Below are 57,671 nucleotides of genomic sequence, written 5' to 3'. Positions count from 1 at the left end.
AGATATTGCTCCGGGGTTATCGGACCGGTCGGCGACATGTGAATCCATCGCGTTGCGCGCCTTGGAAATTCGTTCTGTGAAAGATGCTTTCTTCACTCTCGTTGCAGTACCCGGACGGCAGGTGACCAGTAGAATCTCCAGGCAATGAGAGGTGGTCCGAGCATGGTCGAACAGGACATCCCCGGAGCCGCGGCGTCACCCGGAACGCCGACCAGTACGCCTGCCCATCGGGCGGCGGGACGATTGCGGCAGGTATTGCCGCCCGGATACGAAGTGCGGGTCGATCATTTGCCCGTCGATCCGGAGGCCGATCCTGATGCCGAACCCGGCCGGATCCGCCGATGTGAACCGGTCATCAGGGTGCTGGCGACCGCGGATCGCGCACGCGACTGATTCACGCGCGGGTCCACGGGCCGCCCCGAGATGTCACACCGCCGCCGCCCCCGGGGGGTGACGGCGGCGGTGTGATCCCCGGCCGGTGACCGGCTAGCCGGTCCAGCCCATGGGCATGAGCAGCGACTTCTGCTCGCAGAACGCGTCGAGCCCCTCGGGGCCGTTCTCCCGGCCCAGCCCGGAGCTCTTGTACCCGCCGAAGGGCGAGGTCGGGTCGAAGGCGTACCAGTTGATCGCGTAGGTGCCGGTGCGCACCCGCGCGGCGATCTCGGCGCCGTGCTCGATATCGGCGGTCCACACCGAGCCTGCCAGGCCGTAGGCCGAATCGTTGGCGATGTCGATCGCCTCGTCTTCGGTGCTGTAGGGGATGACCGAGAGCACCGGTCCGAAGATCTCCTCCTGCGCGATGGTCGACTTGTTGTCCACGTCGGCGAAGATGGTCGGCTCGACGAACCAGCCGCGGTCCACGCCCTCGGGCCTGCCGCCGCCGAGCACCAGGCGCGCGCCCTCGGCCTTGCCCTTGGCGATGTAGCCCTCGACCCGCTCGCGCTGACGCTCGGAGATGAGCGGACCGAAGGTCACGGCGGGATCGGTCGGATCGCCGGTCTTCAGCGTGCGCACATGTTCGACCAGTGCCTCGGTGATCTCGTCGTAGCGACCGCGCGGGACCAGGATCCGGGTCTGGGCGACGCAGCCCTGCCCGCTGTTCATCAGGCCGGAGAAGGCCAGGACCGGTATGTGGGCGAGGTCGAAGTCCTCGAGCAGGATGGCCGCGGACTTGCCGCCGAGCTCGAGGGAGACGCTCTTGAGTTGCTCGCCCGCGATGGCGGCGATCCGCCGGCCCACCGGGGTGCTGCCGGTGAAGGTCACCTTGTCCACACCGGGGTGGCCGATCAGGTATTCGGCGACGTCGGCATCGGCGGGCAGCACCGAGATCACACCCTCGGGCACGCCCGCCTCGGTGAAGATGTCGGCGACGATATTGGCGCTCAACGGTGTCAAGGGGGCGGGCTTGAGCACGATCGTGCAACCGGCCAGCAAGGCGGGCGCCAGTTTGTTCACCGCGAGGAACAGCGGCACGTTCCAGGCGGTGACCGCGGCGACCACGCCGAGCGGCTCGCGGCTGACCCGGGTGGTGCCGAACGAGCCGGTGCGGGTCTCGGCCCACGGGAAGGTCTGCGCCAGTGCGGCATAGGTGTCGAGGGTGGCCGTGGCGGGCAGTTGGTTGAGGGTGATCGCGGCCAGGCCGGTCGCGCCCATCTCCGCGGTCAGGGCCGCTGCCAGCTCACCCGATTTCTGCTCGATGAGGCGGGCGGCCCTGGTCAGGACCTCGGCGCGCTCGGCGGGCGGGGTGGACGGCCACGGTCCGTGGTCGAAGGCGTGGCGGGCGGCGGCGACCGCCGCGTCGACGTCGGCGCGGGTCACGACGGGGACGCTGCCCACCGGTTCGACCGTGGCCGGTGAGATGACCTGGAGGCGTTCGGAGCCGGCCGGTGCGGTCCAGCGGCCACCGATGAACAAGCTGTCGTAGTGCATGAGAACACGTTACAGTTTTGCCCCGGCTATGTCTGTAACCTGTTTCAGTTTTTCGTCGGCCGGACCCCCTGACCTGCGTGAATTCCAACCTGTCGGTTCGGTTTTCGCGAGAACGCACTATTGCGAAGTGTTGCTCGGAGGTGGATGCTGTAGCTACTCATAAGCTGGGGAGGACGGGTTATGGCGGTGCATGTGATCGATCGGTCGCTGATGACAAGCGACCGGACCGACCATCAGGCGAAGAGTGTGGGCACCGGAGGGTGGGTCGTCTCCTTCCTGCCGGGCCGCACCTTGACCCTCGAACAGGCCGCGGCCGCCATGCAGGCGGCCGAAGCGGTGGCGACGGTGGACAGGCTGGCCGGCCAGGTCGGCTTGACGACATTGGAGACGGTGGGACTGGCGATGCGGGAATCGCCCTGGGAGCCGCCGGTTTCCGAGCAGCGCGGGGCGATGCGCAGGCTGGGTTCAGTGCGGCTTCGTCGCCACCACGACGAGGTTGCTCACCAATAACTCCCTGACCAGCGGCACGCGGACCAGCCACCAGGCCCAGCGCGGGTGGTAGCGCGGGAACGTCGCGTGCACCTGCGCGGAGGTCCGCGCGGCCCAGCGGAGCCCGTCGGCGGCGCCCACCGCGAACAGTGATGTCCCGAAGCGGTTCTTGGGCTCGTGACCGTGCTTGCGCCGATAGCGTCTGGCGGCGTACTCACCGCCGAGGTAGTGCCACGGCCCGGTCTCGTGCCCGCCGAAGGGGCCCCACCAGAGGGTGTAGGACAGCACGATCAGTCCGCCGGGGCGAGTCACCCGCACCATTTCCTCGGCCATCACCCATGGTTCGGGTACGTGCTCGGCCACATTGGACGAAAAGCAGATGTCGACGGCATTGTCGCGGAAGGGTAGTGCCATTCCGGAACCGCGTACGGCGGCGGGCACGGCCAGTCCGGCCGCGTGCATTTCCGAAGGGTCGGGTTCCACGGGAATGTATCGCGCTCCCGCGCGGGCGAATTCGTCGGCGAAGTAACCAGGTCCGCCGCCGACATCCAGCACGGTCGCGCCGGTGAGTTCGGCGCCGGCGAGGTCGGCGTAGAAATCGGCGAGCATGGCGGCGCTGTCGGCGGCGATGCCGCCGTAGAAGCGAGCGGGATCGCTCTGTTCGAATCGGAAGCTGGTGAGCAGGCCCACGGCGCGGCGCAGGGTCGCACGCTGTGCGAATCGCGCGCGGAACGGCCGCGGTGTCACCGCGAGAGGTGGCGATTTCTCGGCTCTCAGCACGGCGCCGAGTTTCGCACAACCCGTCACCGGCCTCGCCGCTCGCCCGGTGGCGGGCCCGGCTGCCGCGCGCAACCGGGCCCGCCCGCCTCGATCAGCCGACGCCGCTGTTGGCGCCCGAACCGGTGGAGGCGGAGGTGCCGAGCAGGCCGAGGAGGATTCCCAGCAGGCCGTCGATCTCGATACCTGAACCGGAATCGGCGCCGCCGGTCCTGGTCATCGCTTTCTTCATTGACTTCTCCTCATTCATTGCGGACCGGCCCACTTCTCGACCGGCCGCCCCCAGAAATCGGGGGGTGTCCGGAGGCTATCGAGGCTCGCTGTGAAATGTAAGCGTTTCAAAGAAAATCGACGGACGGATTCGGCTTCGAGCCGGTCAGCGCGCCGCGACATCCTCCGGTGATCCGGGTCTGCACCATTGCCCGCCCGCATCGGGTTAGGGTGTAGCCCGATGTCCGAGTGCCCACTGGGCCCGAATTCTGAGAGAAGCACCACCGTGCGCGAAGTCCTCCTGCTCTGCTGGCGCGACTCCGGGCATCCGCAGGGCGGCGGTAGCGAACGCTATCTGGAACAGGTGGGCGCCCAGCTGGCCGCCCGCGGTGTCAAGGTCACCTTGCGCACCGCCCGATACCCGGGCGCGGCCAAGCGTGAGCGGATGGACGGCATCGACATCAGCCGCGGCGGTGGCCGCTACAGCGTCTACCCGCGCGCGCTGGCCGCCATCCTGCTCGGCCGGATCGGCCTGGGACCGCTGCGCGGCCTGCGTCCCGACGCGGTCGTCGACACCCAGAACGGCATCCCCTTCTTCGCCACTGTCGCGGTGGGCGCGCCCTCGGTCGTGCTTGTGCACCACGGTCATCGCGAACAGTGGCCGGTCGCCGGTGCGCTGGTCGGCCGGATCGGCTGGTGGATCGAATCGCGGCTGTCCCCGCGCGTGCACCGCGACAACCAGTACCTGACCGTCTCCCTGCCGTCGGCCGAGGAGCTGGCGGTTCTCGGCGTCGAGCGCGAACGCATCGCGGTGGTGCGCAACGGCGCCGAGCCGGTGCCCGCGGACGCCCCCACCGGCGCGGCCGACACCCGCTCGCCCGAACCGCGCGCGGTGGTGCTGTCCCGGCTGGTGCCGCACAAGCAGATCGAGGACGCGCTGATCACGGTCGCGCGGTTGCGTGACCGGATCGCCGGTCTGCGCCTGGATGTGGTCGGCGGCGGCTGGTGGGAGGAGAACCTGCGGGCCACCGCGCACGAGCTGGGCATCGACGACATCGTCTCCTTCCACGGTCACGTGGACGAGACCCGCAAGCACGAGCTGCTGGCGAGCGCCTGGGTGCACATGATGCCCTCGCGCAAGGAAGGCTGGGGGCTGGCCGTCATCGAGGCCGCCCAGCACGGCGTGCCGACCGTCGGTTACCGCAGCTCGCGCGGCCTGACCGACTCCATCGTCGACGGCGTGACCGGCATGCTCGTCGATGACGTCGCCCAGCTGACCGAAGCCGTCGGCGAACTGCTCACCGACGCGTCCACCCGCGGCGTCATGGGCGAGAAGGCCCGCGCTCGCGCCCGGGAGTTCTCCTGGGAACAGACCGGCGCCGGGGCCTACGAAGTCCTGGCGGCAGTCGCCAGGGGTGAGCGGATCTCCGGTTTGGTCACCGGCCCCGATCAGCGGGATTGACGGATCGACAGCCGCCGGGTCACCACGGCTGTCAGCGCTCCACCCACCAGCAGGACCGCCCACACGCCGTGCGCCAGCCCGGCCCACGAGCGCTGCGCCGTCGACGCCGAGTATTCGTTCGCGGCCACGAACTCGGCGCTCTGGGTGCTATTCACCGGATCGGGCACTCGGTACAGCGCCAGATCGGCGTCGGCGTAGACCTGTTCGAGCCCGGCCAGCGTGACCGCCGAATTACCGAGCGGACCGGGCGTCGTCCGTTCCACCAGCACCCAGCCGACCCCGCGCGCGGCCAGCTCGCCGGGCGAACCACCGCCGAGCAACAGCCGCTCGACCTCGCTCGCCCGTGTTCCCTCGCCCGCTACCGTCCGTCCGCGGACCGGCAGCTCACCGGTCTGCAGCACATCGGCGGGCAGCATTCGCGGCGCGGGATCGAGGACCGGCGCGGCGCCGCTGGAGGGGAACTTGCGGAACATCCCGCCCGGCAACACCGCGACATCGGCCGCGCCGTGCACCTCGGCGGCCACCCGTTCCCACCCCGGCGGATACCGGACGGGCCGCAGCTGCCCGCCCGCTCCCCAGGCCAGATCCAGCAGCGGAACCACCAGCACGACGATGAACGCGGTGCCCACCACCGCGGGTCCCACCGCCGCCCGCCGCTGCCATGCCGCGGTGAGCGCGAGACAGCCCGCCGCCGCACACAGGGCGTAGCCCGGCACCGCCAGCGCCACGTACTTCTGGGTGTCGCGCAGCAGGCCCGCCCCCGGCACATCGGCGATCAGCCACTCCATCACCGTCAGACCCCACCCGGTCGCCGCCAGCGCGGGCAGCGCTATCGCCGCGATGGCGAGCCACAGCAGGGAGCGTCGTACCGCCAGGGCAGGGTCCGCGCCTGCCGTCGCCGCGCTCTCGCCCGCCCCATCTGTGGCGGCCGCGGGCGAGTCCGTACAGCCGAGGTCGGTGAAGCTGGATTCGGTCATGCCTGGTCCCGCCGAGCTCTTTTCCTCGGTGGCCGACCCGGGTCCTTCCGAGGCGACGGCGCGTACTCCGGTCGCGACGACCGCGAGCAGGACGAGGGTGCCGACGAGGGCGAGCACGGTGGTCCGCGACTCCGGGACGGCATCGGCATTCCAGATTCCGCCCAGGCCCGCGAGGCTGCCGAGGGTGCCGAGGCCGGGTTCGGCGCGCGCGGCGAACGCGCTCGCGCCCGCCGGGTCCGAGGGTTCGGCGCCCGCGCCGGACAACGCCGTGGCCATCAGCCACGGCGTGGAGGCGATCGCCGCGAGGATCACTGCCGCGGGCGCCCGGCGCAGACCGATGGTGACGATCGCGGTCGTTCCCGCCAGCAGCGCGCCCGTGGGAGTCAGCCCCGCCGCGGCGAGGCAGGCCGCGAGGGCTGCCCATCGCCCCAGGCTCGTCGTCCGGCTCGACCGGGCCTGCTTCGAGGTCGTCGGCGTCGGCTGGTCCGGAGGGGGCGATGTGCCGGGGTGGTGTCGTCGGTGGGCTGCTTCGCGGATGCGATAGGCGGCCCAGGCCGTCCAGGGAAGAGCGGCGTAGCCGGTGAGCAGACTCCAATGACCTTGCAGAAGGCGCTCTGCGACATACGGGTTCCACAGAGTGACCGTCACCGCGACCAGTTGCGCGACGAGCGGAACCGCCGCGGCGTTGCCGGTGCGCGTCGTGCGCGCGAGCAGGGTGCGGACCAGGACGGCCGCACCGTAACCGGCCGACCACAAGGCGAGCAGCAGGATCGCTTTCACCACGAGACCGCCGTCGACGATCGTCGAGACGGTCGCGAGAAGTGCGTCCTGCGGGACGGCGCGCGGCGCGGCATCGCCGAGGCCGAGCGCGGAATCGGTGAGGTAGGAGCGCGGCGTGCTCACCGCGTCGCGCAGCAGCAGATATCCGGGGCCGAGCAGCGGCCCGGCGAGCAGCAGGGTCAGCGCCGCGCTGTAGACCGCCACGGCGAACCGCTGCCCGCGTTCGCGCCGCCTCATGCCCTGGTCCACGCGGTCACCCTACGGACCTGCCGCACGAGGCGGGACGGTGCCTCGGCTGATCGCGGCGGAGTGCGTGAGCCAGGCGTTTCGTGAGGGCCGACTGGCGGGCTCCGGGCCCCGAGGTGCGACGATTGGCGCATGTCCGTCACGCGCCGCCCCCTGCTCGTGGCGGACATGACTTTGGTGACCGCGGGCGCCATGACCGCCAATGTGGCCGGGTACCTGCTGCAACTGCTGGCCGGACGCTGGCTCGGCGTCAACGGCTACAGCGAGTTCGCCAGTCTGCTCGCGGTGCAGTTGCTGTGTGCGGTGCCCGCACTGGCCCTGCAGAACGTGGTGGCGCGCGAATTCGTGCGCGGCGCCCCGGTGGCGGCGTTGCGCGCCTTGCAGTGGCGGTGCGCGGCGATCGTCGCGGTGGTCGCGCTGGCGCTGATCCCGGTGGTGACTCTCGCCCTCGATGTCGGCGTCCTGGCCTGCGCGGGCGCGCTGGCCGCCGCCCCGGCCCAGGTGCTGCTCACCGGCGAGCAGGGGATTCTGCAGGGTGAGCGGCGCTTCCGGTTGCTGGCCGTGGTGCTCGGCGCGGCCGGCATCGCGCGAGTCGTCCCCGCCTTGGCACTGCTGGCGCTGGCGGCGGGCGCCGGACCCGCGCTGTGGGGTACGGCGTTCGGCCTGGCCACGGCCGCCGCGCTGGCGCGGGCGCTCGCGGGCACGCCACCGCCGTTGTCTGCTGCGCCGTCGTCTGCTGCGCCCGCATCGGCTGCTGATGCGCTGCCGTTGCCCGCCGATCCGGCGCCGTTGTCTGCCGATCCGGCGTCCCCGGCCGAACCGGGGTGGGCAGCGGATGCCCGGAATGCGGAACCGGGCAGATGGCCCGGCGCGGATCCGCGCGCCGGGCAGCAGCCCGCAAGCGCATCGGGGCGCCCGCCGGTGGTGGGCGTGCTTCCGGTCCTGCGGGCCGCGCAGGTGCAGGCCGCGCTGATGGCGATGTCCTCGGCCGATCTCATCGTCGTGCGGATGGTGCTCGACGAGGCCGAGGCGGGCCGCTACGCGCTCGGCGCGATTGCCGCGAAGATCGCCTTCTGGTTGCCCGCCGCCGTGGGCGTGGTGCTGTATCCGCGGATGGCACAGCCGGCGCATTCGGCGCGCGCGATCCGGGACGCACTCGCGGTGCTGTCGGTCCTCGGCGTCGTCGCGGTCCTCGGCGCCGCGGTGGCCGCACCGCTCGCGCCCTTGTTCGCCGGGCAGGACTACGCGCCTGTGCAAGGTCTGTTGTGGCTGTTCGCCCTGCACGGCGCGATCCTGGCGGTCCTGCAGGGCGCGGTGCTGTCGGCGATCGCCGTCGACCGCACCACCCCGGCCGCGCTGACCTGGCTCGGCCTCGCGGTCGAGGTGACGCTCATGGTCGTGTTCGCCCGCACCGCTCCCGCGCTGATCGGCACCGCCGTCGCGGTCGCCGCGACCACGACGCTGCTGGTCGTCGTGATCGCCCTGCGCACCGATACCGGCAAGCCCGCCGAACGGCGGCTGTCGGCTCGTTGACGGTGGGTCGGTGGTCGCGTCCCCGGTCCGTTCCGGCCGACGCCGAGACCGACACGCCCGCCATGTCCATGACTTTCCCGCAGACGACAGCGGCCCCCCGGTCGTGAGACCGGGGGGCCGCTGTCGCGATCAGCGAGCGATCAGAGGTTCTTCTTGTCGACGTTGATCTGCTCGGTAGGCGCGTCGTCCTCACCGCGGCGCACCGCGCCCTGGGCGGGCGGCGCGGCCGGAGCCGACGGCGCGGTACGGGACGAGTAGCCCGAGCCGCCGCGCGGGCCGAAGCCGCCCGAGGAAGCGGTCGCGGGAGCCGAACCACCGCGAATGCCGAGCAGGATGCCCGCGATCAGTGCGATCACGCCGAGCACACCGAGCACGATCGGCACGATGCGGCCGAAGGTGTTGAGGGTGTCGATGCTGTCCTTGGCGATCGAGAGCTGCGACTCGACGGTTTCGTCGTCGAAGACGAGGTGCGACTTGAGCGCGGTCACGTCTTCCTGTTCGGCGCTACGGCCGTAGAAGATGTGCAGCGACTCGCCACCGCTGATGACGGTGCCGGTCTGCGGCTCGACGTAGAGGTCACGAACGTTCTTGTAGTAGCGGGTCAGCGTGACCGGGGTGTCGCCACCCTCGAGGCCCCACTTGGCGGCGGGCAGGGTCAGCCGGTTGGTCGGCGCCTTCACCACGTCGTACATGCTGGTGGCCGGAACGGAGTTCTGGAAGTGGTAGACCGTGGTGCCGTTGATCTCGGTCTCCTCTTTGAAGACCGCCGGGTAGGTCGCGCGGGCGTTGAGATCGAAGTACGGGTAGTCCTTCTTCTCGGTGCCGATCGGGAAGCGGTACTGCAGACCCACGTGCTGCACCGGCTCGGTGAGGGGCTCGCCCTTTTCGTTGGTCGACACCGAGATCGAGCCGTTGGGCTCGGTGGACACCGGCTCGCCGGTCTTGCGGTCGATGGTGACCCGGTCGACGCTCGCGGTCAGCAGACCGGTGTCGCCCTGACGGTCGGTGCGACGCAGCGTCTGGCCCGCCTGGACGGTCATCTGGTCCGCGTCGGACGGCTCCTCGACGGTGACGAAGCGCTGCGAGAGCAGCGGCACGTTCTCGTCGATCTTCGCCGAGCCCTGCGGAGCGGTCAGCGACTTCGAGTCCAGCACGAGGCTGGGCTCGTCTTCCCGACTGGTCGCGATGGTCGTGATCTCCAGGTCGAGAGGAGTCTTGGCCAGCTTTCCGACGGTATAGGTCGGGATCAGCAGCGCCATGACGATCAGCAGCGCGCCGAGACCTACGAGCAGGCAGGCCACCGTCCTTCTGGTACCGGCACTCAGTGCCATGCAAACACTCCTCGTCATAGAACTCAGGTCATTCCAGCCGGTGCCGCGACCGTAGCGCACGACACTCGTGAGCCCCGACACTAACAGCCCGATCGCGTACCATGCGGTTCCGTGGCCGGAATCCGGCAGGAAATCGCTCGAGTCTAGCGTGCAGACCACAAACCCCCCGGTCTCGAGCTGTTGTCCGAGACGGCCACACTGGAGTCCGATGACCACCACCGCTGCCGCACCCCGCCGCTTCCTTCCCGCGCTGGAAGGTATGCGTGGTCTGGCCGCGCTCGGGGTGGTTCTGACCCACGTCGCCTTCCAGACCGGAGCGGCCACGACGCCGGTACTCGGGCGCATCTGGGGACGGTTCGACATGGCCGTCGCGGTGTTCTTCGTGCTCTCGGGCTTCCTGCTGTGGCGCCCGCACGCCGCGGCCGCGCGCGGCAACGGCGCCGCGCCGTCGGTCGGCTACTACTTACGGCACCGGGCCGCGCGCATCCTGCCCGCCTATTGGGCGGTGGTCTGCGTGGTGCTGATCCTGCTGCCCAATGCCGCCCACACCGCGGGCACTCGGGTGTGGATGTCGAATCTGGCGCTGCTGCAGGTGTATGTCCCCTTGACACTCACCGACGGTCTGACCCAGATGTGGAGCCTGGCGGTCGAGGTCGCCTTCTACCTGGCGCTGCCGCTGCTCGCGTTCGCGGTCGTCCGGCTGCGCGGACCGGCCGCGCGGTGGCGGGCGCCCGTGGTGGTCGGGCTGGCCGTGGTGTGTCTGGGGTGGAACCTGCTGCCGGTGCCGACCCCCGACGCCATCAACGCCGACAACTGGCTGCCCGGCTATATCCCGTGGTTCGCGGGCGGCATGCTGCTGGCCGAACTGGTCGAGGAGCCCGAACCTGCCCGATCGAGCAGCCTGCGGGCGCGCTGGCGGCGGATCAGCGGTAATCGCGCGGTGATGTGGACCGCGGCGCTGATCGCCTTCCTGCTCGCGGCCACCGACCTGGCCGGCCCTGCCGGCCTGACCCGCGCCGAACCATGGCAGTACGTCGTGAAGATGGCCCTCGGCACGATCATCGGCTACGGCCTGATCGCCCCCCTGGTGCTCGGCTCGGCACAGCACCGCTGGCTGGAATCGCCCTTGGCGGCAACGATCGGACGCTGGTCGTACGGCATCTTCCTGTGGCACCTCGCGGTGCTGTCGATCGTGTTCCCCGTCTTCGGCATCCTGCCGTTCTCCGGCGATTTCGTCTGGGTACTGATCCTGACCGTGGCGCTGACCCTGCCGGTCGCGGCCGCCGGCTACGCGCTGATCGAGGACCCGGCGCGTCAGCTCGCCCGGCGTATGGACCGGCGCTCCCGGCCGTCCGAACGTGCCGCCGCGCCTCGGACCTCGGCGTCGCCCGGCATCGACCACGCGGAACAGCGGAGCGACGCCCCCGGGGACCGCGCCGACGCGGGGCGGGGCGACGACTCGACCGGGCAGCGTCCGGCGGAGATCAGCTCACCCGCGCCGCGGCGGTAGTGCCGCGAGACCGACGGCGACGACCGCGATCAGCGCGGGCAGCTGCACCCAGAGCGAACCACCCAGGTAGCCCTCCGGGGAACGCCACGGTCCGGTGGAGAGCGCGGCGGCCGAGACGGCCGTGAACATTCCGGCGACTCCGGCGAGCGTCGCCGGAGTGCGGGCCGGGAGCAGGCGCGTCGCCAGCAGACCGGCGACAGTGAGCGCGGCGCCGGCAGCGCCCGCGATGACGGTGGCCGCGGCGAGGACGCCGATCGCGCCGAGGACGCGGTTCGACCACGGTCGCGGCGCGGCGCCCGCGTGCTCCTCGGCGCGGGCACGACGCGGAATCGCCAACGCCAGCAAAGGAATAAGGAGAAGAAGGCCGCCGAAGATGCCGAGGCGGTACCAGCGGTCGACGGGGAAGGAGACCGTGATCGGACCGGCCGCGTCGGCGGGGAGCAGCCATGCCTGCTGCCAGCCGTCGACGACCACCGGTTCCAGCTCGCGTCCGTCCGCCGTGTGCGCCTGCCAGCCGACATTGGTGCTCAGCGGCAGCACGAGAAGCTTGTCGTCGGACACGGTTTCGGCTCGCGCCAGCTCGACCAGACCCGGGTCGACATCGGTGCGGGTGAGCTGTAGCCGGTCGACGCTGAACATCTCGGTCGGGGAGACGACGACCTCGGGCTGCCCGGGCAACACCGTGAACTCCTGCGCGGCTTCGCCTTCGGACCGGGACGCACCCGACTCCGCCACATCGGAGTCGCCGGAGCCCGGCTCGTTCCCATCGATTTCGCCCACTTCGGGCGTTGCGCCGCCGGACTCGTCCGCATTCGAATCGGTGGTACCCGGATCGGCGCCGTCGGGGCCGCCCACCCCGGATTCGTCGCCGCCGGATTCGTCGGTGCCGGTGCCGTCTGTGTCCGAACCGCCCGTGCCCGGGGCGGTGTCGCCCGCACCGGGACCGGCTGCGTCGCCGCTGTCTCCCGCGCACACGGTCGCGGTAACCGGTGCGCCGGAGAGGAATTCGCCCGCCGTCGCGGTGACGGTGGTCTGTACTGTGCGGCCTGCCAGTGCCACGGTCGGTCCGGCCTCGCACGCGACAGTGAGCAGCCGATCCGGCGCGGCGGGCGGCGGGTACCGCGGGCCGAGCACTTCGATCTCGGCGAGGCCGGGCGGCTGGGTCTGCGCGAAACCGAGTGCGGTCCGGTCCAGCACGGTGTTCCAGCTGTGGATGCTGATCTCGATGCGGTCGGTGACCACGGGGTGCAATTCCACCCGGGCGGGCGTGCCGGGCTCGCGATCGGTGTCCAGGGTGCGCACCTGCGGGCCGCTGCCGAGGTTCACCGTCACCGCGGTCGGCTCGGCGGGCAGGCTGCCGAGCGAGGTGGTGAGGTCCAGGCCGGTGACCAGGGCGGGCTCGGGCAGTTCGACGGTGAGAGTCGGTTTTCCGGCCGCGAAGGTGCGCACGGAGTTCTCGGGGGCGATCCAGGCCGTGCGCGGGTCGCCGTCGGTGGCGGCGAAGGCCGAGCCGCGCAGGTCGCCGACATCGGCGCGGCCGCGGGCGATCGGCCTGTCCGGGTCGGTGAGCAGTGCCTCCAGCGCGGGGCCCTGCCTGGCGCGCACGGTCAGCTCGGGGGCCAGCGTCATCGGTTCGGGCGCGGCCAGGGTGCGGGCGAAGGCGCCGGGTTCCTCGGGAGCCAGGCCCATGCTCTTGCTGCACCGCACCCGGTCGGGGCCGTCGAAACAGGCGCTGCGGCCGGGGAATTCCTGCCCGAGGTCCCAGCCGAGCACCTGTCCGTCGCCGGCGACGGGGGGCAGCACGGTGTGGTGCCGGATGTCAACGACGCGCGGGTTGTCGCGGTCGGTGTAGTCCTCGAGGGCGAGTTCACTGATACCGAATTGACCTCCCGCGGAACCGCGTTCGGTGCGCAGGGCGGTGATGGTCAGCCAGTCGGTGCTGCCGGGCGGCAGCGACAGCGCCACCGGCTCGCCCGGTCCGGGGATCCGGGTGGACACACTGCCGTTCTCGGTGCGCGCCTCCACCCACTTCACCGGGTCGCCGATGGCCGCGCTGCTGGTGGTCAGCCGCAGCAATCCGTTGGCCACCGGTTCGTCGAGGTCCAGTCGCAGCCACTGGCCGACGGCGATCTCGGTGCCGTTGCTGATCCAGGCGGTCGAGGGATCACCGTCCACGGCCGCGGCGGTGGAGCTGCCGGGTGCGGCCCCGCCGAGTTGGGTGGCGTCGGCGGCCGAGCTGGAGGCGGTGAGGGTGGCGCCGGACCAGCCGCCCTGCACCAGGCCCGCGCCGTCCACCGGGTAGTCGGGGACGAGGTTGTGGGTGCGGCGCTCGTCGCCGGGAGCGCGCAGCGCGGAGTTGTGGTTGTCGACCCGGCCGAAATCGGCTTCCCGGTCCATCGGAGTGTCGGTGACGGTGACCGGGCCGACGGGCAGTCCGGCGCGTTCGGCGTCGGCGGCCAGCAGGCTCGGTCCGGTGACGCCCTCGCCGCGATTGCGGCGTTCGAGCGCCTCGGGCCCGCCCTGCACGACGGGCACCGAGGCGAGCGGCACGGTGTAGGCGCCGGGGAAGGATTCGGGCGCGCCGGTGCCCGAGAGCACCGTGGTGTCCTCGATGCCGGGCGCTCGCGGCGCCTCGACGCGGTAGATCTCGATCGCGGGATAGGTGGGCCGCAGATCGCCGTCGGCGACCAGATCCTCGGCGATCACCGAACTCTCGATCGGATCACCGAATTCGGCGACCTTGGTCAATCCGGGTGAACCCTCGATCGCCTGGTGCGCCAATATCGGCCGGGTCGAGCGCGAGGTTTCCGGGTCCAGGTCGTTGCGCAGCACCAGCACACCGATGCCCTGGTCGGCCAGGGTCGCGGCGAGCCCGGCCGAGGGGCGGCCGTCGGCGATCAGGCGCTGCACCGAGTCCATCGCGCGGATGGTGCCCGGCGGGTTGAGCGGCACCGAGTCGCGCACCGCCCACGGCGTGCTCGCCAGCGCCTGCAACGGTTCGTCGCGGGTCAGGCCCCACACCTGACTGCCGAACGGCGCGCCGGGCACGATGAGCGCGCGGGTGTCGGCGGCGTTCTCGGCCAGCCAGTCCGCGGTGTCGTGCCAGTGCCCCGGCACAGCCTCGTAGGCGCCGCGCGGGGCGAGCTTTCCGGTCCAGGCCAGCGAGGTCGACAGCGCCAGCGCGGTCAGGATCAGCGCGGTCACCGCCACCAGACGGTCGCGCTCGGGCCGGGCGAACGCCGCGAGGGACTGCCGCCACGGCACCGAGACCGGCAGCGGCACCCGGGCGATCAGATGCGCCAGCCCGAGCACCAGCGGGATGCGGATCAGCGGCTCGAGCTTGTGCACATTGCGCAGCGGTGCGCCGGTCGAGTCGAGGAACAGCCGCACCGACTCGGCGAACGGCCCGCTCAGCTCGCCGACGAAACCGGCGCAGATGCCGACCAGCCCGACGATCAGGATCAGGCTCAGCCGTCCGCGATGCGGCATCGAACGCATCGCCAGCCCGGCCATGCCCGCCGCCGCGATCAGGCCGGTCGCCAGCACCGCGGCGGGCTGGGTGACCAGCACCGCGCCCGCGATGCGCTCGGGCGAGACGAACGGGGTCCAGCTGTCGGTGCCGCGCAGCACCTCGGCCAGCGAGGCCCACTGCGTGGTGACGCCGGAGGATTCGATGTAGTCCAGGAACGGCGGGCTGACCTTGCCGAGCAGCAGCAGCGGCACCACCCACCACAGGGTGGCCAGCAGCAACAGCGGCACCCAGGCCAGCGTGAACCGCCACCAGCGCCGGTTCGGCTGGTAGGAGGCCCACCACAGCAGGGCGGGCAGGAACGCCGCGACCGTGGCGACCGCGTTCACCGCCCCCATCAGTGCGAGTGCCAGCGCACTGCCCGCGGGCGAATCCGCACCACCTCGGCGGCGCTCGCGATAGGCGTTGCCCAGCGCCGCGGGCGCGATCAGCACCCACGGGGCCAGCATCATCGGCAGCGTCTCCGAGGAGATCGAGCCGAGGGTGGTGAGCACCCGGGGAGAGAGCGTGAACGCGACCGCCGCCACGACCCGCGCCCCGCGGCTGCCGATGCCGAGAGTCTCACAGAGCCGGATGATGCCCCAGAACCCGGCGAGCAGCAGCAGCGCCCACCAGATCCGCTGAGTCACCCACGCGGGCAGACCGAGTAGATCGCCGAGGGAGAAGAATGTCCCGTGCGGGAAGAAATACCCGTACGCCTGGTTCTGGACCTGGCCCATCGGGGCCTGGCTGCTCCACAGATGTGAGGCGCGGTCGAGGAAACCCAGCGGATTCTGCGCCAGGTCGTATTTCGTGTCGGCGACCGTGAGGCCGGGCGCCTGCAGGAAGGACAGCAGGAACGCCGCGACCACGGTCCCGGCGAACCAGCGTCTACCGAGCGGCGCGGACTCGGGGGAGGCAGGTGCCTTGCCCCGGTCCGCGCCTGGGGTGCCGAGCGAGTCGGCGGTTGAAGCGGAGGTCAGCGGCTCAGCGGCTGCCGTACTCAACGCTGTTCAGCAGCGAGGAGTCGGCGTCGCCGCTGCGGTCGATCTCCGGGCGGGTGTTCTGCGAGACCGCCGCGGTGATTCCGAAGACCGCGATAACGCCGATCACGGCGCCGGCGACAGCACTCGCAATCCCGGGAACAGCAAACTTCATCGCGGCACTCCAATACGTCGTGACAGGCACATTTCGGGTCAACCTACCGCATGAACGGCCCGGAACGTGCGGAAGGTGCGTACAGAGATGGTCAATGCGTCGGCGCCGGGCAGTCCAGGCCGCCCAGAAAGGTGCGCAGTTTCGCGGTCGTCTCGTCGAGTTCCTCCTGCGGCTGCGAGGCCGCGACGATGCCGCCGCCCGCGTAGGCCCGCAGCGAACGGCGGTCGGCGGACAACTCGGCGCAGCGGATCGCGACCAGCCACGTGCCGTCGCCGTGGGTGTCGCACCAGCCGACCGCGCCGCCGTAGAACCCGCGATCGCCTTCGTCTCTGGTGATGACCTCCAGCGCGGCCGCGGTCGGCGTCCCGCACACGGCCGGTGTGGGGTGCAGCAGCACCGCCAGGTCGAGCGCGGACGGGGCGGGATCGCGCAGGGTCGCGGTGATCGGCGTGGCGAGGTGCCAGACATCGTGCGTCCCGACCAGCCGCGGCGCTGCGGGGATGTCGAGCTCCGAGCACAGCGGGCTCAGAATGCCGCGGATCCACTCGATGACGTAGGAGTGCTCTTCCCGGTTCTTGGCGCTGGCCAGCAGATTCTCCGCCTGCGCCGCGTCCGCCGCCCGGTCGGCCGAGCGCGGCATACTGCCCGCCAGCGGACGCAGGGTGACGGTCCTGCCCTGTTTGGCCACCAGCAGTTCCGGCGTGGCGCCGATGAGGGCGGCGCCGACGCGCCCCGACGGGCTCAGATCCACCGCGAACACGTTCGCCGCCGGATGCCGGGCCGCCAGTCGCGCGGCCACCGACTCGGGCTCGAGTGCGGCATCGGCTTCGGCCAGGACCGACCGCGCCGCGACCACCTTGCGCAGCTCCGTCGTCGGATCCTCCAGTTGCTCCACCAGTTTCTTCACCCGCGCGAGGTGCTCGTCCGCGCCGGGCAGCTCGCTGACCACCCGCACCGGGGGCAGCTCGACCGCCGGCGGCTGCCAGCGGCCCCGCGTGCGCGTCCACCGTTCGGGCGCCACGAGCGCGGCGGGCTGCCGTGGGTCGAAGGGCAACGCGCCCACCACGATCTGCGTGCCGTCCCCGCGCAGCGCCGTTCGCGCCGCGGTCACCGAGTCGAAAGCCGCGCGCACCCCGTGGGCGCGCAGCACACCCTCGGGCTGGGCGAGCAAGAAGTCGGTCATGATTCCTCGACGATAGCTGCGGTGCGCGCGGGCCGGTGCGGGCCGTGATCGACCCCACCGCGGGTTCGCCACCGTCCACGCAGTGTGTCGGCCTTCCGCCGCCGTCCGGTTCTCGCCGCTCAGTTCGCATCGCCGCCTGCCGACCGGCGCCTTACGAGTGATGTCGAGTCGGGCGATGGGCTGCTCGAGGCCGGCGGCGATGGTGGCGAAGGTGACATGCCCTCGTCGGCGTCCAGCTCGTGGGCGACGACTTCGGTGCGCGACCCTCCTGCGCAGGTCGCGGCCCTCACGCCTGCGCGGTGCGGGGCCCGCGCGCCCAGTTCGGCATCCAGACCCGGCCAGGCACCTCCGCGCGCGTGCGCGCCAGATACCCGCGCAGCGCCGCCAGCGACGGATGCCGATCGTCGGTCCGGAACAGCAGTGAATGGGGGTAGACAGGGGTCGGGTCGACCAGCGGTATCCGGCGCAGGTCGTGTGTGGCGGGCCAGATGTGGTGGTCGCCCGCGCCGACCAAAGTGGCCAGCGACGGGTCGGTCGCCACGGCGTCCATCAGGGCATCGCTGCCGAAATTCGGACCCGCCGCATCGATGCGCAGATCGAAGGCCTCGGTCAGGTCGTCGTAGTATGCCGACCATTCGGTGTCGCGCCGGATGCCGGGAATCCAGATCCGATGTCCACGAAGCTGTTCCGGCCGCAGCGATCGCTCGTTCGCGAGTGGATGCCCTGGTCCGGTGAGCAACTGCACAGGGTCGTCGAGCACCGGAGTGGCGGTGATGCCGTCGAGGAGATCACCGGCCGACACGGCACGGAAGGTCGCGTCGATGTCTCCGGCCGCCAGCGCCTCCACCGCGCGTGCCGCGTTCGCTTCCGGCAGCGACACCACCTCCAGATCCGCGTGCGGGTGCGTGGTGAAGAAATCGCGGAGCGCGAGCGCACAGGCGAAACGGCGGTTGAGCACGTCGACCCGCAGCGGCCGCCCGCCGGGTCGCACCGCGGCCGCCGCCCGCTCCACCGCACGCAGCACGGCGCGGGCATGCGGTAGGAACGCCTGCCCGTCGGCGGTGAGCCCGGCTCCGCGGGCGGTTCGGGCGAACAGGAAAACGCCCAGGGAGCGTTCCAGTTTCGCGATCCGCTTGGACACCGCCTGCTGGGTGACGCGCAGGTCCGCGGCCGCTTCCTGGAACTGCCCGCTCTCGGCGACGGCGACGAAGGTGCGCACGGCTTCGAAGTCCACCGCCGGATCCTACGAACGCACAACGCGCTGTTGTGGCTCGCCGAGGCGGTCGTTGTTGGATCCGGCCTTCCGTCTGATGGTGCACTCCTGGCCGTCGATCGGCGGCGAGGAGGACAGAGATGGCGGGGCAGCGGCTCGGACGGTCGTTCGGATGGTTGTGGTCGGCCTACGCGGCGTCCACGGTGGGCACTGCGCTGGGCTTCGGAGCCTTCCCGCTGATCGCCATCGCGGTGCTGGAGGCGGGGCCGGCCGAGGTCTCGGCGCTGTCGGCTGTCGGCCTCGCGGCGGGTGCGCTGCTGGCATTGCCGGTCGGGCCGTGGGTGGAGACACGACGCAAGAAACCGATCATGATCGGCGCGGACGTCCTGCGCTGCCTGGCACTGCTGACGATCCCGCTCGCCCATATCCTCGACCTGCTGAGCTACGCCCAGCTGCTGCTCGTCGCGGTGCTCTCGGCGGCGGCGAACATCGCGTTCGCCTCGGCGAGCGGCGCCTACCTGAAGCAAATCGTCCGCCCCGCGGACCTGCTGACCGCCAACAGCCGGTTCGAGACCACCACCTGGACCGCCACCGCGGTCGGCCCCACCGTGGGCGGTGCGGTTATCAGCCTGCTCGGACCGGTCGTGACCGTGCTCGCGAATGCCGCGGGCTTCCTGCTCTCGGCCCTGGGCATCGGCGCGATCCGGGAACGCGAGGTCGCACCGGTCACCAGGGGAACGCGATGGCGAGCGGCGGATCTGGTCCAGGGCTGGCGCTTCATCCACGCCGACCCGCACCTGCGTCCGCTGTTGCGGAACACGGTCGTGGTCAACGCGCTCATCATGGCCACCGAGCCGCTGCTGGCCGTCCTGTTGCTCGGCGAACTCGGCTGGGCGGCATGGCAATACGGAATCGCCTTCGGCCTGCCGTGCGTCGGCGGATTCGTCGGCGCTCGGCTCGCGCGCCGTCTGCGGGTTCGCTTCGGCCACCGCAGGGTCCTCCTCGTGGCCGGAGTGCTGCGCGCCGTCCCGCCGATCGCGCTCGTCCTGGTGGTGCCGGGGACAGCGGGCGTGATCATGGTGATCGCCGTGCAACTGGTGTTGATCACCTGCATGGGAGTGTTCGTTCCGCTGTTCGCCACCGAACGCCTCCAGCGGGTTCCCGACGACCGGATCAGCCGGGTACTGGTCTCCTGGAACATCACGAGCAAGGCCGGGATCGCGGCGCTGACCGCGCTGTGGGGTGTGCTCGGCGCGCTCGTCGGCCCCCGCATCGCCATCGGCCTCGCCGGTCTGCTGCTGCTGGCGACACCGCTGCTGCTGATCGAACGGGGTCGGCGTACTCCGGAGGCGATCGAGCCGCGCACGCCGGTCCCGGCGACGGCGTCCTGATCCCGACTACGCGCGGTCAGTGCTCCTTCTTGGCAGGCGGGACCAGCAGGACCGGCCGGTGACAGTGCCGCAGCACCGCGTCGGCGACGCTGCTGTGCAGCAGTGCCCGCAGGCCGGTCACCCCTCGGGTGCCCGCGACGATGATGTCGACGTCGAGCTCGTCAGCGGTTTCCACGATCGCGTGCCACACGCTCGTAGTGCATTCGACGGTGCGCCCCTCGGCTGCGAAGCCCGCCAATTTCGCCAGGCGGACCCCCTCGGTGTTGACGGTGCGGGCATCGACGTAGGCGACGTCCTCGAGTTCCTCGTCGGGCACCCAGTCCGGCGGCACCACCCCCGAGAGCCCGGACAGCCGGGCGGCTTGGAGCACCATCGGCTCCCACGCGGTGAGCACCACGGCGCGTTCGGTGGACAGGAACCGACCCGCGTATTCGATTGCGCGCTTGGCATTCTCGGAACCGTCGTAGGCGATGAGCATCAGATCGCAAGCCACCGGTAGACCTCCTGCCTGGAGTCCTGCTGCCAGGCTACCCCCGGGCAGTCCCGCCGGACCGTCCCGACGCGCGCCCGCCCGCGAGCCCGATCCGCGCGCGCACTACCGTGGACCCCCATGCGGAAGACGCCCCTGGTCCTGCTCGCCCTGTGCGCGGCCGTCGCGACCGCCTGTTCGGGCGGCACGACCACGGCCACCTCCCCGTCGCCGACCCAGCCGTCCGCGACGACAACGGTGTCCGAGCAGTCGACCACCGCGTCGAGCACCCCGGTGGCGGCCGACTGCGGCGCGCAATTCCTCTCCGGGCTGACTCCTCGGCGCAAGCTGGCGCAGCTGCTCACCGTCGGCGTGACCGGTCTGGCCGACGCGACGAACGCGGTCGGCGGCGAAGGCGTCGGCGGCATCTTCGTCGGCAGCTGGACCGACCCCTCGTTGCTGGCCGAAGGCCTGCTCGGTCAGGTGCAGGCCGCCTCCGCGGTGCCGGTGATGGTGACCATCGACGAAGAGGGCGGCCGCGTCTCCCGCGCCCGCGACCTCATCGGCGCGGCCCCCTCGGCCCGCGAGACCGCCGCGACCATGACCCCCGAACAGTTCTACGAGGCGACGCTGGTGCGCGGCCGGGCGCTGAGAGACCTCGGCGTGACCGTCAACTTCGCCCCCGACGTCGACGTCAGCTCCCAGCCCGACGACACCGTCATCGGCGACCGCTCCTTCTCCGACGACCCGAACGTGGTCACCCGGTACGCCGATGCCTACATCCGCGCGATGCGCGAGGTCGGCGTCGGCACCGTCATGAAGCACTTCCCCGGCCACGGCTCCGGCTCCGGCGACTCGCACACCGGCGCGGTGCGCACCCCGCCGCTGGATCAGTTGCAGGCCGTCGACCTGGCGCCCTATCGCGATCTCGTCGGTTCCGGCGCGGCCGTGATGGTCGGCCACCTCGACGTGCCCGGCCTGACCACCCCCGACGTGCCCGCCAGCATCAGCCCCCAGGTGATGTCGCTGCTGCGCGAGGGCACCGGCTACGGCGCGGCTCCCTTCGACGGCCCGATCTTCACCGACGACCTCGGTGGCATGGCCGCGATCACCGCCAGGATGGGCATCGAGCAGGCCGTCGAAGCGGCTCTGGTCGCCGGCGCCGACAACGCCCTGTGGATCACCACCGACGCCCTGTCCTCGGTGCTCGACCAACTGGAGCAGGCCGTGGCGAGCGGTCGGCTACCCGCTGACCAGGTGGACGCCTCGGTGCTGCGGATGGCGGCCTACAAGGGCCTGCTGACCTGCTGAGGCGACCCGCTGGGGACGGATCGGCCGTCGCCGAACTTACCTTGAAGTAATATCAGAGCTCCGGTATGCGGTAGGAGAGTGGATGGCGGGCGGAACGAAACGGCTTCCCCGGGCGGTGCGTGAGCAGCAGATGCTCGACGCCGCCGTGGAAGTGTTCGCGCGCAAAGGCTTCCACGAGACCTCGATGGACGCCATCGCGGCCGAGGCCAAGATCTCCAAGCCCATGTTGTACCTCTACTACGGCTCCAAGGACGAATTGTTCCGCGCCTGCATCCAGCGCGAGGGCGCCCGGCTGATCGAGTCGGTCGCGCCCGCGGGCAACCCGCTGCTCACCCCCCACGAGCAGTTGCGCACCGCGCTGGAAGCCTTCCTCGGCTTCGTCGACCAGAACCGCCGCTCCTGGCAGGTGCTCTACCGCCAGGCACTCGGCCAGGAAACCTTCGCCTCCGAGATCGACAACGCCCGCGAACGGGTCATCGAACTCACGGCCAAGCTGCTGGAATCCAGCGCCAAGCACCCCGAGCCCGGCACCAACTTCGACATCGTCGCCGCCGCCGTCATCGGCGCGGGCGAGGCGATCGCCGACCGGGTCGCGGGCGGGCGCATCGAGGTCCACGAGGCCGTCGACCTGCTCGACGACCTCGCCTGGCGTGGTCTGGCTGGTCGCAAGAAGCCCGAATAATCGCCACGGTCGTCCGGCCCACAATCTATGCCTACCCCGGTCAGCGCCTCCCCAGCGCGCTACGGCTTCGTGGCTGGTGGTGTCAGTCTTGTTCGCCGGCGTTGCGTAGCTGGTCGCCGAGTTCGTCGATCCGGTGTTGGTAGTCCTCGGCGCTGATCCGACGGACCTCGAACCCGGGTGTGGTCTCGCGGCCGTCGAGGTGGCGTCGGGTCAGTTCCCAGTGTTCGGCGACATAGGCGGGATCTTCCAGGCGACGTTGGGATTCGGTGACCAGGGCGGTGATCGCGGCGTCGCGGTCCGGCCCGACCACCCACCAGTCCTCGCCGGGGTAGTAGGCGCGGACGGTGCCGTCGGCCTGGTCGACGAATTCGGGCCGCTGGATGACGTGGGTGACCGGTTCAGGGCCGGGCTGAGGGGCCGGGTGCATAGAAGATCTCCCTCGATCCGTCTTCGTTGTGGACGTAGCAGACGTACTGCATTCCTGGGTGCCCGACGATCGGGCCGGTGTACTTGCAGTCGATCGTGGCAGGTGTGGCGCTCGCCGGTGCGGCCGCGATCGCGATCGGTGCGGCGGCCGGAATTCCCGCGGTCGCCACGATCGCCAGGACACGTACTCCCATGATGGGTCCCCCTTGTGGTGGCCGAGATACTCGGTCACAGGGATTGGACGTCGATCGGCCCGATCCGGTTCCCCGGATACTGCACCGACCGCGTGCGTCGGTCGGGCGCGGCACCCTTCGCCCGTCGACGTGCGCTGCGCGCAGGCCCGAGTAGATCCGCCGCACAGGGGGCGACGACCTACTGGGGCAGTCTGGCGATGCGATCTACCGGCAATCCGACACTCCCGTCAGTGCCGCCGAGATGAGACGTAACCCAGGTGCACAGCGACGCGCCGGGGCGGAAGGGCGCGGGCCACACTCGATCCGTTGCCTGCCTCGATCTCTGGCATCTTTCCCCATTCCCGATGCGCGTCAAACGATATGTCGGGTGGGCGATCGTACGCGTCGTCGGGCCGGCCCACGTGGCTGACGCACCAGGTCGGTGCGGTGGAGATCCGGGCCGGGGTGCTTCCGTTGCGCCGTTCGGACCTCGGTGTCAATATGTGGCGCTATCGATAGGACGGGCGGATCGGCGCCCGGGAGGAATTCGGGGGGCCGCGATGTTCGGAATGCTCAGGCCGTGTTCGCACGGGGCGGCGAAGTACGGGATCGACAGTTCGCAGTGGCAGGCGCACATGTGCGGACTGTGCCTGGGATTGCGTGACGGGCATGGTCAGCTGGCCAGGACGGCGACCAATACCGACGCGATCGTGCTCAGCGTGCTCACCGAGGCGCAGTCCGTGGAAGCCGCCGAGCGGGTCACCGCAGGCCGGTGCGCGCTGCGCGCCATGCGCCGTGCCGAGGTCGCCCCGGCCGCTGCTCCCGGTGTCCGGCTGGCCACCACCGCCTCCCTGCTGCTCGGCTCGGCGGCCTTGCGCGATCACGTCGACGACGGCGATGCCGCCGTGCTGACCCGCGGACCGATGGCGCGGGTGTCGACGTCCTGGGCCGCGAGCGCCCGGACTCAGGCGGCGCTGATCGGCCTCGATGTGGAACCGCTGGTCGCCGAGATCGGCGCGCAGACCGAGCGGGAACGCACGAGCACCGATCTCGCCGAACTCACCGCCGCCACCGAGCTGTGTGCCGCCGAATTCTTCGCGCACACCGCGATCCTCGCCGGACGTCCGGAGAACGTGGACGAACTCCGTGCCGCCGGAGGAAATTTCGGTCGCATCGCTCACCTCGCGGACGCAGTCGAAGACCTCGAAGACGATCGTGCGGCGGGACGCTTCAACGCGCTGGACGCCGCACGGACTCCGCTCACCGAGGCATACGACCTGATCCACGAGTCCGAAGCACAGCTGCGCCGATCGCTGGTCGCCGCCGAACTGGCCGAGATCCCCACCGTGCGCTGGATGCTGCTCGACCCGCTGCACACCCTGGTGCACCGGATCGGGCGTGGCGTCCCCGGCGCGATCACCCACGCCTGCACTGCTTCCCGCAGGCAGGCCGGTCCTCCGATCAGCACCCGCAAGCGTCCGCCTGCCCGCCGCCCCGGCCTCGGCGAGGGGATCGCGCTGACCCTCGGCGTGTACTGCACCGGCTACGCCTGCTTCGCCGAGCACACCAACCCGTGTACCGGAAAGCGTGAGGATGCCTGGTGGAAGAGATGCTGCGACTGCGGTAACTGCTGCTCGGGTTGTCCGGACTGCGGCAATTGCTGTAGTTGCGACGGCTGCAACTGCTGCGACTGCTGATCGCGACCACCATCGGTCGCACTCGCCGCCCGTCACGACGGATACCGGCCATTGCGCCGCTACCGCGAGATCAGCTCTTCGGTGCTGGTGTCGCGCTCGGGATCGGCGGTCAGCGACACATTGGCCATCCGCTGGATCGGCGCGTGGTGCGGGCCCGGGGCGAACAGCTACCGGCCGCGCCGCTGCCGACGCGACGACCCTCGCTCCGAGACGACCTCGACGCGAACGCGGGCACCCCGGCAATGTGAAACCGCCCTCGCATCACAGGGATTCGAGGGCGGTTTCACGTGAAGAATCCGAACCGAGACGGCCTGCCGGGTCCGAGTCGCCGGGGACCCGGCCCGCGACGCAGCGTGCCGCCCGCGACGCGGGGTGAACAGCTCAGCGCAATGTGGCTGTCAGATGCGGGTACCCCTTCTTCGGGTGCCGCATCGCCAGATCCCACCCGCCGTCCACCCGATCGGCGTACACATTCACCGTCGCGGGCAGCAGCACCGGCTTGCCGAACTTCACCGAGTACGACACCTTCTCCGGAATGCGGCCCTCGACCGTGCCCAGGATGGTGGCCGCCGACCACATGCCGTGCGCGATGGCCTTCGGGAACCCGAAAGCCTTGGCGCCCAACGCCGAGGTGTGGATCGGGTTGTGGTCACCGGAGGCGTTCGCGTAGCGGGTGATCGTCTGCTGATCGACCTTCAGCGTGCGCAGCGGCGGCGGAGGAACCTCCTCCGGCTTGGGCTCGGGCTTGGGCTCGCCCGACAGCGAGGTCTTCTGCTGGTGCAGGAAGGTGGTCACCTGCCGCCACACCAGTTCCCGGCCCACGCTGACCTCGGTGATCGCGTCGACCATCAGCCCGCGCGGATGCTCGCGCAGGTTCTCGATGTGGGTGCGCAGGTCCAGCGGTTCGCTCACCGAGATCTCGCGGGTCCGCTCGATCAGGTTCTGCGCGTGCACCGCGCCGACCGCCACGAACGGGAAGTCCCGCGCCACCACGAGTTTCATCGCGAGCGGGAAGCTGAGGATGAACGGGTAGGTCAGCGGCAGGGTGTCGCTGTAGCGCAGGCCGGTCGCGCGGCAGTAGTCGGCCAGGTGGTCGGGGTCGACCCGCAGGCCCCGCAACTCCACCACCCGGTCGGGGATGGTCTGTTTGCGCGCGGTGCCCACCGGCACCGCGCCCAGGGCGGCCTGCACGAACAGCGCGGAGTTCTTCGGCGTCTCGCGCAGCGAGATCACCTGTGTCGTGTCCGATCCCATGTGTTACCTCACGCTCCGAGCATGGCCTGGCCGCACACGCGCACCACATTGCCGTTGACGGCGTTGGATCCGGGGCTCGCGAAGTAGGCGATGGCCTCGGCGACGTCCACGGTCTGACCGCCCTGCAGCAGCGAGCTCATCAGCCGGCCCGCCTCGCGGGTGCCGACCGGGATGGCGGCGGTCATGGCGGTCTCGATGAAGCCGGGGGCCACCGCGTTGATGGTGATGCCCTTCTCGGCCAGCTTGGGCGCCTCGGCCTGCACCATGCCGATGACACCGGCCTTGGAGGCGCCGTAGTTGGTCTGGCCGCGGTTGCCCGCGATGCCGGCGATGGAGGACACGTCGATCACCCGGCCGCCCTCCTTCAGCACGCCCTTGGCCACCAGCGCTTCGGTGATGCGGTGCGGGGCAGCGAGATTCACGCCGATGACCGCGTTCCAGCGGGCGTCGTCCATATTGGCCAGCAGCTTGTCGCGGGTGATGCCTGCGTTGTGCACGATGATGTCGAGCCCGCCGAAGCGCTCGGTGACGAACGCGGCCAGCTTGTCGGCGGCGTCGGGCGCGGTGACGTCGAGGGCGAGCGCGGTGCCGCCGACCTTGTTGGCGGTCTCCGACAGCGCGTCACCGGCGGCCGGGATGTCGGCGACGATCACGGTCGCGCCGTCGCGGGCGAAGACCTCGGCGATGGTCGCGCCGATGCCGCGCGCGGCGCCGGTGACCACGGCGACCTTGCCCGCCAGCGGCTTCGCCCAATCGGCGGGCGCGGTGGCGTCGTCCTTGCCGACCCGGATGACCTGACCGGAGACGAAGGCGGACTTGGCCGAGAGCAGGAAGCGCAGCGTCGATTCCAGGCCGGTGGCGCCGGTCGAGGCCTCGGGGTGCAGGTAGACCAGCTGGGCGGTGGCGCCGCGCAGCAGCTCCTTGCCGACCGAGCGGGTGAAGCCCTCGAGCGCGCGCTGGGCGATCTGCTCCTCGACGCTCGCGGCCAGTTCCGGCGTGGTGCCGATGACCACGAGACGGCCCGAGGCGGCGACGCTGCGCATGGCGGGCTGGAAGAACTCGTAGAGCTGGGCGAGATCCTCGATGGAACCGATGCCGGTCGCGTCGAAGACGAGCGCGCCGTACTTGACGCCCTGGGCGGGCGCGTCGGCGATTTCGTAGTCGGTCAGCAGCTCGCGCAGCGGTTCGACGACCCGGCCTTTGCCGCCGAGCAGCACCGGACCGGGCAGGGCGGGTTCGCCGGGGACGTAGCGGCGCAGCGGTTCCGGCTGGGGCAGGCCCAGCTTGCTCGCCAGGAACTGACCGGGGGCGGAGTGGACGAACGATCCGTAGAGGTTGGGTGCACCCTTGCTCTTGGCTGCCACAGTTCCTACCTTTTCTCTCTCGTTTTGGCCGGTGTGAGGTGTAGCCGTGTGGTGGCGCCCCGCTCGCACGGTGCGTTCCGGTCGGGCCGGTCGGAATCGCCTCCAGGGGAGGCGCTCCCGGCGGCGGCGACCACTTTCGCGGGGTGCGGTGTCGACAATTAACTTACTCCAGAGTAAGTTTAATGTAAACCGCAGTGACGCGGTGCTCCAGCAGCGTGGACGCGGTTCGCGCGGCCGCCGGGGCAGCCCGTGTCAGGCACCGCGTACCCACTTCGGCCGCGTGGTACCGCACCTGAGACATCCATACCGACGAGACTTGGAGAGCCGAGTGACCACAGCCAGCGCCAGCAGCCCGAAGACCGCGCGTCCGGTCGCCATCGTGGGCGGCAACCGCATCCCGTTCGCTCGTTCCGACAAGGCGTACGCGAAGGCGTCCAATCAGGACATGTTCACCGCCGCCCTGGACGGTCTGGTGAGCCGCTTCAACCTGCAGGGCGAGCGGCTGGGCATGGTCGTCGGCGGCGCGGTGCTCAAGCGCGTCGGCGAGCACAGCCTGATCCGCGAGAGCGTGCTCGGCAGCCGCCTCTCGCCCTACACCCCCGCCCACGACCTGCAGCTGGCCTGCGGCACCGGCATGCAGTCGGTGGTCACCGTGGCCGACGCGATCGCGCTGGGGCGCATCGACGCGGGCATCGGCGGCGGCACCGACACCACCTCCGACGCCCCGATCGGCGTCAGCGAGCCGATGCGTGAGTGGATGCTGAAGATCAACCGCGCCCGCACCGGCAAGGAGCGCGCCAAGCTGGTCGGCCAGCTGCGCCCGGGCATGATCGGCATCGAGATCCCGCGCAACGCCGAGCCGCGCACCGGCCTGTCGATGGGCGAGCACGCCGCCGTCACCACCAAGGAATTCGGCATCAGCCGCGAGGCGCAGGACGAGCTGGCCTACCTCTCGCACAAGAACATGGCCGCCGCCTACGACCGCGGCTTCTTCGACGACCTGGTCACCCCGTTCCTCGGCCTGACCCGCGACGACAACCTGCGCCCGGACTCCTCGATCGAGAAGCTGGCCACCTTGCGGCCGGTCTTCGGCGTCAAGGCCGGTGACGCGACCATGACCGCGGGCAACTCCACCCCGCTCACCGACGGCGCGTCCGCGGTGCTGCTCTCCAGCGACGAGTGGGCCGAGAAGCGCAGCCTGCCGGTGCTGGCCCACCTGGTCGACTCCGAGGTCGCCGCCGTCGACTACGTGCACGGCCCCGACGGTCTGCTGATGGCCCCCACCTACGCGGTCCCGCGCCTGCTCGCCCGCAACGGCCTGACGCTGCAGGACTTCGACTACTACGAGATCCACGAGGCGTTCGCCTCCGTCGTGCTGGCCACCCTGCAGGCCTGGGAGTCCGACCAGTACTGCAAGGAGCGCCTGGGCCTGGACGGCGCGCTCGGCTCGATCGACCGCAGCAAGCTCAATGTCAACGGTTCCTCGCTGGCCGCGGGCCATCCCTTCGCCGCGACCGGCGGGCGCATCATCGCCTCGGCCGCCAAGCAACTCGCCGAGAACGGCGGCGGTCGCGCGCTGGTCTCGGTCTGCGCGGCAGGCGGTCAGGGCGTGGTCGCCATCATCGAGCGCTGACCGACGGGTCTACGGACCTGCCGAGCGCTGGGGGCTCGGCAGGTCCGGGGCGGCGGCTCACGTCTCCGGCAACTCGCCGTGGCCCCCGAAGGCCAGCCGCATCGCCGAGAGCACTTTGTCCGCGTACAGCGCCTGGCCGCGCGAGGAGAACCGCCCGAACAGCGCCGCGGCCAGCACCGGCGCGGGCACGCCGACGTCGATCGCGGCGTCCAGCGTCCAGCGGCCTTCTCCGGAATCGGAGACCCGGCCGCCGAAGGAGTCCAGGTTCGGATCGGCGTGCAGAGCGCCCGCCGTCAGGTCGAGCAGCCAGGACGCGACCACCGATCCACGCCGCCACACTTCTGTGACTTCCGGCACATCGATGCGGTAGCGGTAGAGCTCGGGGTGCGCCAGGGGCGTTTCCTCCGCCGAGAATTCCCCCGATTGCCTCAGGCCGTAATCGGCCTTGTGCAGAATGTTCAACCCTTCGGCGTAGGCGGCCATCGCTCCGTATTCGATGCCGTTGTGCACCATTTTCACGAAATGACCAGCACCGGCGGGTCCGCAATGCAGGTAGCCGTGTTCGGCGGGCGAGGGTTCGCCGGTGCGGCCGGGCGTGCGCGGCGCGGCCTCGACGCCGGGGGCGATCGACTTCCACAGTGGTTCCAGATATGCCACCGGTTCGGATTCCCCGCCGATCATCAGACAGAAGCCGCGTTCGAGTCCGAACACCCCGCCCGACGTGCCGACGTCGACATAGTGAATGCCCCTCGGTGCGAGCTGCCCGGCGCGTGCGATGTCGTCGTGGTAGCGACTGTTGCCGCCATCGATCACGATGTCACCGGGGTCGAGCAGGCCCGCGAGTTCGTCGATCACCGCTCCGGTCGCGCCCGCCGGAATCATCACCCACACCACCCGCGGCGTCGCCAGGGCGGCGACGAACTCACGCAGATCGGTGCTGCCCTGAAACGATTCCCCGAGTTCGGCGCGCAGGTCTTCGAGGGCGGACGCCTTGCGTTCGTAGCCGACGGCGGTGTGCCCGGCGCGCACGATCCGGCGGACGATATTGCCGCCCATCCGCCCCAGGCCGATCATTCCCAGTTGCATTCCAACCCTCTCCTCGGGTGTGGCCGGTAGCTGCTTCGACGGATCCACTCGATTCTGCGCGCAGTGTGTAACACCTGAGGGGGTGCCTCGATAAACAGATCGGCTCCGCGCAGTTGCCAGACCCCCGACCCGGCAACCGCGCGGAGCCTTTCTCGTACGGGGCGCCGGCCGTTCGCGCCGTGTTTGCCCGGGTTTCCGTCGCGCTGACGATGCGGCGCGGGGTCGGTATCGTGGCCCGAGGTTCGCACAGTGCGGGCCGGAGGATGTGAGCTTCACTGGGAGGACGGTTCGTGACCAGCGAGTCGAGCGCCGGACGCAACGGCCGGAGCGGCAAGCCCGGCGGTGAGGTCGGTCTACGTCGGCTCCTCGAATCGAATCGGATCGCCGACGCGCCCACCGCCCAGTTCCGCGCGCAGCAGCCGCCCGAGTCGCAGCGGCCCGAGGCCGACCCGCCCACCACCGCCTACCCGCGCCCGGCCGTCGCTCCCGGCGCCGAGTGGCCGGGCGACTCGACGCCGACCGTGCCGCTGTCCACCTCCGCCTCGCACCCTGACTCCCAGGCCCAGGCCCAGGCCCAGGCCCAGGCCCAGGCCCAGGCCCAGGCCCAGGCCCAGGCCCAGGCCCAGGCCCAGGCCCAGGCCCAGGCCCAGGGCTCGCCTGCGGCGCCCGGTGGCCCGCTCGGTCGGCGTGAAGGCCCACGCGACGCGGCTGGGGGCAGGTGGGGTGCGGCCGGCCGGGGTCCGAACGGCAACAGACCCGGCGGTAAGAGACCCGGAACCGGGCCGTGGTGGAAAACCCCCGAGGGCAAGCGGGCGGGCATCATCGCCGGCGCGGTGTTCGCCGTCGCGGGCCTGGCCTACCTGACCGACACGGCGATGTCCGCCGGTGAAGTCCCCCGCGGCGTCATCGTCGCAGGTATCGACATCGGCGGCATGGACGTCGATGCCGCCGACGCGAGACTGCGCAGCGCCCTCGAGGGCCGTGACGCCCAGGAAGTCGGCCTGCACCTCGGCGATGCGCGCGACAGCATGGTGCCCGCCGCCGCCGGTCTCGGCGTCGACTGGGACGGCACCTGGGATCGGATCGGCGGCCAGCCCCTCAACCCGCTCACCCGCCTCGTCTCCCTCTTCGGCACTCGCGAGGTTCGCGTCGCCAGCACCGTCGACGGCGCCGCGCTCGACCGGCAACTCGACGCCCTGCAGACCCACGACCGGCCCACCGTCGAAGGCGCCATCCGCTTCGACAACGGCAGACCCGTCGCCGTCCCGCCCGCCACCGGCCGCGTCATGGACCGCCCCGAAGCCCGCACCGTGCTGATCGAGCACTGGATGGACGGTGAGTCGCTGATCCTGCCCATGGTGCCCGCGCCCGTCGCCGTCACCACCGAGGCCGTCGACCGCGCCCTGCGCGAGATCGCCCAGCCCGCCGTCAGCGGCGACATCGTCTTCAAGGGCAAGGGCCGCGACGCCGTGCTCACCCCCGCCCAGATCGCCACCGTGCTCTCGTTCACCTCCGACGGCCAGGGCGGCCTCGCGGTGAACTACGACCAGAACGCCGCGATCGCCGCGCTCGAACCGCAGTTGAAGGAATCGGAGATCGAGCCGAAGGACGCCACCTTCGAGATCTCCGGCGGCAAGCCCACCGTGGTGCCCGCCGTCATCGGTGACAAGGTCGACTGGCCCAAGACCCTCGAACAACTGCCCGCGCTGCTCGTCGCCACCCAGCGCAGCGCGCCCGCCGTCTACGCCAAGGTCGATCCGAAGCTGACCACCGAGGCCGCGGAGAAGCTCGGAATCATCGAGCCGATGGGCGAATTCAGCACCGGCGGCTTCACCGGCCCCTCCGGCGTCAATATCGCCGTGGTCGCCGCCAAGGTGAACGGCGCGGTCGTCAAGCCGGGAGATACGTTCTCCCTCAACGAATTCACCGGCCCCCGCGGCATTGCCGAGGGCTACGTCGAGTCCGGCATCATCGACCACGGCAGGCCGAGCACCGCGGTCGGCGGTGGCATCAGCCAGTTCGCCACCACCCTCTACAACGCCGCCTACTTCGCCGGCCTCGAGGACGCGGGCCACACCGAGCACAGCTACTACATCTCGCGCTACCCCGCCGCCCGCGAGGCCACCGTCTTCGACGGCGCCATCGACCTGGCCTTCCGCAACAACACCGAAACCGGTGTCTACATCGAGGCTTTCACCACCAGCTCGCAGGTCACCGTGCGGCTGTGGGGCACCAAGACGGTGAACGTGGAGTCGATCACCGGCGAGCGCACCAAGCCCACCGAGCCGGAGACCATCACCCTGCCCGAGGGCGACGACTGCATCGCCACCCAAGGCGCGCCCGGCTTCACGATCAGCGACACCAGGGTCATCACCGACCGCGCGACCGGCGCCGAGATCTCCCGGACCACGCGCACGGTGAAATACGACCCCATTCCGGTGGTGAAGTGCGAGCCGAAGGACGAGCCCGAGAAGGCTACGGAGACCTCCGAATCCGCGGGCGGCTCCGACGACAGCGACGAGTAGCTACCGCTTCCTCGCCCACCGGATTCGCGAATACGCCGACCCGCCGCATTTCAACGGTGCACACGCTGCCGTCACCACACAACCGACTGGTGTGACGCATTGATGCAGGTAGGGCAGGGTGCGGGGCCGAATAAGCGGTACATCGGAGTTGCCCGGACAACGCTGTTTCAAACGTTACGGGTCTGATTGGTGAAATAGATCACAGAATTGCTCAGAATTGGCTGAATGCCACCAGTTCTATGGGGGCGTATGCGGTCTCTCGATGAACGACGGCCGGGCGGCGAAAGTTGGACGTCTGCCCGAGATTTCGGCGGTGATCCGCCGCCCACCGCCCCGGCATCGCGCCGAAGGGCCGTTGTTACCAGGGGAGTCCGGGGTTTCTCCCGATATTCGAGCGCACCCAGAAATGCTCCCGGCAAGAAAAATCGTGATGCGAGCGGTTCGCCCGAAACGGCAAACGAGCGGTTACCGAGTTGTTTGCCGTCCCAGGTAGAGGCCCTATTTGCTGTGAAAAGGCCGTGATAAAACTTTGGTCGATGATCATCACCGCGGTGATCGAGAAGAATTTCAAGGGGATTTCACATGAAGCTTCGTAAGATCGGTTTCGCGTTGGCCGCTTCCGCGGGCGTGTTGATGGCCGGCTCCGGTATCGCCGCCGCCGAAGAGACCCCGGCCGACCCGACCACCCCCACTGCCCCCAGCACCGGTTCGGCCGACAGCCTGGCCGACCTCCTCGGCGGTCTGTTCGGCGGCGGCACCACCACGCCGCCTGCCGACCCGGCCGACGTCGCAGAAGAGGACCCGGCCGACCCGGCCGCCCCGAGCACGGGTTCGGCTGACAGCCTGGCCGATCTCCTCGGCGGTCTGTTCGGCGGCGGCACCACCACGCCGCCTGCCGACCCGGCCGACGTCGCAGAAGAGGACCCGGCCGACCCGGCCGCCCCGAGCACGGGTTCGGCTGACAGCCTGGCCGACCTCCTGGCGGGCCTGATCGGTGGCGGCGGCGGGACCCCGGTGCCGTCCGACCCTGCCGACATCGTCGCCCCGGGTGAGCCCTCCCCGAACTCCGGTTCGGCCGACAGCCTGACCGGCGTCATCCTCCCGCTGCTGCTCTCCGGCTCGGCCGACGCCTCCGCTCAGTAATCGACTTCGCGCGATTTCGGCGAGCGGTCCGGATCTTTCGGGCCGCTCGTTTCCTTTTCCGCGAAATGCGGGCTTTGTTTTTCTCCACCTCGGGAGGTCGCGAAGTGGAGCGGAGGGCAGGGCGCACCTCGTACCGCGAAAGGCGCGGGTTCACATATCGCCTGCCACTCGATCGGCCGGCTACGTTCCGCATTCGGTTGGTGTGAACGCGGGCCGGGGATTATTCGGCTCTAGCCTACGGTGCGGATCTGCTGGTACCAGCTTCTCACTCAGGCCCCGGAAGGTGTTTGCGCACCGTCCGGGGCTGTCTTGTGTCGGCGACGTCAGCGCACCGGTTGCTCGGCGGTCGCGTTCATGTCCTCTGCGGACAAGGGGATGTGCGGCCGTGTCGCCTGGCGCGGTAAGTCGATGTGGGCGAAGCGAGAGCGGGCCGTGGATCGCCCATCCGTGAACATCTCTCGGATCCTCGAAACAACTTGGCCCGCAAATGATCTTGTGTTCACGGACGCCGACACATGCTCGGTTGTGATGTAGAGTCCCCCGGTTCGGGTCCCATCCGGGAAGACCCGAGACGGCACAGGACGGGGCCCGACAGATGACAGTGCGTGAACACGAACGTATCGACCAGCTCGCAGTCGGTCCTGATGGCCGCCTACTCCTGGCAATGACCGAGGACCGCGATTACGGCGAAGGCGCCGACCTCGAACTCACCGAGGATTTCCGGCAGAAGCTGGATGCCTACCTGGGCGCCGTGCACTCGGGAGAGGTGCGCCGGATGGCGGAGCGAGCGGGTGCCTCGGCGGCCGAGGGCATCGAGATCGTGCTGTTCAGTGCCACCGAACCGGTCGCTGCCGTTGCCGAGATGTTGACAGCGGTCAACTCGGACTTCGCCGCCGCGGGGATCACCGCGCGATGGGAGTTGTCGAGCGCCCCCGAGATCACTGCCGAACTGTACGAGCGGGCGTGTGTCGACGAGGTCGTCGCAATTCTGGGCTCGGACTGGAAGTTCGCGATCCTGTGGGTGGCCGTGATCGGCCACGAAGCGGGCGGCGGCATCCAGGTGCGCCGAACCGACGACTCCGTGGATAATCTGCAAGCCTCCGACGCCCTGCGCGAGCTGCTGTTCGAGTACAAGCAGTTCGCCCACGACCCCATCGCCGGAACCTGGCTGAGCGGCCGGATCCACATCGCCGCCCCCAGCCGCTACGAGGCCAGTTTCTCCTGGGACACCCTCCCGGAATGGACCCCGAACCCGACCGCTGAGGATGTCCGTCAGGAACTCGCCGACTACCCCCGCGTCGCCGACGAGATTCCCGCCTGGATGCGTGAACTACTCGCTTGAAGCCGGAAGGCGCGGACAGGCAGCTCTGGAAGATGGTGATCCTTCTGGCGCCTCGACCGATTGATCCGGCCGGAATCAGCCGCGCCCGACTGCTGCGGCGAGTAGCGACCAAACCGCCACGACACATGCGACCAAACCGCCACGACACGTGCGACCAAATTGCCACGCGACACGCGACCATGTTGCCACAAGGAGAGCGACCAAATCGCTGGTCGTGGCCACTGATCTGCTATCTTGCGGTGGGAGACCGCTTGTCGGTGACTTGCCCAGACCTTCCGCTGAACGAGTGAGGTATTGCCCGTGCATACTCGGCTCGGACCGGCTTTGCCACGGCACGCGGAAAAGGCGGTGGCCGATGCCCTCGCTGATACCCGCGTGGTGTTGATCAACGGTGCCCGGCAGAGCGGCAAGAGCACGCTGGTCCGCTTGGTCGCTACCGGCCGCGACACCGAGTGGCGCGATCTGGATGCGGCCCTGATGCGGCAGGCCGCGCTCAGCGATCCTGACGGATTCGTGGAGTCCGACGAGTTGATGGTGATCGACGAGATCCAACGCGCACCGGAGTTGCTGTTGTCGATCAAGGCGCGAGTCGACGCCGACGCTCGCCCAGGCCAGTACCTGCTCACCGGATCAGCCCGGGTACTCGGTCTACGGGCGCTTCCGGACACCTTGGTCGGCCGGATGGAGACGGTCGAGCTGTGGCCCTTTTCCCAAGGGGAGATCGACGGCTCACCTGATGGTTTCCTCGATGCCGTGTTCGCGCAGGGGCCCGGCCTGCGCCACGACAGCGAGGTGCGCCGGGCTGATTATGCCGAGCGGATCGTGCGCGGCGGCTTCCCCGAGGCGGTCGCCCGGACCACGGACAAACGTCGTCGCGCATTCTTCGACTCCTATATAGGCGACCTGATCGCCCGCGATGTGCGGCAGCTTTCCGAAATCGAGCGCACCGCCGAGATGCGCGCCTTGGTGCGTCTGCTCGCGGCCCGTTCCGGGCAACTGCTGGTGCCGTCCGCGCTGGGCAACGAACTCGGTTTGGGTGCGAACACCGTCAAGCGGTATCTGTCGTTGCTCGAAGAGGTATACCTGATCAAAAGGATTCCGGCGTGGTCCAGGAACCTGAGCAGCCGCGCGACCATGACACCGAAAATGGCGTTCGTCGATGCCGGTATGGCGGCGAGCATCATCGGCGCCGACGCCCGCAGTCTGCAGCGTCCCGGCGGGCATCTCGGACCGCTGTTGGAGGGATTCGTCCTGATGGAGTTGGCCCGTCAGATCGGTTGGTCGGAAACCGATGTCGCAATGCATCATTACCGCACCAAGGACCAGGTCGAAGTCGACGCGGTGCTCGAGAGCCGTCGCGGTGAGGTGGTGGGTATAGAGGTGAAGGCCGCGTCGACTGTGCGGGCCGAGGACTTCCGTCACCTGCATCACCTGGCCGATCGCCTGGGTGATGACTTCCTGGTCGGCATCGTTTTGCATACCGGACCGCAAACGCTGCCGTTCGGTCCGAAGATGCTCGCGGTTCCGGTCAGCGCGCTGTGGGAGGTTCCCCGACCCGACTGATCCGGCACGTCGGTTCGGCGCGGCTGTATCGCAGGCAGGGGATTGTCCGATGCTCTGTTCGGCTTCTTCCCGGACGGCCGGCAGCCCATTCCCGCTGGTATGCAACCGGTTCGGCACAGCATGGACGACATGTGGACGATCCCTCGCATCGACTGCGTGCGGTGGTCGGCCTCCATCGGATTCCCCGGTGTCCGCCGATATCGTGGCGTGATCGAGCAAGTCCGACAATGCTCTGTTCTCGCCGGGCGTCGGTTCCGATATGAGCAGTGTTCGCGAATTCTCAGTTACTTGTCCGATCCGTCGGCATCCTTGCTGGATACCCGCCAAAACACCTGTGGCCGAGACACATTGAAGAGACTATGCAACGCCGATGGGATATAACTAGCCTGATTCTGGGACGAGAGTTCGGTTGGTCCACGGAGTCGCGCTCGAAGTGAGCAATGAGACAAAAGGGGAAGTGTGGTCGTGGACCGGATCGACTCCGTGACGGAGCTGGTAGCAGGTGTGGGTGCTATGGCAGCGCTGGAAGCGGCAATAGGTGTGGATGTGGCGGATCGGGTATTGCATGGATCGGCCACGTTGTGCGACGTCGTAATGACCTCCTGGGCAATGGATATCGATCCGATCCAGGCCGTCGTCCAATATGCCGAAGCGGCACTGCGGCCGACGCTCGAAGCGAGTAGTTCGCGCTGCGCCTGATCTGGGCGGACTACTCAGTTCTCCTTTCGCTCGACGTCTTGAAGCGCAAGTGCGACGAAATCGCGCATAGGGATGCCGAGAGCGCTGCAGAGAGCGTGCAGTTGTTGCATGTCCGGTGATCGATCGCCGTTCTCGAAGCGCTGAATCGTGCTGACGGCCAGGCCCGTCAGTCCCGCCAGTTGCTGGCGGGTGAGGTCTCGCCGCGCACGTGCCGCCCGCAACTCGTTGCCCACCGCACGATTGATCGCCGACGAAGTCTCTTTTGCGCCCATACGGACCATTCTGAGGTCCGAACGGCTACCTGGCAAACGCATTGCGGTGTGTCCTCTTCGGCGTGGCGGCAGATGGCTTGCGAGGTGCTGACATCCGTTCGGAATTGCAACAGGTCCGAACGGACCTTATGGTGATCCGTATGGATTGGTTAGATGCCATGATTGCGGAGCGGGTGTGGTGCGCTCTCGGGGAGGCCGGAGTCGACTCGGGTGACCTGCTGGAACCCCTGGGTATCGGTGCGGACGCTCTGGCTGACCGTTTGGCCGCGCGATGCTCCTTCACGCTCGAGGAGTTGGCGCGCATCGCCGCGAGGCTGGGTTGCCGGACTGTCGACCTGCTTCCGGGTGGCCCCCGATGATGGCGGCGGCCGGGTCGCTGGTGGCGATTTGTGATGTAAGTCATGTTTGGGTTCCGGTAGTTTTCGATTGGTATGGCCACCGTTCAGCAACCGCTGTCGCGGTGCGGCAGCAGGCGGATGCGCGAGCCCGCTACGGCGACTCTCGCCGACATGTCGGGGGCGGCCGATGAGCGCCGGCGACCTCGAGCAATTCCGGCGAAGCATCGGGCGCCGGGTGCTGTTCGCCTCTCCGGTATCACACACCGGCCGTGGCCGAACGGAGCGCGGTGTGATCACCGGCGTCGACGACCGGATGGTCTACGTCGACTACGGCTACGCCAATCCGGTGTGGCCCGAACTCGGGAATTCGATCGCGACGCATCCGGCCAACCTGTCCCTCGCGGTATCGCGCCGATCGGTGGCTTCTCGTCGCCGAGCCGGTCGCCCGTCCGCCGCCACCTCGACCACGACCCGGGAAAGGCGGCCTCGATGATTCGCGTGGCCTGGAAAGCGTTTCGCACCCAGAAAACGATGGCCGAGGGAGCGGGCCGGATCGACGTGTTGCTGCTAGGCGGGACATGGAACCCGCGCGGCGACGGCATCAGCACAGCCTTCGCCCGGCATCTCGATGCCGACCGATTCGCGCCGCGTTTCGTGGAGTACCCCGCGGACTACGGACGCGCGATGTCCTACACGGAGAGCCGGGCAGCCGGACGGCAGGCGATGCTCGCTGCTCTCGACGAGGTGACCGGCAGCGTAGTGCTGGCGGGGTATTCCCAGGGTGCGGCCATCGCGGGCGATATCGCCGCGGAGATCGGGCGGGGCGAGCTGCCCTACCGGAACGTCTTGGCCTGTGCGCTCATCGCCGATCCGTTGCGTCCGTCCGGCCGCTGCGTCGGCACCGACCCGGGGGGCTACGGCATTGCCGGCGAACGTCATGTGCCCGGCCTGCCGACCTATTGGGCCGCCGCGCCCGGCGATCCGATCACGGCGCTTCCCGCGGGCAACCCGCTGCGCTCGATCGCCGACCTCACCGGCTACTTCAGCCTCGCCTCCCCGGGCGCGGCGCTGCGCTGGGGCCGAAGTCTCCTCGATACGGGCACCAGGCACGCGATGCAACGGTGGTGGTCGCTCGAGCACAGGAGGAGCTGGACAGGCGCGGTGGCCTTCGCGCGCGGCTACCTGTACGGGGGCAGGCACACCGACGACTACATCCGCCACGGACACGTGCTGCGCCTCGCCGAGACAATCAATACCCAAGTGCGCGACAGTAATTCGAGGGGGCACAGGTGATCGGCGACGATAACCTGTTCTTTCTGACGACATCGGCGATACGGGATCTCGCCGAGTCGCTGCGTGAGATTCCCGATCTGGTCGACGAACTCGCGATCACGCGAACAGGCCAAGCGAGGACAGGTCGGCGATCGGACTACCGGATGCACCGCAAGGCAGGCGAGCAGCCGCTGCCCTACAACCCGGCGGCCGCGCAGATCGCCGACCATATGCACGCAACGCTGGTCGGCTGGGTTCGACTCGTCTGCGAGCAGCGCGGGCTCAGCTACAACGGTTCCACCGCCACCGCCGGACTCGCGCGCTGGCTGGAGTCGAACATCATCGCCTTCGCCATGACCGAGGGGGTGGAGGCCGCGCCGGAGGAGATCGCCCGTGCGGTGCGCGCCGCCACCTCGATCATCAGCCCACCCACGCCGTCGGTCGACATCGACCCCTCCAAGGTGCGCCAGGCCCGCACCCATCGTCTGAATGCCTCTGGAATAGCGACTCTGGCAAAAGAACTCGGTGGCGACTATCGCACCCTGACTGTGCGCCGAATACAGACTCTGCGCGACGCGGGAAAGATCCGCCCCGTTCCCGGACCGTGGGCCCCTGACTGGCCGGAGATGTTCGTAGTCGGTGAGGTGCTCGATCAACATCTGGCCCACCCGCGACGTTCCCGCCTCGGGGCGGGAAGGTCGGCCGGCGACGCCCGGATCCGAAAGGCCGCTGCGCTTTAGGTGCGGTCGGCACGGTCTCCGCCGTCGATTCCCAGGCGCGCCCAGCCGATCATGACGACCATCGATCCGAAGAGAATGCCGCCCAATCGGTACCCGACCGTGTGGGCGGCATTCGTCGTTCACGGGGGTGTCCTACGGTGTCCGCGCTGTGTCGTCGCCGACCGAATTATGTGTCCTCACCAGCAGTTTCGGGATCAATTCGCGATCGGGTGTTGACTTTTCGGTGTGCTTAGGTGACGATTGGTGCAGCGCCAGAGCTGTGCCCTGATCACAGTTTTGCCTTCGCTCCAGGCTCCACGATCGGAGTCTCCCTTCGGGCAGAGCTTCCCGAAGTCTTGACGCTCTGCCGAATATCTGCCCCCAATTCGTCATCAGCTGTTGTGGCCCCGGCATCCGGATTCGGATACGGGGCCACGTTCGTACCCGGAGCGAAATCGCTCCACCGATACCCTGCGGCACGTCCCCGGAACCCCTCCGTGTCCATCGACAAGCGGGCAGAGCCTGCCGCAGCCGCCCGAACCGGTATTCGTCTCCCGCCGTTACCCAGGCGGTCGAGACGGCTGCCATGTTCGGGTTTCTCGCCCCGTCCCCGGCGTGCCCCTCCAGGCCGGGGACGGGGCGTCCGCATCTCCGCCCGACCCACCGACCCCCAAGCCCGCCCTGCGCAGAGCTCCCATCTCCCGCCGTCGCGGTCGCAGACGGTCGAGCCGCAGGGCGTCCACGCCCCGCCCCCGGTACTGCTACGCCGGGGGCGGGGCGCTCGACTTCTGAAAGGAGGTGACCCCGTGCTTGCTCTCGCCTTCACCCTGCTCGAACTCTTCTGCCATGTCGCGCCGCTGGTTCGGCCCCTTCTCGGCGTGTGAGTCCCGGACGCCGGGACGCGTCCCGGCCTCGAGCCGCGCAAACGAAATCACTGAACGGAGAACTCCGATGGATGGTCGATGATGTCTGCTGAAATCCCGATCGGGACGGACTGGTCCCGCGCCGGCGAAGCGGCGACTGGACCGGCTGTCCTCCAGGCCCTGCTGTCCGGCCGCGGCCGACCGCCGAGGGCTTTCGCCGCAGGTGGCGAAGTCGAGGAAGAACATGGTCCGCCCCCGAGCGACGGCGGCATTCTGTCCACGGCCGGTGTGGGCTCGCTGTTCCCCTTTCTCCAGTGGCACAGCTGGTACAACATCTACCGCGATACGCGAGACCAGGTGCTGGCAGCAGGTGGTGTGGACGCCGCCATGAGCGCACTCGCCGGCGCCGTCGCCGGACCGGTGGGCGCGGCGGGCGCCGCCGCCGCATCAGCGCTGACCGGCATGGCCGGAACAGTTGTGGAGCAATTCTCGACACATGCCGAGTCGCTGCGCCGAATCGCCCCGCTGCCGATGGCCGCACAGCCGAAGATGCGCACTCCTGAAGGGCGGCTTCGTACCGGACCCGATATAGACCGGTCCACCACCATCAATGTGGTCAAGTCCGAAGGCTATGGCGCGCTGCCACGGACGGACCCGTTGCAGAGCCGCGCTCTGACCTATCTGTCGCACCTGCGGTGACCACCGGACGCTCACCAGCGTCCGGCCCTGTCCGAACGAATCCCATTCCACGGATAATCCGTGATCCCGACTCCTGGAGAAGCCAGTGACCACCCCAGCCGTATCCTCTCAATCCCCCGGTCTCGCCGAGCAGGTCGACGCCGAAACCAAGGCGGTCGTCTCGCGCCTGGCGATGCTGAGAGCCGACCTCGATGTGCTGTTCAATCTCGCCCAGGGCGTGGCCATGAAGGTCGACGAGGCGCTGCCTCAGCCCGTGCCGACCGGCGGTTCCCTCGAAGCCGTCGTCTCGGTCGGGCAGGCAACGGAAGCGGTGGAATGACCACCCCCTACCCCGTGGCGGGGGAGTTCCCCGATTTCGAGCAGTTCCTGGTCGACCTGTTCACCCCGATCGCCACCACGGTCACCACCCTGCCCGCCACCTCACAGGCCCTGCAGTCGGCGTTGCCGCTGGTCTGGGTGCGCACATCCGGCGGAACGCTGGACATCAACGCCATCACCTACAAAGCGAAGATGAGCGTCGTCGCCATCGGCACCACCCGGGGCCAGGCGCAGCAGCTCGCCATCCAATTGCGTACGGCCGTGCTGAACGCACCTGCGAGCCGAGTCAACGGTGTGCTCGTCGACTACGCCGAGGAGATCGAGGCCGACGACCCGAAGTTCCATCCGCCGATCCTGCGGCGCAGCCGCGGTCTGACGGAGGTGCCCGACCTCGATCCGCTCAACCAGATGGTCGAGATTTCTTTCTCGATCGAAGCCCGCCGTCAGTAGACCAGCGAAATACCGTCCCCGGCGGGGGCTTTCAACGGCGCCGTCCGGCGCCGATCTTCGTAACCAATGCCCGCGTGCGCGTGGGCGCTCGAATGGAGACACATGCCTGCCACCAATCTCACCGCTCTGAAGTCGGCTCAGCGGTCGCTGCTGCTCAAGCCGCTCGACGCCGCGGTGTTCATCGCTCCCTGGTTCACTGCGGCCCCGGCGGACTTCACCGACTCCACCGGTGCGCTGCAGACCCTGCCGGCGGCTTACCGCCCGGTCGGTCTGATCGACAAGAAGACCGGCGTGGCCTTCGCCCGCGGCATCACCGCCGCGCCGATCGAGGCGTACGGCGAACTGCAGCCGGTGCGCAACGACATCACCAGCGACATCACCACCATCGAATTCCAGCCACAGCAGACCACCGCGTTGACCCTGGAACTGACCACCGGCGCGAATCTGGCGCAGGTCACCGCCGACGCCACTTCCGGCGAGGTGTTCTTCCCGCAGCCGGCGTCGGAACAGATCACCTACTACTCGGCGATCATCATCGGCAAGGACGGCAACGACGCCAACCCGATCTACGTGTTCAAGGTGCTGCCGAAGGTCGCCGTCAGCAAGTACGGCGGTGAGCAGTGGACCCCGACCGAGGTGCTCGCGGAGAAGCTGACCATGGTCGCGTTCAAGGACGACACCGCGGGCTACGCCATCGCGCACGGCTTCGGCGGCAGCGGTTGGAAGGCCCTGCTGGCCCAGACCGGCATCGCCTCGGCCTGACGCGCGGCGGTATTTCCCGCCCCTGATCACCCAGGCTTCGCCTGGGCGTGGGGCGTGTCGTGTGTCTCCGGCACGGCACGCCCCACAACCTTTCCTGCCCATTCCTCCGGAGAAGAAAGCGGGTCGAACCGTGTCCGCCATCCCCACCGAGTACCCCGTCACCATGACCGACGGGACCAACGACTACATCGTCTCCAACGCCACCGAGTACGTGAACGCCGTCTACAAGCTCGGCCACTCCCCGAAGGCCGACGAGTCCGCGCAGCGCCGCCGCGCGTCGAAGGCCGAGTAGCGCCGAAAACTGAGCCCCACAACAGAACCGGAGAACGACATGGCAACCACATCCGAGGTCGAGGCGGGTGGCCGATTCCACCAGCTCCAGCAGGAACTCGGTCCCCGCCGCCGCGCACCGTACCGTCTGACCGACGAGATCATCATCCCGCCGGTCACCCGAGGTCAGGTGCTGGCCCTGCGTCGCACGCACGACGACGACGAGCAGATGGCCATCGTGCTGGGCGACCAGCACGAGGCCGTCGAAGCTCTGTTCGCGGAGCGGCCGATGGACGAGTGGCACGCCTTCCAGCGAGATCTCTACGCTCATCTCTTCGGCCAGGGCGCCGCGGAGCTGCCGGGGGGATCGCAGGGCTCGTAGAGTTCTGGGAACGTTTCGGTGCCGCGCTCGACTACGACTTGCTCGAGCGCGGCATCGACGTCCGGGACTGCTTCGGGCCCGCCACCGTTCGTACCCGTGATTGGCGCACGATCTGGGCGTTCAAGGACCGGCTGCCACATGGATCGCAGTATCGGTCGGCACTGGCGACCGATCGTGAGCTCGCCGAGCAGATGGTCGCCGCCGAGGAGGCCGAGGCCGAACTCGACCTCTACGAAGAACCCGACCGACCCACCGGGCCTACGCCCGAGGGTTACACGATCGACAGCTACCTGCTGCTGTCGATCATCGACGCACTGCAGGGGGTACAGGTCGCCGTCATCGCGGCCGCGGGCGGCGATCCGCCGACCGTCACACCTATGCCTCGTCCCGTCACCGCCGTCGAACTGGTCCGCGACGAACGACGGGATCGATCGATGCAGCGCCTCATCGACGACTTCACCGCACCTACTCGGGAGAGCTGATGATCTTCACCGCGACGCTTCCGGCTCGAGCGGCCGGCGCCGCCGACATCGCCGTCCTGGCCGGCGCCTACGCCCCGGCCTTCTACAGCGGCGACACCGTCACCGATATCGAATTGGTTGCGCCGCATGGCTTCTCGCCGATGACAGGAGGGGCGAGCGATTATGTCGGCCTCACTGTCCGGCAGCTCCGCGACGGCGTACCTGTCCAGGTCTTCGCCGGCCTCGCCCTGGATCAGGCAGTCACGCTGACACCGGTTGTGCCGGTGTCGATTCCGCTGGTTTCGCAGCCGACGCTACGGAAAGGTGATGTTCTCGATGTGCTGATGCATCAGCACGGTAGCGGCCAGGCGATCCAAGCCGGACTCACAGTCTCGATCTTCGTCAGCTGAGGGCTGCCTCCACTGCTATCCGTCCCCGCAGGTGACATGGACGCGCAGGATGGCCGCAGCGCCGTTGTGCACCGAAGTGATCTCGCTGGGGGACAACCTCGACGCGTCGTACGCGTCGTCGATTCCCTGGTGGATCGAGACGCGGCAACCGTTCGCCGCCTTCCCATACGCTTCCCACGTGGCGCCATCGGGGCCATCGATGGACTCATCGCTACGCGCAACCTCCGGCGCAGGCCCGAGTTCCAGTCCCGGTGCGGTGACGATGCCGCGTACATCCGTCACCGGAGGTCCGATGAACAGGGCGTCGGCCCATGCGCCGACCTCGCTGGAATCGCTCACCTGGTCCACCACGGTGTATCCGTCGATGCGGATCTCTTCGAGATAGTGCTTCGCCGGGTTGCCGAACGCGCGCACGGTCGCGGCACACCCGATCACTGTCGCAAACAATATGAGTGCGGCAGTGGCCATCAGTGATCGCCGTGCGGTTACGCGCGGTGGGCACGCTCGCTTTTTCATTCTCAGCCCAGCCCGTCGGGGTATCGGAAATTTCTCTCACAATAGCCGGTCCGATCGGACGGTCAACAGTTGTCATCTCGTCAGAAGGGTGCGTTCAATGAGCGACTATTCGGCCACTTGGAGTAGTCCTCCTCCGAAGTTCGACTGGAAACCCGATGTTCACGGTAAGCCGGAAGATATGGATCCCAAGGTTGCCCGGTGGGTCCAGGATTCGGTCACTCACGGTGAGGCCGCAGGTGTGGATCCGCGCCTGGTGATGGCGATCGTGCTGAACGAAGGCGCGGATGCGAATCTGACGTGGGACGGCCGATACGGGGAACTGAAGGACTGGTTGCGGGAGTACACCACGCCGTTTCGTGAGTTGAAGGACGGCCACTCGAACTCTCTCGGGCTCACGAACATGAAGGAAGAGACCTTCGACAAACTGAAGGCCGAATATCCGTCGATCTTCTCAGGTCGAGAATGGACGGATCTCGCGGATGATCAGAGCTTGGCTATCCAGGCCGCGGCCTACAACCTCGCCTATATCAAGAAAAAATGGTCGGACAAAATGCCGGCCGACATGAAATCTCAATACAGCCTGAATCAGGTTCTGGCTGCCGGATATAACGCCGAGGGATTCTTCGGCGACTATATCGCCAATGGGAAGCTGGGGCACAAGGCGACGCTGTATTCCAAGATGTCGCGGAACTCGTTCGGCCGCGCCCAACGGCTCATGGAGCAGATGTACATCTGGAAGGACGCGGTCGACCCGGGCATGCCACCGTGGCCGGTCGAGCCGGGTATCGACGTGGTGGACATTCCACCGCCGGGCGGATATCCGGCACCGGACGGGCCGACGCACATCGCGGATCGATCGAGCATGCCTGTGCAACCGGCGATCCGCCGGATCGTCGATCTCGATTTCCTGCAGGGTGGATTCGAAATGCGCGCCGGTAGCCCGGCGCCGTGGGCTGCGCCGCTGAAACGGGCGGAGGGCGGTGACGTCCAGGGCCCCGGCTCGTCCATCGGCGACAAGATCCCGGCATGGCTCTCCGACGGCGAATTCGTCATGAACGCCCGCTCCACCGCCGTCAACCGTCCCTTTCTGCAGGCGCTCAATGCCGACCCCTTCTTCCTGCAGAAGATGATGGCTTCGCGCTCGGCGCCGAGCCGGACCGACGGTGCAGGTGCTGTAGCGGCGCCCTCCGCCGAACGGCCTGCCACGGTGAATATCTCGATGTCGAACGACGAAGACATCATCGGCAGATTGAAAGTACTTGCGATGCAATGGGAATTGTCCCACTAGGCATCGCGTCGAAATACTATTGGATCGAGGTGAATCTGTGGCGCCCAATGCCGCGATGATCACGGTGACCGGAGTCGATGGATCGGTGTGGACGATCGCCGGACAGGGCCGTGGCCGTGAAGGTGTCGAGCTGGCGACATCGCCGAGCGGTTTGTACGACGCTCCGGTGACAACGATCTGGAACCAGTCCGCGTTCCAGGTCGGTTCGTCGTTCGGCGGATACCGGACCAACAAACGCGATGTCGTATTCGCGGTCAATGTCTTCCAGGCCGCCGGACAGTCCTGGGAGTCAGTGGATTCCGCGTGGCGGAAAGCGTGGGCCTACGACAGGGACTCGACGCTGACGATCACGACGGATTACGGCACGCGGTCGCTCAAACTGCGGATGTCGGAGCAGCCGGACTTCAAGCCGGATAAGGATCCGCATCTGAAGTCGCAGAGCAAGGTCGTGATGACCTGTGTAGCGGGCAATCCGTGGTGGGTGGAGTCGGACGTGACGAGCACCTGGACCGCGACCGCCGACAGCACGCAGCCCGGTGTGACCAGGCACGGCACCGTCAGCATCGCCAATCCCACCGATCAGCCGATGTGGTTGAAGTGGGTGTGCTCGGCACCGGGCAAGTGGACGGTGCCGGACTTCTCGTGGGGCGCGGCCGAGGACGACGCGGCCCGCACCATCACCCTGCCCGCGACCACCGCGGGCCAGGACCTCACGGTCGACACCGACCCGATGGAGGAGATGATCGTCGCGGCCGACGGCTCGCAGATCTGGGCGCTGATGAACGGCGTCAGCTTCCTCTACCCGGTGCCTGCGTACACCCCGGCGACCGATGTGCCGGTCTCCGTCACCGGAGCGCCGGCGGGCGCGTCGGTGATGGTCGTGCAGCAGCGGAACTGGTCGCGGCCCTGGGGGCTGCAGTGACGACCGCCCAGGATCTGCCCGCGCTCTACGCCGTGGCGCAGCAGGCCAAGGACGCGCGCAAACAGCGGCGCCACGCTCGTCCGCTGGTGCGGTTGTGGGACGGCGACTGGAACCTGCGCGGTATCTGCGGTGCGGAGATCAGCGCCGACTTCCGCTGGGTGCTGAACCAGTCGGGCACCGGACTGCTGGAGCTTCCCTACGACTACTACTTGGCGAAGTGGGCCGTGGACATCAACGGCCGGGCCACACAGAACGTACATATCACCGTCGACAAGGACGGAGCCCGCTGGGACGGGCGACTGGAGAAGGCGGTCATCAAGACCGATGATCGCGGCATCACGACGGTGGAGCTGCTGTTCATGCACTCCTACCAGGAACTCAAGCACATCTACTGCTGGTCGAACCCCTTCCTGCCCGCCGCGGTGCAGTTCCCGCGCGAGTTCATGCTCGCCGGGCCGAGTGTCTGGGCTTTGAAGACGGCTCTGCATTTGAACTTGCTCCGGCTCGAGCATGCCCAGTGGCAGTTGCCCGACGATCCTGTCGACATCGGCGGTTGGGGAAATCTGGATCAGTCCAACTGGGCGGTGGTGGTCAAGCCGGGCGACTTCGCTTCCGATACCTCGCTGTGGACGATCTTCGGTTCCCGCTTCCGCAACTTCCACGAGGCGGCCGCGGGCACCTTGGAGACCGCGCAACTGGCGGTGGTCACGCGACGGTGGCTGCGGGGAGACCCGGAGCCCTGGCCGGGCGCCGACCTGCGCCACGGGTGTCTGGTCGTCGACATCGTCGACAAGTCCGGCTTCTGGACCGGCACCAGTACCGGCGGCGATATGTGGGACGGCCTGCAGCGCACGGTGCAGGTGCTCGACAACACGCTGCTCGACTACAGCCCGGACGTGCTGCCCGATCAGAACGCACCCGAGCTGTACAAGAACCCCGGGTGGATGGGCACGCTGCCCTCGAACCCCTGGGTGGTGTACCGGCAGAACGAGCGGACCGGGATCCAGACCTCGCAGTTCGTCGTGAACCCCTCGTCGGCTGTGCAGATCCTCACGGGCGGGCATTCGATGCCCGGCGTGAACGAGGCGATCTCCTCGGCGATCCAGTTCGTCGGCATGGTCACCGCGGGTGCGCTGGGTGAGGTGCCCTTCGTCGGCCCCTTCCTGGCCGGCGTCGCGAACGGCACGACCGCCGTGGTCAACACCATCGCCACGGCGTTGCTCTCGGACACCCTGCTCGCCTGGATGGAATTCAAATCTCCGCAGCGCGAGCTGAATTCAGGATGGTCGCACTACTACGAGCACTTCGAGAACAGTGCCGACCGCGCCTACACCCTCGGTTCGCTGCTGACCCTCGGAGAAGGCCTGTGGAAGACACGCAGGCACTTCACCCACAAATTCACCGTGGCCAACGGTGAGCCCTACCTGATCGGCGACCAGGGTCAGGGGCATTTCTTCCTCGGCGATCGAGTCGGCTCGACCGTCAAGGGCATGCCCGAGGGGTCGATCTACGTGGAGCAGGTCACCGAGCTGGAACTCGCCTGGTCGCGCACGGCCAGCCCGGCCTGGCAGATCACCGTCGGCTCCGACCGCGACCACGACATGCCCTTCGCCAAGTCCATGCGGGTGGTGGCCGACATCGTCGACGACATCCACGCCCTCGCCGTCCAGATGTGAAGCGGGAGAACCATGTCCATTCCCTTGTACGAAGAATGCAATCCCGACGATCCCTATGATGCTTTCGTATGGGCGCTCGTCGGGCTGCCCGGCCCACGGAACTCGCCGCTGCTCGTGCACCCCGACGTGCTGCGGCAGTGGTCGAAGCACCTGTGGGATCTCGGGTTCCGTCACCACTCCGATCAGCAGCTCCGGGAGTACATCCCGCCTGCTCGTGGCGTCACCCACTGGCTCAACGGTTCCGGGCAATGGGCCGAGAAGGGGGCGGTCCGACCCCCCGAGACCTCGGCGCCCGACGTGAGTCAGCTGACTCCCGACGAGCGCGCTCACCTGGTCGAGCAACTGCGTGAATCAGGTGAGCTGAAGCACCTGGTCGATGCCCGCGAACTGGACCGCAACCATGCCGAGGTCGGCAGTGCCGCGCCGGACGACGCGTCCTCCGGCGGTTCGCGATGACCAGCCCCGACGGGCGGATCCCCTCCGGCGCATACACCGGCGGCTCGATCCGCAACCTGCAGAAGGTGACCTGGGAGGCCGCGCAGGCCTCGATCATGTCCAATGTCATGCAGTCCTTCGCCGGCATCGACGCTGTCGGCAGCAACCTGAGTACCGTCACCAACCGCGCGCTCGACGCGGCAGCGTCGGCGCAGACCGACGCCACCGACGCGCAGGTGACCGCGACCGCGGCGCAGGGCACCTCGGTCTCCAACGCTTCGGCGATCGCCGATCTGCAAGCGGACAAGACGCAGAGCGAGGTCGGCGGGGCGGCGTTCACCGACAAATTCGAGACGTGGGACGCGGCGAAATGGAACGTCGGCAAGTGGAGCAGCGGCGGCCACACCGTGCCGGACGTAGCGGTCGTCGACCATCAGGCAGGCATCGCCAAGACCGATCACACCAGTACCGGCGGCGCCTTCGCGTTGTACAAGACGCCCCTGATGACGGATTCGCAGTCGGTGTCCCTCGTCCTGGGCCGTCCCAACCAGGCAGGCAGTTTCACCGGCAGCGGCATCCTGCTCCGTGCTGCCGACGATCTGTCGACCTTCGTCATAGCGCAGGTCGGAGCCTCCAGGATTTCGCTGCAACGTGGAACGCTGGTCGATGGACAGCTGACCATCACCGTGTGGGCCGAGCGCACGAATCTGACCCTGAGTTCCGGTGACACCGTGACGGTCAGCGCATCCGGCTCCTCCTACGAGGTACTGGTCAACGGTGTGAGCAGGTTCGGATATCAGGACACGGCGGTCACCTCCCCGGTCGGAGCGGGCAACCGCCGGGTCGGATTCTTCAGCGCCTGCAATGTTTCCAGCACGTGGTCCGGTACCACGCTTTCCTTCGGCTTCGACCTGGAATCGTTCGTCGCGGCCGACACCACCTCGCCGCCCCTGGTGGGGACCGGGTGGTCGCTGTACCGGCAGAGCGCTACCACGGTCGCGCACAGTGCGGGCAACGCGCGCTACGGCGCGGTCTTCGACACCATCCGCAGCGCGAACAAGGTCAATGTGCGGGATCTTTCCACCGGACAGATCCAGATCACCAAGCCGGGCTGGTACGTGATGAACGTCGGCGTGCAGTGGTCGCAGGCGTGCGGCACCGGATACAGCTATCGCGTCGCGTTGTGGAGCGCGCCCAGTCCCGACGGCCTCTGGAAACTCGTGCGCAACAGCGGCGAGGTCGAAGGTTCCGCGGTCTATCGCACCTCGGGATCGTTCGTCGTCTTCGCCGGCGCGGGCAGCGTCTGGGCGCCCGGTTACTACATCGCAGGTGCCAACAACATGTACGGCGACCCGTCCGGCACCAACGTCTACTTCGACGGCACGCTCTGCTCCTATTCCTGACCGGATGCGACCAGAGAACCGAGATCGACTCCGACACTGAGGAACCCGATGAGCACAAGTAACGATCCGGGCTACTTGGGCTACCAGCCCACCCTCGAGCCCCTGAAACTGACCACCGGCGCCAGCTTCGTCCAAACCATCCAGCCCTCCGGCGGCGCTGTGTTCCCGACGGGGACACAAATTTCCATCGTGCTGACGGCGCCCGGTGGCGCCGCCCTCGGCGCGTGGCCGGCCACGGTCGACGCGAACATCGCCACGTGGACCGTTCCCGCCGCGACCTGCGACGAGATTCCGGCGAACTCCCGCTACACGATGCTGGTCACCTACCCGACCTCGCCGGTGACGACCTACGCCTGGTACGCGGGCTCGGTCATCCGTACCCAGTGACGAAATCCCCACCCAACGAACACTTTCAAGGAGTACCCCATGGCTATCGCCGTCACGTCCACCAAGAACGCGCTGTGCACCGCCTACGCCAACATCGCCACCCCGGTCTACGTCTCGGTCCACACCGCGGACCCGGGCACCACCGGCACGAATGAGGCAACCGGCGGCTCGCCCGCTTACAAGCGGGTCGCCACGACTTGGACGGCCCCGGCCAACGGCCAGGTCACCGGCAGCCAGGTCACCATCGACCTGCCCGCGGGCTCCTACACCCACGCAGGCCTGTGGACCGCCCTCACCGGCGGCACCTTCATCGACAAGGTCGCCATCCCCGCCACCACCCTCGGCGGCCAGGGCACCCTGCTCATCACGCCCACCTTCACCATCAGCTGACCCGCGCCGGACCGGCGACAACTCTTCCCACGGTGCCGCGCTCGACCGACCGTCGAGCGCGGCACTTTCCATATCCGATTGCTTTGGAGGAACCCGCTGTGGCCGATATCCCCAGAACGGCGAGGCTACCCGCTCCGCCGTCGGTTGCCCCAGCTGTCCCGGCACCGCCGCTCGGCACGGTCACTCTGCCCGCGCCGCCGATGTCCTTCATTCCCGGCCACAATGTTCCGATCGTCGTTCCCTTCATCCGGGCGGATCTCACCGCCGGCGGGACCTTGCTGGCCGTGTCACTCGCTTCGGCATCCGCGCCGGGTGCGAGCGGCGGCTCGGGGCAGTTGTCGGCCGATGTCCGGCCACACCTGTCGAGCACCGCCGCTCTCGAAGCGGCCGGCTCGGCGTTGGCTCGAGTCGAAGCAGGCGCGGCCGCGGTGCTCGTCGTCTCGGCCGATTTCGACAGTGCCGGCACCACGCAGGCGACGGACGCCCATACCCGTGGCATGGGCGAGCTGTCGGCAACCGTCGTCACCCGAGCAGGCGCCACAGCATCGTTCCACGGATCGTCGTCGGCCCTCGGTGTGATCTATGCACCGCCCGTCCCGATGACAGCCGCGATGACCGGTGTCGGTGACCTGACAGCTCTCGCAGAACCGGGGTTCAGCCCGTCCAGCATGGACAAGACCGGGACACAGAGCGGCCCCAGCACTACGAACGCATGGATTCAGGTGGTCAATTGGACTGCGGACGCCGGAGGCTATCCCGGTTCGACAGTGGACACCCATGCCTTGATAAGCCAGGGCGGCAACGAAACCGCCACCGTCTCGAGCAGTATCAGCTGGGCCTCGGGTACCTGGAGCACCAGTTCGATTTCCGTACGGATCAAGCTCAACGGCACCGTCATCGCCACCGGTACGACGGCCAATCCTGCCATCGCCGCCGCGACGGTCGCCATTGCTCAGGGCGATCGGGTCACGGTCGAGGTCAAGGACGGCAACGCGTTCGCCCAAAGCTCGCGGGCCACCATCAACGCCGCAGGCACCTACGTGCGTATCACCTGACCCGCCGAACCCGGGTTGCATCCGGCCCATCACCGCACATGACACCGGCGGACCCGACGTGCCCGGGACGCCGGTGTCCGCGCTGGGCAATCGACGACTCGATGAAAGGCAACTAACCATGGCTTGGACCGGTGACCCTGTATGGCTCGCGGACGTCCTGCGCGAGGAAGGTCTGCGCGTAGTGGAATTCCCCGCCTGGCGGGACCGAGGGCACGGCGATTTCGGACAGATCTGGGGCGTCATCGCCCACCACACCGGTGGGTCGAACACACCACCGTCCGAAATCGCCCACGGATTACCTACTTTGGCCGGCCCGCTCTCACAACTCCATCTCGCCAAGGACGGCACCGTCACCGTGGTCGCGGCCGGCATCGCCTGGCACGCAGGCCGCGGCCGGTGGCCGGGCCTGCCCGAGGACGACGCGAACCGCCACACGATTGGCATCGAGGCCGCCAACAACGGCACCGAGGGCTGGCCGCCCGCGCAATACGACGCCTATGTGCGCTGCTGCGCCGCCATCCTGCGCAAGCTCGGCCACGGCGCCGAGCGCGTGATCGGCCACAAGGAGTGGGCCGGATCCAAGCAGGGCAAGTGGGACCCCGGCGGCATCGATATGGACCGATTCCGCGCCGACGTCGCGGACCGACTGAAAGGTGTTGCAATCATGTCGCTTTCCGACAGCGAGCAACGCGAACTGCTCGACAAACTGCGTCGCGTGCACTTCGAGCTGACCCAGGGATTTCAGTCCCGAGTCGCCGATTCCGACTACCGGGACACCCTGGTGGGCTATGTGCTCAACTCCGATGCCGCCGACTTCCGCAACGAACAGCGGTTGCGCGCGCTAGAACTCAAACTCGATCGCCTGCTGGATATCAACGAAGGACGGATCTGATGTCGGTCTTTCGACTTCCCGAGCCGGCGCTGGTGCGCTCGGTGCTCGTCGCGATCACCGGCGTGATCGCCTTCGTCGCAGGCCACCGGATCGACATCGCGTGGATCGATGCGGCCATGACCCTCTACGGCCTGCTGACCCCCGTGATCGCGGGCATGGTCATCCGGCCCGCCGTCACGCCGGTCCTCCGGCAGGACGGCGGCCGATGAATGTCGCACAGCTGGATGAATCCCGAACTGGTGCAGGCATTCGGCGCCGCCGTCGCCACGGTGATCGGCGCGGTCACCGCCTGGCAGGCGCGTGAAGTCGCCAAACTCCGGGCCCGCGTCGAAACGCTCGAAGCGCAAGCGGCAGACGACAAGCTACGTTTCCGCGACGCCCTGCGCCTGATCCGCGCCCTGCAACAACACATCGACGAACTGCGGGCGTTTCTGCGCCTGCACGTGCCCGGCCAGGAGCCGCCCGCGGCCCGCTACGAGATCCCCTCCTCGCTGAGGGAAGAACTCTAGGCCCAGGCGAGCGTCCGCTGCACGCGGTCATCGACCGGAGCAGCCCGACGACCGCCTGCCTTGAACTCAATCGTCATCCAAATGCCGCGCTCGACCGATCGGTCGAGCGCGGCATTTCTTGTATCTCCCTCGCCGGCCCTGTTGACGGTGCCGGCTCGAGAACGAACTCGAGGTCTCCGAGTGTCCGGAAAAAAAGAAGATGCGGCAAAGCAGAAGAAACTGAAGAGCGAGGGGCTGGACGGGGCATCACCGCCGGCAGGTGCTGCGGGCCAGACTGCGTCCTTCGACCCGCACCAAATCATTGGAGTTGGGCCCGACGGCAAGCCGCTACCAGCCGACAGCGCATCGTTCGGCGCCGCGAATCCCTTCGACCCGACCGGTGAATTGGGCATCACCAATGTTCCCGCCGGTGAATCCGAATCAAACTCCGGCAGTGCTGAACAGCAAGGTCTTGTCGATCTCATGCTGGTGCAGGGTCCCCAAGTCGAGCAGCAGAACCAGCCAGCTCCGATAGGCGGCACAGAGGACCTCATGGGGCTACTGGCGGAGGATCCGTCGGATCGAAGCCAACCGCTGACTCTGCCCAGCGGGACGACGGTACAGAGCGAATCGGTATGGCTACCGAATGGTTTGACCGGAACACGTACCACGATCGTGATGCCCGGCGAGAGTACCCCGCTCGTCACGACGCCGAGTGGGGGATATGCCCCCCAACATATGGGCGAGTTCTTCGCCACAGATCCCCTTTACACCGCCGAGCAGAGGGACCGAGACCTCGCTGTCGTTTACGGCCGCGTTATGGGGCCGCAGACCCTTGAAGGCATTGCGGCAGTCGAGCGCGCAAAAGTTGAGGCGGCAGCGCGACTCAACGCTCACTGGAACCAGTCGGCCTTGCCCACGACCATCGACGGCACGACCGTGCTGCCCTCGGCCAACTACAGCCCCGTTGAACTGGTTCGCGATCTCAGCCTCGCCAACACCACAGGCCCCCTTGACGAGCTCAGCGAAAATCTGCGAGATCAGGCGGAAGATCGGCTAGGACTTCACGCGTACACCCCGCGCAACCAGCTCAACGACCAGGTATATGCCCAACTGCAGTACCTCGGAGTCGATCACCCCGACCGGAGAGCTGAAGTCGACCGCTTGATCGCCAGCGGCGTGCCCGCAGACCAGGCACAGCAAGTGTTGTGGCACAACTCGGTAGCTGCCCGCCAACGACTCGCGATGACCGGTACGCCGCTTCTTCCACTGGATGAGGCCAAAGAGCGTCAGAACACGTTGAGCTCATGGGCACACGATCCGCGCGTGACCTATATTCCAGACAACAGCCCTTACGATCCGCCTCACGATTTTACGGAAACTGATTTCCGAAATTTCATCGGAGAGCTGACCGGTCTGAAGGATTTGACCGAGGGCATCGAAAGCGGCGACTACGGGCAGGCAGCGTTCGGCGGCGCGGTGACCTTGCTAACTTTTGTGCCCGGACTAGGTGTCGTCATTGGAGGCGGAGTCGGAAAGCTGGGCCGCAGCGCATGGGGCCGTCTAGGCAGATGGGCGGATCCGGAGGGCGGTGCCGGGGCAGCAGGATTGGGTCGCGAAGGCTTAGGCGCCGGTCCAGCAACGACAGGCCTCGGCGGACCGTATCGCGGCGGAAGAGCGCCGAATGAGTCGGGAAATCTAGATGCTCCTTGGAACCAAACCCCGCCTACTGCCGGTCTTTCTCCCGATGGAAAGCCACCGGGAATGCCTTCGTACCGACCACAAGGCGGTAACCATGGGAACGCCGACAATCTGAGTGGATTCAATCCGCCCACCTCCCCGTGGAAGCAACCGCGACCCAATTATGACCGACCGTGGGACTTGGGCTACAACCCATATGGCACGGGCCTCGGAGGTGACCGACGAGCCGGCTGGTATTCCCGGTACGGGCGAAGTAACGAGCCGGATATGCACTTGGGGGCAGGCGAGGCGAGACCGCCTCTGACTACCGAATCGCGTCCGTATAAAGGCCTCCCGCAAGACGCGGAACCGGGTGTGGTACCGGACGGAATAGTGGAGGTGCAGATCCGAGGTCATGTCCAGTGGTACGACGTCAATGCAAATCGGTATGTCACCATGCCGGAGTGGGCCAAGACTGTGCCACCAGGCTATGTAAAGGCTCAGTCCACTCCCGTGGGAGAATTCACGCTTACGCCCGCAGCTCAAGCGGATATCGCAAGGGTCCAGGCTGCAAGAGATTCGCAGGATATGGTCGTAGTCGCTCTTCGGAGTGAACGTGACGAAATCGCCAGTAAAATGAATGTCAATCCTCGACTGTTAACCAACAAATATTTGGATGAGATCGACAGCGAACTGCTGGAGGTGTACGGACATAAGAGGGTGCAGAGCCTCCGGGACGCCATGTCCGATGTGAATGCGGCGGAGTGGAAATCCAACAAGCTGACCGAGACGATGGGAAATATCGCAGCACGCGATTACATTCATCGAATGGGTGGAGAAGTCATCACCGGCCTGGATGACGCGGCTACAGGATCGGGCACCCTGGACGTAGTCGGCATCGTTGGCGGTAAGCTTGTGGTTGTGGAGGCCAAGGGAGGCGGTGCAACTCTCGGTACGCGGATGGTAGACGGGGGTCCTGATGAGCTAGTTCGTGTTCAGCAGGGAACTCCGCAGTACTTGAAGTGGATGCTGGACAATGACCCGAAATTGGCGCAGGCTCTGAAAGATCGTGGGCTGCTCGACGCCGTTCGCAATGGCGAGATGGATGTGGTTTACGATCTCGTTCGATACGATCCGAAAGCTGGCCGACCGGAGGTCTCGAGATTCAATATCGAGGACGAGCTGTTCGTTCCACCGGATGCCATCAAGAAAATTTTGACAACAGGTGAGGCGGCTCCTACTCTTCCGAGGCTCGACCATACTGGTGTAGCGGACGTATCCGCTTTGGTAGAGGATGGAAGTGTTTCCTGGATAGACTCTCTTACGCAGTCTCTGCAGTCGGCATTCAAGCATCAGGCTTCTCTTGCTGTTCCGGCTAAGTCTTCAGTTGCTATATCGAATCGGAACATGAAGAATGCGGTGCCGGTGATCGATAAGTCTCTGCAGGTGACGATTTTCCCAGACATGCGTCGGGCGAGGGATTCTATAGATGAAATAAATCAATTCCTGACCTACAGTTCTATCGCTAGATGAGGAATCGTGAGTAATGACTTCTCGGAAAAGGTTGAAGGCGTGCCCTTGAATTCTCGTAAAATTGACAATATAGTCCGCGTCGCTTCGCGGTTTGGGTGGACGTGGCAGTGCGGAGATCTGGCTCGAATTTGTGATGATCTGGGTTGGAGAATTGCAGAAAACTATGGTTCGCTTACGATCCTCGCAACCGATCTGGAACTGGCCCGGCCCGAGGCGAACGCTCGCAGCGATGATGGCACGATCAGATTCATCGATGTTTTCGTGATGGATCGGCTCGAGGCGGCGGACGCGGCGGCAACGCGCCGTGTCTATGACTACTTCGCAGATCTTAGTGAAGCGATCGGCCTGGCTCTGGGGTCGCCCACGCGACGGCGAGCGGGGGCTGGTGGGGAGGTTCGGTGGGACTTGGCGAAGGTCGTTATTCGTCTGCGCCTTGTCGGTAACAGTATTCACATGCGCCTTGCGAATCCAGCGCACCAGGCGTGGCTTGACGAACCGGATGATGGGAAAATCTGATGAAGTCTGATATCACAGACTGGCCGTCGTATTCCGCCGCGCTCACGATAACCTTCGCGCGTATGCCAAGCGATGGGTGTCTCATCGTCAAGGCGAGCGGAAATCGATTTGCACAGTTCCTGATGACGACGGACGGGTTGTGGACTGAGATTGTGGACGGTTCCGCACTGACCGACGGCTACCGCCTCTCGACGGAGGGGGAGGCTTGGC

Annotated in this window: 56 protein-coding genes (1 of these 56 running past the window's edge); 39 read left to right on the top strand and 17 right to left on the bottom strand. The window is 68.1% G+C overall.

The window, feature by feature from the left end:
- Positions 1-486 precede the first annotated feature (486 nt).
- The gene (locus tag NS3_RS01595; RefSeq protein WP_067852512.1) at positions 487-1,929 is read right to left on the bottom strand and encodes an aldehyde dehydrogenase; all 1,443 of its coding nucleotides are present in this window, start codon (positions 1,927-1,929) and stop codon (positions 487-489) included.
- A 180-nt stretch (positions 1,930-2,109) separates the two neighbouring features.
- On the opposite strand from NS3_RS01595, the gene NS3_RS01590 reads away from it, so the two are divergent.
- A complete protein-coding gene (locus tag NS3_RS01590; protein WP_245649402.1) occupies positions 2,110-2,439 on the top strand; it encodes a hypothetical protein in 330 nt (109 codons plus the stop codon).
- Here NS3_RS01590 and NS3_RS01585 read toward each other — a convergent pair.
- On the bottom strand, positions 2,395-3,198 hold the full coding sequence (locus NS3_RS01585; protein ID WP_067852510.1) for a class I SAM-dependent methyltransferase: 804 nt from the start codon (positions 3,196-3,198) through the stop codon (positions 2,395-2,397). The genes NS3_RS01590 and NS3_RS01585 overlap by 45 nt on opposite strands.
- 91 nt (positions 3,199-3,289) lie before the next feature.
- A complete protein-coding gene (locus NS3_RS28795) occupies positions 3,290-3,427 on the bottom strand; it encodes a hypothetical protein (RefSeq protein ID WP_157101106.1) in 138 nt (45 codons plus the stop codon).
- Between the two features lie 264 nt (positions 3,428-3,691).
- Between NS3_RS28795 and NS3_RS01580 the strand changes: the two genes are divergently transcribed.
- Positions 3,692-4,867 (top strand): glycosyltransferase family 4 protein, encoded by a 1,176-nt coding sequence (locus NS3_RS01580; protein WP_067852508.1) that lies wholly within the window; start codon positions 3,692-3,694, stop codon positions 4,865-4,867.
- Here the strand turns inward: NS3_RS01580 and NS3_RS01575 are convergent.
- A complete protein-coding gene (locus tag NS3_RS01575) occupies positions 4,855-6,861 on the bottom strand; it encodes an MmpA family trehalose lipid delivery protein (protein ID WP_067852777.1) in 2,007 nt (668 codons plus the stop codon). The two genes, NS3_RS01580 and NS3_RS01575, sit on opposite strands and share 13 nt — an antisense overlap.
- A gap of 141 nt (positions 6,862-7,002) precedes the next feature.
- On the opposite strand from NS3_RS01575, the gene NS3_RS01570 reads away from it, so the two are divergent.
- Positions 7,003-8,403: a polysaccharide biosynthesis protein gene (locus NS3_RS01570; protein WP_067852506.1), complete on the top strand. Its 1,401-nt coding sequence runs from the start codon at positions 7,003-7,005 to the stop codon at positions 8,401-8,403.
- A gap of 140 nt (positions 8,404-8,543) precedes the next feature.
- Here NS3_RS01570 and pgfA read toward each other — a convergent pair whose 3' ends face one another.
- On the bottom strand, positions 8,544-9,734 hold the full coding sequence (gene pgfA, locus NS3_RS01565; RefSeq protein WP_067852504.1) for a cell envelope lipid trafficking protein PgfA: 1,191 nt from the start codon (positions 9,732-9,734) through the stop codon (positions 8,544-8,546).
- Positions 9,735-9,942: 208 nt separating this feature from the next.
- Between pgfA and NS3_RS01560 the strand changes: the two genes are divergently transcribed.
- Positions 9,943-11,244 (top strand): acyltransferase family protein, encoded by a 1,302-nt coding sequence (locus tag NS3_RS01560; protein WP_084494942.1) that lies wholly within the window; start codon positions 9,943-9,945, stop codon positions 11,242-11,244.
- Here NS3_RS01560 and NS3_RS01555 read toward each other — a convergent pair.
- From NS3_RS01555 to NS3_RS01545, 4 genes are all read right to left on the bottom strand, one after another.
- Entirely contained in the window at positions 11,224-15,735 is a 4,512-nt protein-coding gene (locus NS3_RS01555) for an alpha-(1->3)-arabinofuranosyltransferase domain-containing protein (protein ID WP_444980672.1), read from the bottom strand. The genes NS3_RS01560 and NS3_RS01555 overlap by 21 nt on opposite strands.
- Before the next feature lie 4 nt (positions 15,736-15,739).
- Positions 15,740-15,910, bottom strand: coding sequence for a DUF2613 domain-containing protein (locus tag NS3_RS28195; RefSeq protein ID WP_084494941.1), 171 nt, complete (start codon positions 15,908-15,910; stop codon positions 15,740-15,742).
- Between the two features lie 91 nt (positions 15,911-16,001).
- Positions 16,002-17,093 carry an isochorismate synthase gene (locus tag NS3_RS01550; protein ID WP_067852500.1) on the bottom strand — a complete coding sequence of 364 codons (1,092 nt, stop codon included), beginning with the start codon at positions 17,091-17,093 and terminating at the stop codon, positions 16,002-16,004.
- A gap of 286 nt (positions 17,094-17,379) precedes the next feature.
- A complete protein-coding gene (locus tag NS3_RS01545) occupies positions 17,380-18,327 on the bottom strand; it encodes a LysR family transcriptional regulator (protein WP_067852498.1) in 948 nt (315 codons plus the stop codon).
- A 119-nt stretch (positions 18,328-18,446) separates the two neighbouring features.
- Here NS3_RS01545 and NS3_RS01540 point away from each other — a divergent pair, with 119 nt between their 5' ends.
- Positions 18,447-19,697: an MFS transporter gene (locus tag NS3_RS01540; RefSeq protein ID WP_067852496.1), complete on the top strand. Its 1,251-nt coding sequence runs from the start codon at positions 18,447-18,449 to the stop codon at positions 19,695-19,697.
- Positions 19,698-19,713: 16 nt separating this feature from the next.
- Here NS3_RS01540 and NS3_RS01535 read toward each other — a convergent pair whose 3' ends face one another.
- Positions 19,714-20,190 (bottom strand): universal stress protein, encoded by a 477-nt coding sequence (locus NS3_RS01535; RefSeq protein ID WP_067852494.1) that lies wholly within the window; start codon positions 20,188-20,190, stop codon positions 19,714-19,716.
- 117 nt (positions 20,191-20,307) lie between these two features.
- Between NS3_RS01535 and NS3_RS01530 the strand changes: the two genes are divergently transcribed.
- The gene (locus NS3_RS01530) at positions 20,308-21,477 is read left to right on the top strand and encodes a glycoside hydrolase family 3 N-terminal domain-containing protein (RefSeq protein WP_067852492.1); all 1,170 of its coding nucleotides are present in this window, start codon (positions 20,308-20,310) and stop codon (positions 21,475-21,477) included.
- Positions 21,478-21,559: 82 nt separating this feature from the next.
- Entirely contained in the window at positions 21,560-22,159 is a 600-nt protein-coding gene (locus tag NS3_RS01525; RefSeq protein ID WP_067852490.1) for a TetR/AcrR family transcriptional regulator, read from the top strand.
- An 82-nt stretch (positions 22,160-22,241) separates the two neighbouring features.
- Here the strand turns inward: NS3_RS01525 and NS3_RS01520 are convergent, their stop codons facing one another.
- Positions 22,242-22,586, bottom strand: coding sequence for a hypothetical protein (locus NS3_RS01520; RefSeq protein ID WP_067852488.1), 345 nt, complete (start codon positions 22,584-22,586; stop codon positions 22,242-22,244).
- Positions 22,558-22,779 carry a hypothetical protein gene (locus NS3_RS01515; protein ID WP_067852485.1) on the bottom strand — a complete coding sequence of 74 codons (222 nt, stop codon included), beginning with the start codon at positions 22,777-22,779 and terminating at the stop codon, positions 22,558-22,560. The genes NS3_RS01520 and NS3_RS01515 overlap by 29 nt, the downstream gene beginning before the upstream one ends.
- 539 nt (positions 22,780-23,318) lie before the next feature.
- On the opposite strand from NS3_RS01515, the gene NS3_RS01510 reads away from it, so the two are divergent.
- The gene (locus NS3_RS01510; protein WP_067852483.1) at positions 23,319-24,455 is read left to right on the top strand and encodes a DUF5685 family protein; all 1,137 of its coding nucleotides are present in this window, start codon (positions 23,319-23,321) and stop codon (positions 24,453-24,455) included.
- Between the two features lie 381 nt (positions 24,456-24,836).
- On the opposite strand, the gene NS3_RS01505 is transcribed toward NS3_RS01510, so the two are convergent.
- Both NS3_RS01505 and NS3_RS01500 read right to left on the bottom strand, forming a co-directional pair.
- Positions 24,837-25,709 (bottom strand): MaoC/PaaZ C-terminal domain-containing protein, encoded by an 873-nt coding sequence (locus tag NS3_RS01505; RefSeq protein WP_067852481.1) that lies wholly within the window; start codon positions 25,707-25,709, stop codon positions 24,837-24,839.
- Positions 25,710-25,717: 8 nt separating this feature from the next.
- Positions 25,718-27,073, bottom strand: coding sequence for a 3-oxoacyl-ACP reductase (locus NS3_RS01500; protein WP_067852479.1), 1,356 nt, complete (start codon positions 27,071-27,073; stop codon positions 25,718-25,720).
- Positions 27,074-27,401: 328 nt separating this feature from the next.
- Here NS3_RS01500 and NS3_RS01495 point away from each other — a divergent pair, with 328 nt between their 5' ends.
- Complete coding sequence (locus tag NS3_RS01495) at positions 27,402-28,706, top strand: acetyl-CoA C-acetyltransferase (RefSeq protein WP_245649399.1); 1,305 nt, start codon at positions 27,402-27,404, stop codon at positions 28,704-28,706.
- A 57-nt stretch (positions 28,707-28,763) separates the two neighbouring features.
- Here the strand turns inward: NS3_RS01495 and gnd are convergent, their stop codons facing one another.
- Positions 28,764-29,792 (bottom strand): phosphogluconate dehydrogenase (NAD(+)-dependent, decarboxylating), encoded by a 1,029-nt coding sequence (gene gnd, locus NS3_RS01490; protein WP_067852475.1) that lies wholly within the window; start codon positions 29,790-29,792, stop codon positions 28,764-28,766.
- A gap of 290 nt (positions 29,793-30,082) precedes the next feature.
- Here gnd and NS3_RS01485 point away from each other — a divergent pair, with 290 nt between their 5' ends.
- From NS3_RS01485 to NS3_RS01465, 5 genes are all read left to right on the top strand, one after another.
- On the top strand, positions 30,083-32,317 hold the full coding sequence (locus tag NS3_RS01485; RefSeq protein ID WP_084494939.1) for a VanW family protein: 2,235 nt from the start codon (positions 30,083-30,085) through the stop codon (positions 32,315-32,317).
- A gap of 582 nt (positions 32,318-32,899) precedes the next feature.
- Positions 32,900-33,460 (top strand): hypothetical protein, encoded by a 561-nt coding sequence (locus NS3_RS01480; RefSeq protein ID WP_067852473.1) that lies wholly within the window; start codon positions 32,900-32,902, stop codon positions 33,458-33,460.
- Positions 33,461-34,124: 664 nt separating this feature from the next.
- Positions 34,125-34,802: a hypothetical protein gene (locus NS3_RS01475; protein WP_067852471.1), complete on the top strand. Its 678-nt coding sequence runs from the start codon at positions 34,125-34,127 to the stop codon at positions 34,800-34,802.
- Between the two features lie 348 nt (positions 34,803-35,150).
- On the top strand, positions 35,151-36,365 hold the full coding sequence (locus tag NS3_RS01470) for an ATP-binding protein (protein WP_218018178.1): 1,215 nt from the start codon (positions 35,151-35,153) through the stop codon (positions 36,363-36,365).
- 513 nt (positions 36,366-36,878) lie between these two features.
- Entirely contained in the window at positions 36,879-37,064 is a 186-nt protein-coding gene (locus NS3_RS01465; protein WP_157101105.1) for a hypothetical protein, read from the top strand.
- Positions 37,065-37,078: 14 nt separating this feature from the next.
- Here NS3_RS01465 and NS3_RS01460 read toward each other — a convergent pair whose 3' ends face one another.
- On the bottom strand, positions 37,079-37,336 hold the full coding sequence (locus tag NS3_RS01460) for a helix-turn-helix domain-containing protein (protein WP_067852464.1): 258 nt from the start codon (positions 37,334-37,336) through the stop codon (positions 37,079-37,081).
- 627 nt (positions 37,337-37,963) lie between these two features.
- Here NS3_RS01460 and NS3_RS29395 point away from each other — a divergent pair.
- From NS3_RS29395 to NS3_RS01405, 11 genes are all read left to right on the top strand, one after another.
- Complete coding sequence (locus NS3_RS29395; protein ID WP_169811579.1) at positions 37,964-38,167, top strand: hypothetical protein; 204 nt, start codon at positions 37,964-37,966, stop codon at positions 38,165-38,167.
- A 38-nt stretch (positions 38,168-38,205) separates the two neighbouring features.
- A complete protein-coding gene (locus NS3_RS29390; protein ID WP_169811578.1) occupies positions 38,206-38,967 on the top strand; it encodes a PE-PPE domain-containing protein in 762 nt (253 codons plus the stop codon).
- Positions 38,964-39,686 (top strand): hypothetical protein, encoded by a 723-nt coding sequence (locus NS3_RS01440; protein ID WP_067852456.1) that lies wholly within the window; start codon positions 38,964-38,966, stop codon positions 39,684-39,686. The genes NS3_RS29390 and NS3_RS01440 overlap by 4 nt, the downstream gene beginning before the upstream one ends.
- Positions 39,687-40,630: 944 nt before the next feature.
- Positions 40,631-41,227 carry a hypothetical protein gene (locus NS3_RS01435; RefSeq protein ID WP_157101103.1) on the top strand — a complete coding sequence of 199 codons (597 nt, stop codon included), beginning with the start codon at positions 40,631-40,633 and terminating at the stop codon, positions 41,225-41,227.
- A gap of 85 nt (positions 41,228-41,312) precedes the next feature.
- Positions 41,313-41,546 (top strand): hypothetical protein, encoded by a 234-nt coding sequence (locus NS3_RS01430; RefSeq protein ID WP_067852453.1) that lies wholly within the window; start codon positions 41,313-41,315, stop codon positions 41,544-41,546.
- On the top strand, positions 41,543-41,995 hold the full coding sequence (locus NS3_RS01425) for a hypothetical protein (RefSeq protein WP_067852451.1): 453 nt from the start codon (positions 41,543-41,545) through the stop codon (positions 41,993-41,995). Before NS3_RS01430 ends, NS3_RS01425 begins: the two co-directional genes overlap by 4 nt.
- Positions 41,996-42,097: 102 nt before the next feature.
- Positions 42,098-42,757, top strand: coding sequence for a phage tail tube protein (locus NS3_RS01420; protein WP_067852449.1), 660 nt, complete (start codon positions 42,098-42,100; stop codon positions 42,755-42,757).
- A gap of 130 nt (positions 42,758-42,887) precedes the next feature.
- Positions 42,888-43,049: a hypothetical protein gene (locus NS3_RS28790; protein ID WP_157101102.1), complete on the top strand. Its 162-nt coding sequence runs from the start codon at positions 42,888-42,890 to the stop codon at positions 43,047-43,049.
- A 39-nt stretch (positions 43,050-43,088) separates the two neighbouring features.
- Positions 43,089-43,409, top strand: coding sequence for a hypothetical protein (locus NS3_RS01415; protein WP_067852447.1), 321 nt, complete (start codon positions 43,089-43,091; stop codon positions 43,407-43,409).
- Positions 43,410-43,447: 38 nt separating this feature from the next.
- The gene (locus NS3_RS01410) at positions 43,448-43,891 is read left to right on the top strand and encodes a hypothetical protein (protein WP_067852445.1); all 444 of its coding nucleotides are present in this window, start codon (positions 43,448-43,450) and stop codon (positions 43,889-43,891) included.
- Positions 43,891-44,280, top strand: a complete 390-nt coding sequence (locus tag NS3_RS01405) for a hypothetical protein (RefSeq protein WP_067852443.1) — start codon at positions 43,891-43,893, stop codon at positions 44,278-44,280. The genes NS3_RS01410 and NS3_RS01405 overlap by 1 nt, the downstream gene beginning before the upstream one ends.
- A gap of 15 nt (positions 44,281-44,295) precedes the next feature.
- Here NS3_RS01405 and NS3_RS01400 read toward each other — a convergent pair whose 3' ends face one another.
- The gene (locus NS3_RS01400; RefSeq protein WP_157101101.1) at positions 44,296-44,748 is read right to left on the bottom strand and encodes a hypothetical protein; all 453 of its coding nucleotides are present in this window, start codon (positions 44,746-44,748) and stop codon (positions 44,296-44,298) included.
- Positions 44,749-44,893: 145 nt separating this feature from the next.
- Here NS3_RS01400 and NS3_RS01395 point away from each other — a divergent pair, with 145 nt between their 5' ends.
- From NS3_RS01395 to NS3_RS01340, 14 genes are all read left to right on the top strand, one after another.
- Positions 44,894-46,084, top strand: a complete 1,191-nt coding sequence (locus tag NS3_RS01395; RefSeq protein ID WP_157101100.1) for a hypothetical protein — start codon at positions 44,894-44,896, stop codon at positions 46,082-46,084.
- A gap of 37 nt (positions 46,085-46,121) precedes the next feature.
- On the top strand, positions 46,122-47,006 hold the full coding sequence (locus NS3_RS01390; protein WP_067852437.1) for a hypothetical protein: 885 nt from the start codon (positions 46,122-46,124) through the stop codon (positions 47,004-47,006).
- Positions 47,003-48,682 (top strand): Gp37-like protein, encoded by a 1,680-nt coding sequence (locus tag NS3_RS01385; RefSeq protein ID WP_067852435.1) that lies wholly within the window; start codon positions 47,003-47,005, stop codon positions 48,680-48,682. The genes NS3_RS01390 and NS3_RS01385 overlap by 4 nt, the downstream gene beginning before the upstream one ends.
- Before the next feature lie 12 nt (positions 48,683-48,694).
- Positions 48,695-49,138 carry a phage gene 29 protein family protein gene (locus tag NS3_RS01380; protein WP_067852434.1) on the top strand — a complete coding sequence of 148 codons (444 nt, stop codon included), beginning with the start codon at positions 48,695-48,697 and terminating at the stop codon, positions 49,136-49,138.
- Positions 49,135-50,520, top strand: a complete 1,386-nt coding sequence (locus tag NS3_RS01375) for a DUF7257 domain-containing protein (protein ID WP_067852432.1) — start codon at positions 49,135-49,137, stop codon at positions 50,518-50,520. The genes NS3_RS01380 and NS3_RS01375 overlap by 4 nt, the downstream gene beginning before the upstream one ends.
- 48 nt (positions 50,521-50,568) lie before the next feature.
- Positions 50,569-50,907, top strand: a complete 339-nt coding sequence (locus tag NS3_RS01370; protein ID WP_067852430.1) for an LtfC-like domain-containing protein — start codon at positions 50,569-50,571, stop codon at positions 50,905-50,907.
- A 39-nt stretch (positions 50,908-50,946) separates the two neighbouring features.
- Entirely contained in the window at positions 50,947-51,297 is a 351-nt protein-coding gene (locus NS3_RS01365; protein WP_067852428.1) for a phage tail fiber protein, read from the top strand.
- Positions 51,298-51,497: 200 nt separating this feature from the next.
- Complete coding sequence (locus NS3_RS01360) at positions 51,498-52,352, top strand: hypothetical protein (protein WP_067852427.1); 855 nt, start codon at positions 51,498-51,500, stop codon at positions 52,350-52,352.
- 58 nt (positions 52,353-52,410) lie between these two features.
- Positions 52,411-53,244 (top strand): N-acetylmuramoyl-L-alanine amidase, encoded by an 834-nt coding sequence (locus tag NS3_RS01355; RefSeq protein ID WP_373865265.1) that lies wholly within the window; start codon positions 52,411-52,413, stop codon positions 53,242-53,244.
- Entirely contained in the window at positions 53,244-53,453 is a 210-nt protein-coding gene (locus NS3_RS01350; protein ID WP_067852422.1) for a hypothetical protein, read from the top strand. Before NS3_RS01355 ends, NS3_RS01350 begins: the two co-directional genes overlap by 1 nt.
- The gene (locus NS3_RS01345; RefSeq protein ID WP_067852420.1) at positions 53,454-53,753 is read left to right on the top strand and encodes a hypothetical protein; all 300 of its coding nucleotides are present in this window, start codon (positions 53,454-53,456) and stop codon (positions 53,751-53,753) included.
- Between the two features lie 180 nt (positions 53,754-53,933).
- Positions 53,934-56,945: a hypothetical protein gene (locus NS3_RS28785; RefSeq protein WP_157101098.1), complete on the top strand. Its 3,012-nt coding sequence runs from the start codon at positions 53,934-53,936 to the stop codon at positions 56,943-56,945.
- 6 nt (positions 56,946-56,951) lie between these two features.
- Entirely contained in the window at positions 56,952-57,461 is a 510-nt protein-coding gene (locus NS3_RS28780; RefSeq protein ID WP_157101097.1) for a DUF6301 family protein, read from the top strand.
- Positions 57,461-57,671 carry the beginning of a TY-Chap domain-containing protein gene (locus tag NS3_RS01340; protein WP_157101096.1) on the top strand. It continues 218 nt past the right edge of the window, so only the first 211 of its 429 coding nucleotides appear in the window; it begins with the start codon at positions 57,461-57,463; its stop codon lies off the right edge, out of view. Before NS3_RS28780 ends, NS3_RS01340 begins: the two co-directional genes overlap by 1 nt.

The sequence above is a fragment of the Nocardia shimofusensis NBRC 100134 genome, assembly GCF_001613125.1.
Lineage (GTDB): Bacteria > Actinomycetota > Actinomycetes > Mycobacteriales > Mycobacteriaceae > Nocardia > Nocardia shimofusensis.
Note: the sequence above shows the minus strand (reverse complement) of the source record. Positions and strands in the feature narration are given on the sequence as shown.

Coding starts and splice junctions, on each gene's coding strand:
- NS3_RS01595 (WP_067852512.1), bottom strand. CDS start 1,929: ATGCACTACGACAGCTTGTTCATCGGTGGCCGCTGGACCGCACCGGCC.
- NS3_RS01590 (WP_245649402.1), top strand. CDS start 2,110: ATGGCGGTGCATGTGATCGATCGGTCGCTGATGACAAGCGACCGGACC.
- NS3_RS28795 (WP_157101106.1), bottom strand. CDS start 3,427: ATGAAGAAAGCGATGACCAGGACCGGCGGCGCCGATTCCGGTTCAGGT.
- NS3_RS01575 (WP_067852777.1), bottom strand. CDS start 6,861: ATGAGGCGGCGCGAACGCGGGCAGCGGTTCGCCGTGGCGGTCTACAGC.
- NS3_RS01570 (WP_067852506.1), top strand. CDS start 7,003: ATGTCCGTCACGCGCCGCCCCCTGCTCGTGGCGGACATGACTTTGGTG.
- pgfA (WP_067852504.1), bottom strand. CDS start 9,734: ATGGCACTGAGTGCCGGTACCAGAAGGACGGTGGCCTGCCTGCTCGTA.
- NS3_RS01560 (WP_084494942.1), top strand. CDS start 9,943: ATGACCACCACCGCTGCCGCACCCCGCCGCTTCCTTCCCGCGCTGGAA.
- NS3_RS28195 (WP_084494941.1), bottom strand. CDS start 15,910: ATGAAGTTTGCTGTTCCCGGGATTGCGAGTGCTGTCGCCGGCGCCGTG.
- NS3_RS01550 (WP_067852500.1), bottom strand. CDS start 17,093: ATGACCGACTTCTTGCTCGCCCAGCCCGAGGGTGTGCTGCGCGCCCAC.
- NS3_RS01540 (WP_067852496.1), top strand. CDS start 18,447: ATGGCGGGGCAGCGGCTCGGACGGTCGTTCGGATGGTTGTGGTCGGCC.
- NS3_RS01530 (WP_067852492.1), top strand. CDS start 20,308: ATGCGGAAGACGCCCCTGGTCCTGCTCGCCCTGTGCGCGGCCGTCGCG.
- NS3_RS01525 (WP_067852490.1), top strand. CDS start 21,560: ATGGCGGGCGGAACGAAACGGCTTCCCCGGGCGGTGCGTGAGCAGCAG.
- NS3_RS01520 (WP_067852488.1), bottom strand. CDS start 22,586: ATGCACCCGGCCCCTCAGCCCGGCCCTGAACCGGTCACCCACGTCATC.
- NS3_RS01515 (WP_067852485.1), bottom strand. CDS start 22,779: ATGGGAGTACGTGTCCTGGCGATCGTGGCGACCGCGGGAATTCCGGCC.
- NS3_RS01510 (WP_067852483.1), top strand. CDS start 23,319: ATGTTCGGAATGCTCAGGCCGTGTTCGCACGGGGCGGCGAAGTACGGG.
- NS3_RS01505 (WP_067852481.1), bottom strand. CDS start 25,709: ATGGGATCGGACACGACACAGGTGATCTCGCTGCGCGAGACGCCGAAG.
- gnd (WP_067852475.1), bottom strand. CDS start 29,792: ATGCAACTGGGAATGATCGGCCTGGGGCGGATGGGCGGCAATATCGTC.
- NS3_RS01480 (WP_067852473.1), top strand. CDS start 32,900: ATGAAGCTTCGTAAGATCGGTTTCGCGTTGGCCGCTTCCGCGGGCGTG.
- NS3_RS01475 (WP_067852471.1), top strand. CDS start 34,125: ATGACCGAGGACCGCGATTACGGCGAAGGCGCCGACCTCGAACTCACC.
- NS3_RS01465 (WP_157101105.1), top strand. CDS start 36,879: ATGGCAGCGCTGGAAGCGGCAATAGGTGTGGATGTGGCGGATCGGGTA.
- NS3_RS01460 (WP_067852464.1), bottom strand. CDS start 37,336: ATGGGCGCAAAAGAGACTTCGTCGGCGATCAATCGTGCGGTGGGCAAC.
- NS3_RS29390 (WP_169811578.1), top strand. CDS start 38,206: ATGGCCGAGGGAGCGGGCCGGATCGACGTGTTGCTGCTAGGCGGGACA.
- NS3_RS01435 (WP_157101103.1), top strand. CDS start 40,631: ATGTCTGCTGAAATCCCGATCGGGACGGACTGGTCCCGCGCCGGCGAA.
- NS3_RS01425 (WP_067852451.1), top strand. CDS start 41,543: ATGACCACCCCCTACCCCGTGGCGGGGGAGTTCCCCGATTTCGAGCAG.
- NS3_RS01420 (WP_067852449.1), top strand. CDS start 42,098: ATGCCTGCCACCAATCTCACCGCTCTGAAGTCGGCTCAGCGGTCGCTG.
- NS3_RS01415 (WP_067852447.1), top strand. CDS start 43,089: ATGGCAACCACATCCGAGGTCGAGGCGGGTGGCCGATTCCACCAGCTC.
- NS3_RS01405 (WP_067852443.1), top strand. CDS start 43,891: ATGATCTTCACCGCGACGCTTCCGGCTCGAGCGGCCGGCGCCGCCGAC.
- NS3_RS01400 (WP_157101101.1), bottom strand. CDS start 44,748: ATGGCCACTGCCGCACTCATATTGTTTGCGACAGTGATCGGGTGTGCC.
- NS3_RS01395 (WP_157101100.1), top strand. CDS start 44,894: ATGAGCGACTATTCGGCCACTTGGAGTAGTCCTCCTCCGAAGTTCGAC.
- NS3_RS01380 (WP_067852434.1), top strand. CDS start 48,695: ATGTCCATTCCCTTGTACGAAGAATGCAATCCCGACGATCCCTATGAT.
- NS3_RS01375 (WP_067852432.1), top strand. CDS start 49,135: ATGACCAGCCCCGACGGGCGGATCCCCTCCGGCGCATACACCGGCGGC.
- NS3_RS01370 (WP_067852430.1), top strand. CDS start 50,569: ATGAGCACAAGTAACGATCCGGGCTACTTGGGCTACCAGCCCACCCTC.
- NS3_RS01365 (WP_067852428.1), top strand. CDS start 50,947: ATGGCTATCGCCGTCACGTCCACCAAGAACGCGCTGTGCACCGCCTAC.
- NS3_RS01360 (WP_067852427.1), top strand. CDS start 51,498: ATGTCCTTCATTCCCGGCCACAATGTTCCGATCGTCGTTCCCTTCATC.
- NS3_RS01350 (WP_067852422.1), top strand. CDS start 53,244: ATGTCGGTCTTTCGACTTCCCGAGCCGGCGCTGGTGCGCTCGGTGCTC.
- NS3_RS01345 (WP_067852420.1), top strand. CDS start 53,454: ATGTCGCACAGCTGGATGAATCCCGAACTGGTGCAGGCATTCGGCGCC.